Below are 57,671 nucleotides of genomic sequence, written 5' to 3'. Positions count from 1 at the left end.
TTAATTTTGAACGTACGAAAGAAGAATACTTCTCAGACAGTAAAATGATGAAGAATGTGCATCAGTTGAATACGATCACAGATTCATTACATAGGCATAGCAATAGAGAGGTGGAGCTTTTTCCGCTCAGTCTGGACCCTTTTTACATGTACTTTAAAGCTGACACGAGCAAAGTGAAAAATGGCTTAAAGGTAGCTGGTAAAGAAATAGAGCGAGAACTTCCTGCATATACTCCTGAAACTATGGGTTTAGCTCTCAATAAAGCGCGTAACATTAAAAGTTATACAAATGGTTATGCAGAGAGGATAAAGGCAATTATTCGTGATGCTAACAACTACGAGATAGAAATTTGGAGAAAGTACACGCAGTCTGCCGCTATACTCGTTATGTTTCTGATAGGCGCGCCTTTGGGTGCCATCATCAAAAAAGGAGGTCTTGGGGTTCCAGTTATTATTTCCATTGTCTTCTTTATAGTAATGTATGTATTGGCTATACTAGGAGAGAAGTGGGCGCGCGAAGGTTTGGTGGAAGTAGGAGCTGGTATGTGGGGCGCAAACCTGATATTGTTACCCATAGGTTTGTTTTTCCTGTACCAGGCACGCAACGACTCAAGCTTATTAGAGGTCGACTTTTGGCAGAAGTTGATATCTCGCTTCCGAAAAAGCGGGATGTAAGGACTTTGATTTAAATTTGAGGGCGAAATTATTTTAACCTAAAGATAATTATTCTTATCTTTGCGGCTTATATAGCTGTATCTACCTATAAAACACGATTGATATTTTATTATACGCAATGAAATTAACTACTGAAGCGAAACAAGAAATTTTTGAAAAGTACAGCCTAAGCAAGTCTAAGACTGACACTGGATCATCAGAAGCTCAGATCGCGCTGTTCACAACACGCATCGCAGATCTTACAGAGCACCTGAAGGTTCATAAGAAAGATTATGGCACCCGCCTTGGTCTTTTGAAACTGGTAGGTAAGAGAAGAAGATTACTTAACTACCTGCTGAAAAACGATATTGAAAGATACAGAGCAATCATTGGAGAGCTAGGTATCAGAAAGTAAGCTTATTATAATTAGGGAATTCATACAGGAATTCCCTAATCTTTTTCTACTTACCTCATTCTTCCTCCTTGCCAGTACCGACAGCAGTTACAAAGGGTAGCGCTGTCTTTTTGATGCTATAAACGATACAAGAAGATGTCACAGAACGCGATTATTAAAACCATTACACTCCCTGATGGCAGGGAAATCATTATTGAAACTGGTAAACTAGCAAAGCAGGCCGATGGCTCTGTAGTTGTTAGAATGGGAAACACGATGCTTTTAGCAGCAGTGGTTTCGAACAAAGATGCTCGAGAAGGAGTAGATTTCTTGCCTCTTTCTGTAGACTATCAGGAAAAATTTGCCTCTTCTGGTAAAATACCTGGAGGTTTCCTGAAAAGAGAAGCCAGACTTTCTGACTACGAAGTGCTGGTATCACGCTTGGTAGACCGTATTTTACGCCCAATGTTCCCTGGCGACTACCATGCGGAAACTCAAATGACAATAAACTTAATCTCTGCAGACACAGAGGTTATGCCTGATGCACTTGCTGCTTTGGCTGCTTCAGCCGCACTTGCTGTATCTGATATTCCATTTAACGGTCCTATTTCTGAAGTAAGAGTAGCCCGTATAGACGGACAACTAGTAATTAACCCGAACGCTTCTGACCTTTCAAGAGCCGACATCGATATGATGGTTGGTGCTTCTGCAGATAGTGTTGCCATGGTGGAAGGCGAAATGAGCGAAGTTTCTGAAGCAGAAATGCTAGAAGCTATTCAGTTTGCGCATGCTGCTATCAAAGTACAATGCCAGGCGCAGGTAGAACTTGCTGAATTGGTTGGCAAAACTCAGAAACGTGTATATTCTCACGAGACACACGATGAAGAGCTTCGCCAAAAAGTGTACGCAGCCACTTACGACAAAGCGTATGCAGTTGCTAAACGCGGCAGTGCTAACAAAACTGAGCGTAAAGAAGGTTTTGCAGCTGTTGTAAACGAGTTTATAGAGTCTCTAGGCGAAGACCATGGTTATGACCTTGGCCTGATCAAGACTTATTACCATGATGTAGAGAAGGAAGCTGTACGTAACATGATCATGGACGAGCGTGTTCGTCTGGATGGCCGTCAGCTTGATGAGATCCGTCCAATCTGGTCTGAAATCAACTACCTGCCTGCTACACACGGTTCAGCTATCTTTACAAGAGGCGAAACACAGTCTTTAACAACTATAACACTCGGTACCAAACTGGATGAGCAGTTAATTGACAGTGCGATGGTATCTGGTACAAATAAATTCTTGTTGCACTACAACTTCCCTGCATATTCTACAGGTGAGGTGAAGCCAAACAGAGGGCCTGGCCGTCGTGAGATCGGGCATGGTAACCTTGCCTTGAGAGCCTTAAAGAAAGTGCTTCCGCCAGAGTCTGAAAACCCATATACAATCCGTATCGTTTCTGACATCCTAGAATCTAACGGTTCATCTTCTATGGCTACGGTTTGTGCTGGTAGCTTAGCCCTGATGGATGCTGGTATTCCTATTAAGAGTGCCGTTTCTGGTATAGCTATGGGCCTTATCACAGATGTTGCATCTGGTAAGTTTGCCGTGCTTTCTGATATATTAGGTGACGAAGACCACTTAGGTGATATGGACTTTAAGGTAACTGGTACCAAAGATGGTATCACTGCTTGCCAGATGGACATAAAAGTACAAGGATTATCGTATGAGGTGTTGAGCCAGGCTCTTGAGCAGGCAAAAGCAGGTCGTGCGCATATCCTGAACGAAATGTCTAAGACTATCTCGGCTCCTAATGCAGATTACAAACCTCATACGCCACGTTCATACAATATTGTTATCGATAAAGAATTTATTGGTGCAGTGATAGGGCCAGGCGGTAAAGTAATCCAGCAGATCCAGAAAGACACTGGTGCTACTGTCATTATCGAAGAGAAAAATGAGAAAGGCCATGTGAACATCTTTGCTAGCAACCAAGAGTCTATGGACAGCGCAATTTCTAAAATTAAAGGAATTGTAGCCCAGCCAGAGGTTGGCGAAACATACATCGGTAAAGTTAAGTCTATTCAGCCTTACGGTGCCTTCGTAGAGTTTATGCCAGGTAAAGATGGCTTACTGCACATTTCAGAAATCAAGCACGAACGCTTAGAAACAATGGATGGTGTGCTGGAGATTGGAGAAGAAGTAAAAGTGAAACTGATTGATGTAGATAAGAAAACAGGTAAGTTTAAGCTTTCTCGCAAAGCTGCTTTGCCTAAAACTGATGCTACACAGCAAAACCAATAGGGTATAACTTTTTGCTGCAGTATAAGTTATAATTAAACTTGTGCTGCAGCAGAAGTAATAAAAACCAACGGCTCCCAAATTCTTGACTTTATTTAAGAGAACTAAGAACTTTGCGCGTTCTTGTGATGTTAACACACCGAGCCTAAAAATAACATTATAAAATTTAAGTCTTAATATTATACTCTGATGAGACAACTCAAGATAAGCAAACAGATTACGAACCGTGAAAGCCAATCGCTGGATAAGTATTTACAGGAGATTGGTAAAGTTGATTTGCTTACACCAGACGAGGAAGTTTCGTTAGCACAGAGGATAAAAGAAGGAGATCAGTTTGCACTTGAGAAATTAACCAAAGCGAACCTTCGCTTTGTGGTGTCGGTGGCAAAGCAGTACCAAAACCAAGGCCTATCTTTAGGCGACCTTATTAATGAAGGTAACTTAGGTTTGATTAAAGCTGCCAAGCGTTTCGACGAAACAAGAGGTTTTAAATTCATTTCTTACGCAGTGTGGTGGATTCGTCAGTCCATTCTGCAGGCTTTGGCTGAGCAGTCGCGTATTGTACGTTTGCCGCTAAACCGAGTAGGTTCTTTGAACAAAATCTCAAAGTCTTTCTCAGAGCTGGAACAAAAGTTTGAGCGTGAGCCATCTCCAGAAGAGATTGCTGAAGTGCTGGAACTTACTACTGCAGAAGTAGTAGATACTCTTAAAATATCTGGTCGCCACGTATCCGTGGATGCACCTTTTGTGCAGGGCGAAGAAAACCGTTTACTAGATGTGCTTGAGAACGAAGACGAAGAGTCTCCTGACACAGGTTTGATGACAGATTCGCTTCGTAAAGAAGTACAACGTGCCCTTTCTACACTTACTAAGCGTGAGGCTGATGTTATTTCTTTATACTTTGGCCTTAACGGCGAACATTCTCTTACTTTGGAAGAAATAGGAGAGAAATTTAACCTGACACGTGAGCGTGTACGCCAAATTAAAGAAAAAGCAATTAGAAGGTTACGTCATACATCTAGAAGTAAAGCTTTAAAACCATATTTAGGTTAAGTAATAGCTTTGTAAATATAGCCTGGCTGCAAAGTCAGGCTTTTTTTTTGTAAAGTAAGTGTACAAAGTGACATGGTAAGGTTTTTGAAACTGTTGTTCTAAAACAAAGTTTTCAAAATCAAAATGCTTATAAAATTGTCCAATTTTTAGCCGTGTATGTCCAAGCAACATACTTAACAGTGAATATTACAGCGCTAGTGCGGCTTAAAGGGCAGAAATTTTGTATACTTGCATCCAAATTTGAAAGTGCTAATTTAAGATGGAAATAGAAAGAGTAAAATGCCTGATTATAGGCTCTGGCCCTGCCGGTTATACTGCTGCCATTTATGCATCCAGAGCTGGCCTTAGCCCAGTGCTTTATCAGGGGCTGCAGCCAGGTGGGCAGCTGACAATCACAAATGATGTAGAGAATTATCCTGGTTATCCTGAGGGAGTTAACGGTCCTCAGATGATGGAAGACTTCAAGAAGCAGGCTGAGCGTTTTGGTACAGATGTGCGCTACGGTATTGCAACGGCTGTCGATTTTTCTTCTCAGCCACATAAAGTAACGATAGACGATCAAAAGGTAATAGAAGCCCATACTGTCATCATATCTACTGGCGCTTCGGCTAAGTGGTTAGGCCTTGAGTCTGAAGCTAGATTGAACGGTAGTGGTGTTTCTGCCTGTGCCGTGTGCGACGGTTTCTTTTACAGAGGTCAGGATGTGGCTATTGTTGGAGCTGGTGATACTGCTGCAGAAGAGGCTACTTACTTATCTAATCTGTGCAATAAAGTTTACATGATTGTGCGCCGTGAAGAAATGCGGGCCTCCTTGATTATGCAGGAGCGTGTAAAGAAAACCAAGAATATAGAGATCTTGTGGAATTCGGTTACAGACGAAGTATTGGGTAAGTTTGCCGTAGAGGGTGTTCGTGTTAAAAACACGGTTTCAAACGAAACCAGAGAAATTCCTGTGAGCGGTTTCTTTGTCGCTATCGGTCATCAGCCGAACTCTGATATCTTCAAGGATTATCTTAATTTGGATGAGAACGGTTACATCCGAACAATACCTGGAACATCAAAAACAAATATCGATGGTGTATTTGCTTGCGGTGATGTTCAGGATTTCACTTACCGCCAAGCAGTAACAGCAGCGGGTTCTGGTTGTATGGCTGCCCTTGATGCTGAGCGCTATTTAGCAGCAATGGAATTGCATTAATTTATACTGGTGGTTTAATTTTCTGTACTGCTCTTTGTAGTATTATTTTTAAAGGCCTTGCAATAAAAAGCCTGTAATGTGAGTTTAGAAAGGCGAATACTGAGCGAAAGAGCACATTACTGCTTAAACAAATCCTAATGTTAAAGAAAAAAGCATCCTTATACTTTGTACTTTTTTTACTCTGCTTAACTGGCTTAATACACAGTGCCAATGCGCAGCAGGGTAAACTAAAGGATTTGATCAAAGTTAAGGCTCCTAAAATCAACTACGTAAAGCCTGATACAACTGTACTTATTAAGTACGAGGAGTTTCCAGAAGAAAATTCAGAGGCGGGTAAATCTATCCTGTTCAATCCAAAAAAAGAGCTTTCAATAGTAAGTGAGGACACCACAGAGCTTAACCTGGGAGAACAGCATATTGTGGAAGTTTCGGAGGAAATTCTGATTGATTCTTCCTGGGTGAAAATAGCAGGTTATTATGCCATTTGGGATACCTACAACATCAACCCGTACCGCATGGATGCGAGTAAGATGAAGGATACTGTTGACATAACCTTATATGACCCAACCGTTAACAGGGACTACAAAATGCCTCTTGTTAAAACTCCCGTTACGAGCCACTTTGGCGGTAGGTGGGGGCGCTTGCACGCTGGTACTGATATAGACTTGAATACGGGAGACTCTGTTTATGCCGCTTTTGATGGTGTTGTACGCATTAATAAGTGGGATGGCAGTGGCTATGGCAATTATATCGTGGTGAGGCACTACAATGGCTTAGAAACGCTCTATGGCCACATGAGTAAAGCTGCAGCAAAGCCAGGACAGTTTGTAACGGCTGGAGAACTTATCGGTTATGGGGGGAGTACTGGCCGTAGTACAGGTCCGCACTTGCATTATGAGGTGCGTTACCAGGGGAATCCGATCAACCCAGAGCTAATGTACGACTTTCCTGATTACCTGCTAAAGGGGCAGAATTTTGTAATTACATCAGCTCTCTTTAACTATTACAATAACACAAAAAGCGGAGCCACCAGTAGTCGTAGAGCTACTTATCACTCCGTTAGGAGCGGAGATACACTTTCTGGTATTGCGAAGAGATACGGTGTTAGTGTAAGCCAAATTACAAAGCTTAATGGCATTTCTGCCCGCACTACCCTTAAAATTGGCCGCAAGCTTCGCATTAGATAATACTTGACATAAGATTAAATGAAATTAGACATACTTGCTTTTGCTTCTCACCCTGACGATGTAGAACTTGGTTGCTCAGGCACCATTATAGCGCATATTGCAGACGGTAAGAAGGTGGGCATTATTGACCTTACCCAAGGAGAATTAGGGACAAGGGGAACACCAGAAATTAGAGCTGCCGAAGCCGAGGCGTCCTCTAAAATAATGGGTATAGCTGTGCGCGAGAATTTAGGCTTTGCCGATGGTTTTTTCTTGAATGACCGTGCACATCAGCTTAAGATTGTAGAGAAGGTAAGGCAATATAAGCCAGAACTAGTGCTGATGAACGCTATCTATGATCGACATCCAGATCATGGACGTGGCTCTGAAGTCGTAAGAGACGCTTGTTTTGTCGCTGGCCTGAAAATGGTGGAAACTTTTGATAGCGAAGGCAACAAACAGGAGGCATGGCGGCCAAAGAACATGTACCATTACATTCAGGATCGTTTTATTGTACCTGATGTCATTGTAGATGTGACAGCGCATTGGGAGCAGAAGATGGAAACAATCCGCGCCTTTAAATCCCAGTTCTTCAATCCAGACGACACTTCACCAAACACTTATATTTCTTCCCCTGAGTTTTTAGGTTTCGTGGAATCCAGAGCAAAAGAGTTAGGGCATGCCATTGGCGTTACTTACGGAGAAGGTTTCACAAAAGAGCGTTCACTAGGTGTTAAAAGCCTTTTTGATCTGATATAGATAGCTACGCACGTATAGTACGTTATGAGCCATACAACCTACTAATGTAACAGAAGAGGCGCTTTCACAAAGCGCCTCTTCTGTTTTGGAAGTGTAGTATAAACTTACTTTAACCTGTTTTTGCGCCAGTTGGAATCAGTTGCGCTTGTTGTCATGGCTGCAGCCGTAACTTGCTTTGGATTGTGGTTTTGTAATAGTATAGCAGCTAGCACAGCGGCTACTTCTTCTGTATCTTCTTCTGGTTGCTTAGCTAGTGCTTCAGGAGTAAAGTAGCGATCGATAAATTTAGTATCGAAATTTCCACTCACAAATGCTTCATGCTGTAGTACATAAGTTCCGAAAGGTAAAGTAGTTTCTATACCTGTTATCTGGTACTCATCTATCGCGCGAAGCATTTTTTCGATGGCTTCCTGTCTGTCTTTGCCAAACGATACCAGCTTTGCGATCATCGGGTCGTAATAAATAGAAATGTCCATGCCTTGTTCAAAGCCATCATCCACGCGCACGCCTAAGCCTTGCGGTCTTTTATAGGTTTCTAATCGGCCGATGTCTGGAAGGAAATTATTCGCCGGATCTTCTGCGTAGACACGCAATTCCAACGCGTGCCCGTTTATTTGCAGCTCTTCTTGCTTGAACCTTAGTAGGTTACCCTCCGCTACTAGAATCTGTTCTTTAACCAGATCCAAGCCTGTAATTTGCTCCGTTACAGGGTGCTCTACCTGCAGACGCGTATTCATTTCCAGGAAATAAAAGTTCAGGTTTTCATCCAGCAGAAATTCGACTGTGCCAGCTCCCACATAATCGCATGCCTTGGCTACGTTTACGGCGCATTGGCCCATCTCGTCGCGAAGGGCAGGAGTAAGAACTGCAGACGGTGCTTCTTCTATTACTTTCTGGTGGCGACGCTGAATCGAACATTCTCGCTCGAACAGGTGCACAATGTTACCATGTGTATCACCTAGCACCTGAATCTCGATATGGCGCGGCGAACCTATATACTTCTCTATAAAAACTGAGCCATCGCCAAACGCCGAGGTAGCCTCGCTTACCGCCAACTGCATTTGCTCTTCAAACACTTCAACACTTTCCACCACGCGCATACCCTTACCGCCGCCGCCAGCGCTGGCCTTGATCAGTATCGGGAAGCCTACTTCCTGTGCGATTAATTTAGCTGCTTCTACATCCGTAATCGCTTCTTCGGTGCCTGGCACCATCGGGATGTTATACTTAGCCACAGCAGCTTTAGCTGCCAGTTTGCTTCCCATCAATTCTATGGCTTCTGGCGACGGACCAATAAATATGATACCCGCTTGTTGTACCTGTTGAGCAAATCCAGCATTTTCCGACAAGAAACCATAGCCAGGGTGTATGGCATCAACGCCTAAATCTTGACATACCTTTATAATCACGTCACCACGTAAGTAAGACTCACTTGATTTTGGTCCACCCACACAGACAGCTTCGTCAGCAAAGCGCACATGCAGCGCATTACGGTCGGCCTCGCTATAAATGGCTACTGTCTTGATACCCATTTCTTTGGCAGATCGCATCACGCGGAGCGCAATCTCACCACGATTAGCCACTAATATTTTATTTATTTTATTCATGAAGAAGCAGTGGTTTTATTCTTTCAAAGTAAGGATTTTGGGCCGAAACATAAAAACTTGTATACGAAAAAGGTGGAGAAGACTTAGAGGTGAATTGTTTATGACTTTATAAAAACTTAATTTTGTGCCGCATTTTACCTAAATTTGCTTAATTGTATATTTTGCTTTATTTATTGTAAATCGAAAGTTGATTCTGAAATTATCCCGATAACCTAATTATTACACAAGTGGATTTATTTGAAAAGTTGTTGACCAACAGAGGTCCTTTAGGCAGTCACTCTCATTATGCACATGGCTATTTTACGTTCCCAAAACTTGAAGGTGAGATTGCTCCACGTATGAAATTTAGAGGTAAAGATGTATTGACCTGGAGCCTTAACAACTACCTTGGGTTAGCTAACCATCCGGAGGTACGTAAAGCTGATGCTGATTCAGCTGCAGAATGGGGTATGGCTACGCCAATGGGAGCTCGTATTATGTCTGGTAACACCAGTATTCATGAGCAATTGGAGGCTGAGTTAGCGGAGTTTGTTCAGAAGCCTGATGCTATGCTGTTAAACTTCGGCTACCAAGGAGTTGTTTCTATTATAGATGCATTGGTCGACCGCCACGATGTAATAGTGTATGATGCTGAATCGCATGCCTGTATTATAGATGGTGTGCGTTTGCACCAGGGCAAGCGCTTTGTGTATGCGCACAACGATATGCAAAGCCTTGAAAAGCAGCTAGAGCGTGCCACACGTTGGACTGAAAATACTGGAGGTGCTATACTTGTTATTACAGAAGGAGTTTTCGGTATGTCTGGTAACCTGGGCAAACTGGATGAAGTAGTAGCACTGAAAGAGAAATTTAACTTCAGACTTTTTGTAGACGATGCCCACGGTTTCGGTACAATGGGTAAAACTGGAGCTGGTACAGGTGAGCATTTAAATTGCCAGGATGGTATTGATGTATACTTCTCTACGTTTGCCAAATCTATGGCTAGCATCGGTGCCTTTGTGGCATCAAACGAGCAGGTGATAGAATATTTGCGTTATAACATGCGCTCTCAGATCTTTGCTAAGTCTTTGCCAATGCCTCTAACAGTTGGTGCGCTGAAGCGTTTAGAGTTACTTAGAACAAAGCCTGAGCTAAAAGACAAACTTTGGGAAGTGGTGGATGCTCTACAAAGCGGACTGCGCGAGAAGGGCTTTAACTTAGGTACTACACAATCTCCTGTAACACCTGTATTCCTGAACGGACAGATTCCTGATGCTACACAGCTGACACTGGACCTTCGTGAGAACTACAGCATTTTCTGCTCGATTGTAGTGTATCCGGTAGTGCCGAAAGATGTTATCATGCTTCGCCTGATACCTACTGCTGCACATACTTTGGATGACGTAAAAGAGACAATCGCAGCATTCGAGAAAATATCACAAAAATTGGACAAAGGCTTGTACTCAAAGTCAGCAGTTACCGCCTAGCTGGCTGTAAAGCCATATATTAAAAATCCTTAATTTTTGCTTGTTTTCATTAAATGTGTATATTAGAGCGATTAAACCATATGTTTCACTATAACCAATAGCTCTAATGGCAAACAACTTTAGCAAACTCAAGGATCTAGTAATGTCGCTTGAATCTGATTTCGAAAAATTCTACGACAAAGGAAACGCTGCTGCAGGTACTCGTGTACGTAAAGGCATGCAAGACCTAAAGAACATGGCTCAGGACATCCGTAAGGAAGTTCAGGACATGAAAAACAGCGAAGCTGCACAGTAACTGAATACTCTTCTACAAGAGATAAACAAAAAGGGTGACTCGAAAGAGCCACCCTTTTTGTTTATAAGGTTTTGGTATTTAATTATTTAACACTAACTAGGTAGTAGTTCTTTTTACCTTTCTGCACTACGAGGTACTTCTCTTGCAATAGTTCGAAATTTACAGCGTCTTCGGCGCTCTGTACCTTTTCAAGGTTAACTCTTACGCCGCCATTTTTTATCATACGCTTGGCTTCGCCTTTAGAATCGAAGATTAAACCTTGTGTGGTTTCGGATAATAAATCGCTTACCGTGTTTGCCTCAGCGTATTGCTCTTTGGTGATTTCTACCTGTGGCACACCTTCAAAGACAGACAGCAATATTTGCTCGCTAAGTCCTTTTAAAGTGGCTAAATCGCCTTTACCAAATAAAATTTCTGAGGCTTCTACAGCTGCATTATAATCTTCTTCAGAATGCACACGAATTGTAACATCTTTAGCTAAGGCTTTCTGTAGAACGCGTAAATGCGGCGCCTGATTGTGCTCTTCTGTAATCCTTGCAATTTCATCTTGAGGAAGTAATGTGTATACCTTTATGAGCTTCTCGGCTTCTTCATCAGAAAGGTTGAGCCAGAACTGGTAAAACTTGTAAGGAGAGGTTAGTTCAGCGTTAAGCCACACGTTGCCGCCTTCAGACTTACCAAACTTTGTACCGTCTGATTTTGTAACCAGCTTGCCAACCAACGCAAAGGCTTTGCCTCCATCCATACGGCGAATAAGCTCTGTGCCTGTGGTAATGTTGCCCCACTGGTCTGAAGCTCCCATCTGCAGACGTACATTTTTGTTTTTATACAAATGGTAAAAGTCGTAGCCCTGTATAAGTTGGTACGCGAACTCTGTATATGAAAGTCCCTCGGCGCGTTCACCTTCCTCGTCAGCATTAATGCGCTTTTTTACAGAGTCTTTGCTCATCATGTAGTTAACAGTGATGTGCTTGCCCACGTCGCGCAGAAAATTTAGGAAGCTAAACTCCTTAAACCAATCGTAGTTGTTAACGATTTCAGCTGAGTTGGCTCCGCAGTTAAAGTCCAGGAACTTCTCCAGTTGTGCACGGATACCTGCTTGATTTGTTTGAAGGGTTTCTTCAGAAAGGAGGTTGCGTTCAGCCGACTTGCCTGAAGGGTCTCCGATCATACCTGTAGCGCCACCCACTAAGGCTACTGGTTTATGTCCTGCACGCTGTAGCTGCACCAGTAGCATGATAGTGGCAAGGTTACCAATATGCAGAGAGCTGGCGGTAGGGTCGAAGCCGATATAGCCTGTCGTCATTTCAGCAGCTAATTGCTCTTCTGTACCTGGCATGAAATCATGGAGCATGCCCCTCCATCTCAATTCTTCGATAAGATTCATCTAAACCTAATTCATCTGTTTAAGGCAAAGATATAAAAGAGTTAGGAGTAAGCAGCAGAGAATCGTGCATCAAGTGTTCTTTAAGAGTGTTTAGAGGAGTCAACATAAATCAAAAACTTAAATAGACTAGTACCACATCGAGTCATTATACAAAAGCAGATAAAAGCTGGTAGCTGGTTAATAGCTTGCACCAGCTTTAAGCTACTTCTTTATCAGATTTTCTTACTAAATATAGCTCACAATATCTTATTTATATATTCTGAAAATAATGTACATTTAAGGAGACAACCCGTAGCTCCATGTTCAAGAAAGCCTTTCTATCCTTCTCGCTGGCTCAGCAGAATATTCGGTCTAGACTTTTTCACACGCTTCTCTCCATTCTGGGTATTGTAATTGGGGTAGCGGCGCTTGTGTCTGTGCTGTCGCTGATAGATGGGCTGGAGAAGTTTGCTCAGGATCAGATTACAAGTACCACATCCTTGAAAGCGGTGATGATACAAACAAATACCCGCAAAAAAGTAAATAATGTGTGGCTGAAGAAGGAGGAATACAACTATCTAAACTACACGAACTTCACAAAGCTTACATCTTCCTTATCTAAACCAGCGCAAGGTTACTTAAGCATCTCAAGCTCAGAAGAAGTTACAGTAGAAGGTATGGCAGCACCGATGGGTGCCTCGGTTGTGGGTTCTGCGGCGCCCCGTGCAGCTGATACACCTATAGCTGTTGGACGTGCTTTTTCTGCAGCGGATGTTGCAGCTGGAAGTGGTGTGGCCTATGTAAATTATTGGTTGGCCAAAGAAGCAATGGGTGCGGAATCTGTTGAAGATTACATAGGAAGAAGTGTTGCGGTAAGAGGCAGAGAGGCGAAAGTGATAGGTGTTTTGAAGCAGAATAAAGACGAAAATCATGCGCAGGTTTATGTGCCTATTACTTTATTTACGGAAGAGGAGCTGAAAGCCACACCTCCGAAAGGAATATTAGAGGTAGGAAGAGTGGAGGATGTTCCTATTGTTAAAGCAGAGATAGAGAACTGGTTAAAACTGAACTTTCCAAGTGACAGCACCAATTTTGTCTTGATAACAAATGAAGCGCGCGTGGAGCAGGCAAGCAAAGCATTCCTGCTTTTCAGAATAGTAATGGGCTTGATTGTAGGTATTTCTGTGCTAGTGGGAGGTATCGGCATCATGAATGTTCTGCTAATATCTGTAAATGAGCGCACTGTAGAGATAGGTGTTCGGAAAGCCATGGGCGCCAAAAAGTTCGATATTTTGCTGCAGTTTTTGGCAGAGTCAGTTACGGTGTCGCTTTTCGGTAGCTTTCTGGGCTTGGTATTAGGTGTTCTGGCTACCATGGCCATTGTACCTATCATAAAAGTGTTTGTAGACGTGCCTTTTCAAGCAGCCTATACCTGGAACACCTTTTTTACTATTGCCGTTATTGCAGTAGTCATTGGTATTATCTTCGGCACCTATCCTGCTACACGCGCTGCTAAGCTAAATCCTGTGGATGCAATTAGGAGGGAGTAAAACACCAGCTGTTTTTAAGTATCCTTCCAAAAAGCCATGCCATGCGCATCATAAGTCTTAGTCTAACAATAGGCTTGGCTATTCCATTCGTTAGACTTCCATTTTTGTGTTCATTTTCTCGAAAAATAATCAGATGCACCCTCGGTTTCTCGTCTGTTTATACTTTGACTTTGCCAGCGATAGCTTAAATTTGTAGGAGGGAGGCACACGTATTTATCAGCCACACTTCTGCCAGAGAGTGTAAAAGCCTATCCAAATTTATCCGTTACAATACCCAACCGCAATGGCACACACACCCGAGGGGATTTTAGAGCAGCTGGAAAAAAGGCATTTTGCTCCTGTATACTTTCTACAAGGCGAAGAGTCTTATTACATTGATCTGATAGCAGATTACATCGAGAAACATGCGCTGCAGGAGCATGAGAAGGGATTTAACCAAGTAGTAATCTATGGTAAAGACGTAGATGTGTCCACTATTTTGCTGCAGGCTAAGCGATTCCCCATGATGTCTGATCGGCAGGTGGTGATTGTGAAGGAAGCACAGAGCATACAGGACATAGATAAAGAAGATGGCATGAAGCAGCTGGAAGCGTATCTTCAAAATCCATTGCCTTCTACTATTCTTGTTTTTTGCCACAAGCATAAGTCCCTGGACGGGAGAAAATCGTTGGCAAAGGTTGTGCAGAAACACGCAGTGTTACTCACCACAAAAAAGCTGTACGACAATCAGGTGCCCGCTTGGGTTACCAGTTTCCTGAAGACAAAGAAGGTACAGGCCTCACAGCAGGCGGTGCTCATGCTTAGCGAGTTTATCGGCGCCGATCTTTCCAGGTTAGCCAATGAGATAGAAAAACTGCTGATCAACCTGAAGCCAGGTCAGGCAATAGATGAGAGGGTGGTGCAGGAGAATGTGGGCATCAGCAAGGAGTATAATATTTTTGAATTGCAGTCGGCTCTTATTGCCAGAGACGCTCTGAAGGCAAACCGCATCATCCATTACTTTGAGGCAAATCCTAAAAACAACCCACTAATTCCTAATCTGTCTCTGCTTTTCTCTTTTTTTACGAAGCTGCTTTGCCTGCACCAATCTGCAGATAAGTCGGAGGCAGGCCTGCGAAAGAGTTTGGGCAACAGAGCTTTTCTAGCAAAGGAATATATGCAGGCCCTGCGGGTGTTTCCGATTCAGCGCTGTGTCGATATTATACATTTTATTAAGGTCGCCGACCTACAGGTAAAAGGTGTAACAGGAGGCGACATGACAGAAGCTGATATTTTAAGAGAACTTGTCTTCAAAATATTGCACCCAGTACCGAAGGCGATGGCATCCTGAGTTGCAAAATAGTTCAGGTACCACAAAATAAATTTAGCTTTTTCTTCATTGTATAGATATTGTAGCATATTCTTTGCTTGGTGAGTTTATTGTAGCAGAAGCCTCGGCAGCTACTTAAATTTTATTAACTTTGAAAATGGTGAGGGAGGCTTTGCAGCAAAAATCAGCCAATTCGTTAACTTGTACCTCCCAACTGTAAAACAGTCAATTTTAGCCTGCTAAGGCATTAATGTTTAATATGAAAATAGCCTACAAAGTAGCACTTGCGTCAGTTTTGGCTGGCGGTTCGCATGTAGTGGCGGCACAGCACACGCAGGTTTTCACTTCTAATGAAAAATATTTTCATGAAGGAATAGAACTCTTCGACCGTGCCAAGTATGGTCCGGCACAAGAAGCCTTCAGAAAGTATATTGCCCTTATCGGAGAAGCCTCTAAAACAGCTGATGCACAGTACTACTATGCGCTTAGTGGTTTGAACCTGCTTCACCCTGATGCGGAGCAACTTATCCTGAACTTTGTAAAGGATTACCCTGCGCATCCTAAAACAGCTCAGGCAAAATATGAACTGGGGCTTTACTACTTCAATCAAAAGGATTACAAGAAGGCTATTGAGTATTTAGATCAGGCGCCGATACATTTGCTGAGCATAAAGCAAAACAAGGAACTGGAGTTTAAACTCGGCTACTCTTACTTTGCCACCAAAGATTTTGACAAAGCGAAAACCTATTTCGATAAAAACAAAACCACTGGTTTCAGAGAAGATGATCATCGTTATGCTTATGCCTCTAACTATTACGCGGGCTACATAGCGTATCGTAACGGAGATTATGCTGCTGCTAAAACAGACTTGAAAATAGCGGAGAAAAACGAAGCTTATGCGAGCATTGTTCCTTATATGATCACAGAGATTCTTTATAAGGAGAACGATATTTATGAGGTAATTCGCTACGGAGAGGCTTCGCTAGCCAAAACGCCAAAAGTGCAGCAGGCTGATGAGATTGCCTTACTGGTTGGTGATGCCTACTACCAAAAAGCTGACTATAAAACAGCTGAAAAGTATTTTACACAATATGCTCAGGGCAAACGCACGTTTGATCCTGTGGTGCAGTATAAAATTGCTTTTACCGACTACAAGAACGACAACTACAAAAACGCTATTGCCAACTTTAAGCAGGTAGCGCTTAAAAAAGATACACTGGGGCAGAATGCGGCTTATTATCTTGGCCTAAGCTACCTGCGCGACGATAACAAGCAATTTGCTTTGACTGCTTTTGATCAGGCGCGTAAGAGCAACTTGGATAAGGATATAACAGAGGCTGCCACCCTAAAGTATGCACAAATCAATTTTGAACTGGGTAACTTTAGAGAAGTTATAAATTCGCTGGCAAGCTTCAACCAGGACTTCCCTGAATCTGAACAAGGAGAAGAGGCTGACCGCATTTTAAGTGAATCTTACTTTAACTCAAACAACTACGCCGAAGCCATCAAGCATATCGAAGGCTTGAAAAACAAGAGCTGGCGCATCTTACAAACTTATCAGCGAGTAACTTATTACCATGGGGTTAATCAATTTAATGATGCCAAATTCCCTCTGGCCGTACAGACAATAGAAAAGTCGCTGCAGTACCCTTACGACAAAGAAGTAACTGTTGCGAGCCATTACGTAAAGGGAGAGGCTTTCTCAATCGGTCAGCGCTTCGACGATGCTATTAATAGCTATGCAGCCGTTTTCCGTACAAGCCCTAGCACATCCAACGATTACTACGTTAAGTCGCGCTATGGTATTGGTTATGCCTACTATAACACCAAGCAATACGATAAAGCGCTAACGCATTTTAAGGCTTACCTGGATGCAATTCAGCCAAGCAACCCGAACTATAACGATGCAACGCTTCGTTTGGCAGACACCTATTATGTAACGAAGAACTATAACGAGGCGCTGGGGTTGTATGAGCGGGTAATATCTTCCAGTTCAGCAGAAAAAGATTATGCTCTATTTCAAAAAGGAGTTGTGTCCAGCCTAATGGGTAGAAATGATAGAGCAACTGCGGCCTTGCAGGAGATTATAGCAAAGTACCCAAATTCCCGCTACCTGGATGATGCCATGTACCAGCGAGCCTTAATAGATTTTGAGGCAGGTAACTATGCGCCTGCTATTACAGGTTTCACCTCACTGATTAACAGCCAACTTGAAACTAAACTCATAGCAAACGCTTTGCATAAGCGCGGAGTTGCCTATGCTAACATGAGAAGGTACAATGAGGCCATACAGGATTATAAGCGTGTGCTGGATGAATTCCCCGCTGCTAAGGTAGCAAGCGGCGCGTTGTATAGCTTACAGGAGGCGCTGGCTACACAAGACCGCAGCGAGGAGTTTGATGTTTACCTGGCGAAGTATAAATCTTCTAACCCAGAAAGTGATGCCTTAGAAAGTATTGAGTTTGAGGCAGCTAAGACACTTTACTTCAGCGAAAAGTATGCCCAAGCTGTCACTAAATTCGAGTCTTACCTGACAGCTTACCCTAAGAGCACCTTTGCAAGCAATGCCCGCTATTTCCTGGCCGATTCTTATCTGCGCCAAAATAACCTGCAGGCTGGCTTACAGCGCATGAGAGAGGTTGTTGCCGAGAATAAATCTGAATACGTTAACAGAGCGATTCAGAAAGTGGCTGACATGGAGTTTGAGGCGAAGAATTACAATGAGGCTATCAAGTACTACAACCGTCTGCGTGACTTGGCAACGAACAGAAAAGAGCAACAAACTGCTTTAACTGGACTAATGCAAAGCTACTATCAGACAAAAGATTATGCAGCAACAAAGCGTGTAGCAAATGAGCTGATTAGCCAAGGAAACGCTGCGCTGAATGCTTATAACACGGCATTACTGTTCAGAGCAAAATCTACATACGCACAAGGCAATCTGGATCAGGCTTTAACAGAGCTGCGCGAGACGGTTAAATCTGCAACTGATATAAATGGTGCGGAGGCCCAATACCTGATTGCTGAGATACTTTATAAGCAAAAGAAATACAAAGAGTCTACGGATGTAGCCTTCGAGTATACCAACAAGTATGCGAACTACGATTACTGGTTAGGGAAGACCTTCCTTATTATTGCTGATAACTATGCTGCCCAGAATGAACAGTTCCAGGCAGAGGCAACACTCAATTCTATTATTGAAGGATCTCCAGTGCCAGAAATTGTAGAAGAAGCGAAGCAGAAGTTAGCGAAGATGAATGGTAACAAAAATGCAGTTGCAGCTCCTCGCGATTCATCTAAAAACAAAACTGGGCAAGGCATCAAGTAGTTTGGCTTAAAAGGGACAAGACATTAGCATGAAAAAGAATATAAAGTTAGCTTCATTAGCCATTGTACTGAGTGTAGGCTATAGTATGTTGAACAATGCGCAGGCGCAGGGTAATACAGGTTGGGGCGAGGGAGCAAAGCTAGAAGACGCAGAGGTTGTGGTGGAGAAGAATCGTACGATTGAATTACCACAGGCTGCTCGTAACTTCGAGATGATCCGCATCAACGCCCCGGAACCAGCTGACAGAACTGTTCGCTACCGTTATAGCGATTATCGTTTGCCATCGCAGGATATAGAACTGCAGATGAAGGTGCTGACCATTAAGCAGGAGGAGTTAGAGAAACTGTACGGCAACTACCTAAAGGGAGGCATTGGCAACTATGGTACCGTTTATCTTAAAGGATACTTCCATAACAAACGCAGCGACAAAGCTTCGTATGGTGCGGAGGTTGGGCATATTTCTTCTGCCAGAGGCCCTGTAGACAAAGGTAATTCTGCTGTGGCAAATAGTGCCATAAGCCTGCACGGCGAGCAGTATCTCAAAGGACTTACCATTGGAGGAAGACTTGGCTATAACCGAGATAAAGTTCACTACTATGGTTACCAAGGCTTCACAGATATAGAAGTACCTGTTGACAAAGAATCCATTGAGCAAATCTATAATAAGGTAAACGCCGAAGGCTTCTTGCATAACCAAGACTCAAAGTCACCATTCCTTTATAATGCTGGCCTGAAGGTAAACTACTTAAACGATAAGTATAACTTAAGCGAAACGAATGTAGCACTCGGAGTAAGAGGAGATTATAACATAGATGATGTTTCTGACTTCAAGGTAGGCGTAGATTTCTCTTATGTGTCGCAGAAAGACTCTGCATCCGTTAGTCGTCCGTTTTTTAAACTGAACCCGACGTATGAACGCCAACTGAATGCTGTTCGTTTGGCTATTGGAGCTAATGTGGCATATACGGGTGACACCATCAACAATGCTCGCAAGCTCAATATCTATCCAATGGTTAGATTAGACCTGGAGCCTATTAAGAATAACCTGTTGATTTATGCCGGTTTAGGTGGCGATTTGCAAAGAGTAACTTTATATGGGCTAACAGAGGAGAACCCATTCCTAGCTCCTAATGTGCAAGTTGCTGATGCCAACAAAGGATTGGAAGTTTATGCAGGATTTACTGCCAACATCGCTAATTATGTAAATCTTACTGGTAGAGTGGCATATCAGAACTACCGTAATCTTTACTTTTACAACCCATCTGAGCAGGACCCGACAAAATTTGAATTGGTTTATGACGATGGTGTAACAAATGTGATGAACGTATATGCCGAAGCCGTTTTCAATCATTCAGATGAACTACGCCTGGGTTTTAAAGCAGATTATAACAAGTACAATACTGCATCTTTGGAGCAGCCTTACCACCGTCCAGAACTGATGGCAACTGCTTTTGCTACCTATAACTTCTACGATAAGATTCTCTTTAACTCAGAACTTTATTATATTGGCAGTTCATACGCTCGTGTAAATTCTGCTCAGGAAGCATCTACGTTAAGAGAAACTGACACTATTGTAGATTTAAACCTGAAGGCAGATTATAGATTTACGAATAAATTCACATTCTTTGTGATGGCAAATAACTTGTTTGGGCAGAGGTATGAACGTTTTATAAACTACCCAAACAAAGGAATTAACCTTATTGGTGGTGTAACTTATTCATTTTAAGAGCCTATGGTTGAGAAGCACATAAAGACTTTACTCTATGACCATGACTGTGTCATCATTCCCAACTTTGGTGGGTTGATCGCACGGTATGTGTCAGCAAGGGTACATCCGGTAAAACAGATAATTTTACCTCCTTCTAAAAAGATTGCTTTCAACGAAAAGCTTGTTCTGAATGATGGCTTGTTGATTAGTACAATCGCGCATCATAAAGGAATAAGTAAGGATGAAGCACAGCAGGAGGTAGCTGCTTTTGTACAACAGGTAAAAGCTAAATTAGAGGCCGAACACAGATTTGAACTGACGGATATCGGCGTTTTCAGGTATAACCAGGAGCGCAGGCTGGAGTTTGAATATGTAGAGGGCGATAACCTGCTAGAGGCAAGCTTTGGCCTGCCAGAAATTGCGCTTAGGCCTGTGAGGCTGGAAGAGCCTGCAGTGTTGCGTACTTTGCTGAAGGAGCGCCAGGTACCTGTTGCCGAAAAGCAGCCGTTACGTAAGCGCTTGAAGCGCATGTATACAGTAGCTGCCGGGCTTATGATAGGTGGTTTAACGGTGTCAGGCCTTTATTTTTTAAACTTACAATCTGACCACAACCTTAGCAGCCTTAATCCTTTCAGTTTGATGCATGGTAATTTGCAACAGCGATCTAGCAATGCATCGAACTATGTTACTTCTGAAGCAGATCGTTTTATGGCGATGAAAGCTTTGACAGTAGGCTTGCAGCTTTCTAAGGAAAAGCAAGAGCCAGAGTGGCTGGGTCCGTTGAATGATACATTTACCTATGCTGATGCAGAAACTGATACAATAGCTGAAAGCGTTGATGAAGGTAATGTAGCTGAAGTTGCTGTAGAAGAGGATGTTATTGAAAATAAAGTGGTGCCAGCAACTGTTGAAAAAACAAAAGCTGAGCCGCTCATAATCAAAAACAAAACTAACCGTTACTATATTATTGCAGGTAGCTACTCTACACAAAAAATGGCAGAGATAAGCCGCGATGCAGTGCTTAAGAAAGGACATAAAGCGTTAGTTTTAACGCCGTATCCTGGTAAAAAACTTTACCGTGTGGCCGTAGCAGATTTTGCTACATCAGCAGAAGCCGTTGGTAAATTGGAATCTTACATGAAAACTTTCGGAGAAACAATTTGGGTACTTAATTATTAACATGACATCACTCTTTTTACAAATTATTACAGCTCCTGCCGACTCTACGGCAGCTCTTGCTGAGAATGCAGAAGCAGCTGACACTTCTGTTCATCTGATTGATTTAGCTCTTGCTGGTGGTTGGGCTATGATTCCCCTTGCGCTTCTTTCTCTAGCTGCTGTGTACATCTTTTTTGAGCGTTACCTTACGCTTAAGAAAGCAGCAAAAAACCCAGACGGCTTCAACGATCGCATAAAGAGTCTTGTTTTGGCTGGCGATATAAACGGTGCTAAAATGCTTTGTGCCCAAACAAACACGCCAGTTTCACGCATGTTGGAAAAAGGTATTTCACGCATCGGTAACCCGCTTAAAAACATAGAGACTTCTATAGAGAACACTGGTAAAATAGAGATCAGCCGTTTAGAGAAGAATCTTTCTGCTCTGGCTACTATTGCTGGTGCCGCTCCAATGCTAGGTTTCTTGGGTACAGTAACTGGTATGATCGGAGCCTTTATCGCTATTGCGCAGGCAGAGGGTTCTGTCAGCCCTAAGTTGCTTTCTAGCGGTATATATGAAGCCATGGTAACAACAGCTACAGGTTTGATCATCGGTTTGCCTGTTTATGTTGGGTACAATTATCTGGTTTCTAAAATCGATAACATCGTACATAACATGGAGTATTCTTCTATTGAATTCATCGACTTACTACAAGAGCCTCAGGTTTAATGAATCTTCGATCTAAAAACAGAATCAATGCCGAGTTCAGCATGTCGTCTATGACGGACATTATATTTCTGTTGCTCATATTCTTTATGCTTACTTCTAACTTCGTTACACCTTCGGGACTACCTGTAAGCTTGCCTTCCAGCCAAACCTCGAACATTGTAATGCAGAAGATAAGCATTACGATTACCCCTGACTTAAAGTATTACTTGAATGATAAGGAGATTGCTGTAGGGGATATTCAACCACAATTGGCAGCACTTTTGCAAGGAACAGAAGAAGGCGTGGTGGTGTTACATGTTGACAAAAGCGTTCCAGTGGAGCACTTCGCTAAGGTAGCTGGCATTGCCGCTGACCTTAAAGCTAAAGTTTCACTGGCCACTGTGCCAACAGAATAATAAAAACAAACTATGGCAACTTACACATTAGAGGAGGAACAGAAAAATAAACGAATTGCTGCTGGCTTAAGTGTGGCCCTGCATGTGCTTATTTTGCTGTTTCTGCTGTATATGCTGGCCTGGCGCGCTCCAGATCCACCAGCTCCTGAGATTGGTATAGAATTAAACTATGGTACCTCAGCTGTTGGTAGCGGAGACGTGCAGTCGGAGGCAACCCCAAACGAATCTAAGAACGTAATGGATAGTAAGCCTGCGCCTACACAACCCGATCCGCTTCCAGAGCCAGAACCTGTAGTGCAGCCAACGCCCCCAACTCCTGTGGAAACACCTAAAGTGGCTACTACAACGGCAAATGCGCCTGTTGCTGTAAAAGAGGAAGTAAAACCTACTCCAAAGCCACAACCAAAGGAGGAAGTTGTTAAAAAAGAGCCTGAGAAGCCAAAGTCTTTGTACCCAGGGAAACCTACCACAAGTACAGGTACAGGTAAAAGCGGCACCTCTAACGAAGCAACTGGTAATAACAATGGAGACGATGCCAATGCCGTAGGCGACAAAGGCTCTCCAGAAGGAAAGCTTGATGCGAAAGCGCTTTATGGCAAACCAGGTGGCGGTGGTGGCGGCTCATTGGATATGGCTGGCTGGCGTTATGACATCGAACCACGCAAAGACCCATATGAAAATGAAACTGGCATTGTAAGGTTCAGGATCAAGATTGATGGAGATGGTAACCTTGTAAACGTAACTACAATAGAAAGCACTGTTTCTCCAAACGTAGAAAAGTGGTACAAAGACCAGCTTCAAAAAACTACTTTTAGCCGTACAGGTGGCAGTTCTGCCAATTCTGCAGGGGCTTCAGGTACTGTTACATTCAGAATTACATCCCGCTAATTTTTTCAATGACCTACCAAGAGTGTCTTGATTACTTATACCAGCAATTGCCGATGTTTCACCGCATCGGCAATGCTGCTTTTAAGAAGAGCCTAGACAATACTATAACCTTATGCGATGCCCTTGGGCAGCCACAGCATACTTTTAAAACTGTGCATGTGGCAGGCACCAATGGCAAGGGCAGCAGCTCACACATGCTGGCGGCTGTTTTGCAGCAGGCAGGCTATAAAACAGGCCTTTATACTTCTCCGCATCTTAAATCATTTACAGAGCGTGTCCGCATAAACGGGCAAGAGGTGCCAGAGGCGTATGTTGTGAACTTTGTGGAACACCATAAAGCTTTATTTGAGAGTGTGAAGCCTTCCTTTTTCGAAATGACGGTGGCCTTGGCTTTTAAATACTTTGCTGACGAAAAGGTGGATGTGGCTGTTATAGAAGTAGGGTTGGGCGGCAGGCTAGATTCTACTAATATCATCCAGCCAGAGGTCTCACTTATTACGAACATCGGTTATGATCACCAGGCTTTACTGGGTGATACCTTACAAGCTATAGCAGGAGAGAAGGCAGGTATTATCAAAGCAGGTGTACCTGCCGTAGTAAGTGCGAAACAACCTGAAATAGCAGAAGTGTTTGCAGACAAGGCTGCCTCAGTAGGAGCCCCTCTGCATTTTGCTTCCGAACTTATTCAAGTTAAGGTATCTGAAGTTTCACTGCAAAGTCAAGCGTTTAACGTCTATAAAGACAATAGTTTATGCTTCGAAGGTTTAGCTATTGATTTACCTGGACGGTATCAGCAGTATAACTTGCCTGGGGTGCTTCAGTCGCTGTTTCTTTTACAGGAGAGAGGCTTTCAAATTTCGGATGAGGCAATAAGAGATGGACTGGCTAACGCTGGAAAACTGACTGGACTAAAAGGAAGGTGGCAGGTGCTAAACCATAAACCTTTAACCATATGCGATACAGGTCATAATGTAGATGGAATAAAGCAGATTTTACTTCAGCTACAGAGTTTGGAGCCCAAGAAGGTGCATTTTGTTTTTGGTGCTGTTAATGATAAGGATGTAACTACCATTTTGCAACTCCTCCCAAAAAATTATAGCTACTACTTTTGCCAGGCAAACATACCAAGAGCCCTGCCTGTGCAGGATTTACTTCAAAACGCAGTAGCTAACGGCATAAAGGGTAGTGCTTATTCTACAGTTGCAGAAGCTATAGCGGCAGCGAAGGAGTTTGCTGCTGTAGATGAGGTAATTTTTATTGGAGGTAGTACCTTTGTGGTAGCAGAAATAGAAGAACTTTAACATGTCGAGATCAAAACTCAAGAAATTTGAGGCAATAGCAGAAAGAGAAAATGTATTACAGGAGGGTGACGAAAACTTTGGCCAACTGGTAGGACAGTGGCGAGAAGTTCATTTCGAAAACCAAAAACCTTTAGTATTGGAAATAGGTTGTGGCCGTGGCGAATATACCGTAGGTATGGCCAAGCTGTTCCCTGATAAAAATTTTATCGGGGTAGATATAAAAGGAGCTCGTCTCTGGAAAGGAAGTACACTGGCGTTGGAGGAGGAGTTATACAATGTGGCGTTCCTGAGAGTATACGTAGAGCAGATCAAAGATCATTTTGCCGATGGAGAAGTAGATGAAATTTGGGTTACCTTTCCAGACCCTCGTCCACGCGATCGTGATATTAAGAGACGCCTGACTTCGCCACGGTTCCTGGACCTGTACAAGCAAATTTTAAAACCAGGTGGTATTGTGCATTTGAAAACTGATAACCTGGAGCTTTATGAATACACCTTGGAGGTGCTGCAGGAGCGAGGTATAAAGAATCTGTTGCAAACTTCAGACCTATACAATTCAAATCTGCAGGAACACACAATGGGTATATATACCACCTACGAGAAGCGCTATATGGCTGAAGGTGTTCCTATCAAGTATCTACAGTTTCAGCCTTAAAGAACTGAACTTTATTTTTGTAGTTTAAATAAAGAGGGCCTGGTAAAAGATTACCAGGCCCTCTTTATGCTATATGTAAAGCTTTAACGTTTGTTTAATAATTTGTTTGTATCAAACCAGTTAAGGCAGCGGTCAAACCACAGGTCCTTGGTGGTAGGGTTTTTCAAACCGAAGCCGTGACCACCAGCCTGGTATAGGTGCAATTCTGCAGGAACATTATTTTTTAGCAAGGACTGGTAAAACAGCACACTGTTATTTGCATGTACCACATCGTCGTCGGAAGCATGCACCAGAAATGTAGGCGGAGTCTGAGAAGTTACCTGCAGTTCGTTTGAGTATTCTTCTATTTTAGCAGTAGAAGCCTTATCTCCTAAAAGATTATTAAATGAACCTTGATGTGTAATCTCCTCTTTTCTGCTGATGACAGGATAAATGAGCAGCATGAAATCTGGCCTTACGCTGGTACTTTTTGGGTTGTCGATATAGCTTTTCTGAAAGTGAGTGCCTGCCGTAGAGGCTAGATGCCCCCCAGCGGAAAAGCCCATAATTCCAACACGAGAAGGATCTATGTTCCATTTTTTAGCGTTCTCCCTTACCAAAAGCAGTGCCTGTTGCGCATCTTGCAGAGGCGCTATTTCTGGGTTAGATGAGGTTTTAGCACTTGGTAAACGGTACTTCAGTACAAAGGCAGCTACACCTTGTTCATTAAACTTCTTTGCAATATCAGAACCTTCATGTGAGGCAGCTAAAATGGCATAGCCACCTCCAGGGCAAATGACAACAGCCGTGCCATTAGCTTTTTCCTTTGGCGGTAGGTACACAGTAAGAGTTGGCTTTCTTACTTTCTCAATCTTCAACCAACCCTCAGGCACTACTTGAGAATTTTCCTCATCCAAACCTGGCACTTCGTTTGGAATAGTTTTATATAGGGGTATTACCTGTTGGTTTTGTTGGGAATGCACTTTTGTAAGCGTAGAGATAAACATGAAACTTAGTACAAAGAGGTATTTGGCTTGGCAGTACATCATTATAGTTAAACTTTAAATAATCTGTTATAACATCTTGTGATTACAGGTTTGTAACATTTTGTAGAACCTCTACTAATAGCAGCCTTAAGCTTCTTCTATCTCTTCGAAAATTTCCTGTAGCTCATCAAAGTCTTTCAAGCCTGGTTTGATTTCGTTTCCTCCTTGCAAACCGATTCCGACAGGTTTGATTTTTTCTATTACTTCCAACGCATTTTCTTTGCTTAAGCCAAAGCCAATGTATACATCAAATTGCTTGGCTATGCCTTTCAGAAATTTGATGTTAGTGTCGTCTATTGTTGTGAAGTCGTTGGAGTCGATAATGAAATATTCTACATAAGGGCTGTAGAGCTCCATTACTTCCAGCAACTCACTTTCCACAGTGTCTTTGTCTACATATACTTTCAAGATCACTGGTCTATTTATTTCTTCTACCTCGTCAATCAGGTAAGGTACGTTTAACTGAATGTAGTCCAAGTTAAACTCATCAGCCAGGTCGTTTATAACCTCAGGCTTTGCCTTTATAAATTCTCCAGCAAGTTTAACACCTGCTACCCAGCCACTGATTTCTTTCAATGTCTCAGCAGAAACACGCTCAGGATCATCCAACATCAGGTTGAAACCTAAAATATCAGCGCCCATACCTGCACAATAGCGTGCATCGCTCAAATTGTTCACTCTATTTACTATAACTGAAGTTCGTAGACTCATATTGGTTTATAATTTTATAGAAGCTTGTGTGTTATTATATAATCCAAAGTAAACTCCATTTCTTTTCTATGCCAAATTTTGCACACTTTTTTACAACGTTAAAACGTCAACAGAGCCGTATCTAATGTCTTTGTACGTGCTATTTTGCTACTCTGAATCTTTATTACTGCTCTGTTGTTACTATATTTGTGAAAATTTTAAGTCAGAATCTGAATTTTATACATAAATGAGTACAAAAGGAAGAGTATTAGTAGCTATGAGTGGCGGTATCGACAGCTCTGTGGCTGCCGTAATGCTGCATGAGCAAGGATACGAAGTAGTAGGCATGACTATGAAAACATGGGACTATGCCTCCAGCGGTGCGAGTAAGAAAGAAACAGGATGCTGCAGTCTAGACTCCATCAACGATGCCCGTAATATTGCCGTTAGTCTTGGATTCCCGCACTATATTATCGATATCAGGGAAGAGTTTGGTGACTTTGTTATAAATCATTTCACAGATGAATATTTAGCAGGCCGCACTCCAAACCCTTGCGTGTTGTGTAACACGCACATTAAGTGGGATGCTTTATTGCGCCGTGCCGATCAATTAGGTTGTGATTTTATTGCTACAGGCCATTATGCTAATGTACGCGAAGAGAATGGACGGTATATCATATCTAAAGGTCTGGACGAAAACAAGGATCAGTCTTATGCTTTGTGGGGAATATCGCAAAAGAGCCTGAGCCGCACTATTTTCCCGCTGGGTAACCTGCATAAGTCTGAGATTCGCCAAATGGCATTGGAGCGTGGGTTTACAGATCTGGTAAATAAGCCTGAGTCTTATGAAATCTGCTTTATTCCTGACAATGACTACAGAGGCTTTCTTAAGCGCAGAGTGAATGGCCTGGAAGAGCAAGTGGCAGGAGGAGAGTTTGTATTAGAGGATGGTACTGTGGTTGGTAAGCACGAAGGATATCCTTTCTATACTATTGGCCAGCGTAAAGGCTTGGGCGTAGCACTTGGTTTTCCTGCCTATGTAACTCGCATCGAGAAAGATGAAAACAGAGTTGTATTAGGCAATTTCGAAGATCTAGCTAAAAATGCCATGACAGTTGGAAAGTTAAGTATGGGGAAATACGATAATTTAGACGGTAGACCTATACCAACAGTTACGAAAGTACGCTATAACGATCCTGGCACAGAGGCTATCATAGAACAGGATGGTGACAAAATGAAAGTGCATTTCATAAAAGGCGTACATGCTATAGCGCCAGGGCAGGCAGCAGTGTTTTACGAAGGAAACGACGTAGTAGGCGGTGGCTGGATTGAAACGAACTATAATATGGCTTATCAGCTCGATGTTTTAGCATAATGAGAAAAATTCTGTTGTTAGTGGTGGTAGTGGCTAGCTTGGTAGCTGGTTGTACCGAAAGTTTTGTGGAGCCAGATCCTAAGGCAAGGGGATTAGAATATTATCCCTTGCATGTTGGCGACTACCACATCTACAACGTGAGAGATATTAAGTACCAGCACAACGTTGCTGTTGTAGACAGCATTTTCCAGATGCGGGAGGTGGTAACAGATACGTTCCGCAACCAAGCCAACGAACTCACTTATAAAGTTGTTCGCTCCATTCGCAAAAATGAAAGTGGTGCTTGGCTTGAAGATTCAGTTCTGACAGTTGTGAAATCAGAACATATGGTAGTCCTCTCCAAAAACAATACGAAATATATAAAGCTGGTTTTCCCGGTAGAAGAGGGCAAAAAATGGCTAGGTGATGCATTCAACAATAATATTGTAAATGACTTGGCAACCGATCCTTACTTAAGAAAGGAATCGTATAGTTACCAGAATGTGGGTAAGCCACTGCAAATAGGAGAAAATACGTACCCTGAGTCCCTAACTGTTGTACAGGGTAACCCTGCCGATAACGTAGTGTTTAAGGATGAGCGAAAGGAAGTATATGCAAAGGGTGTAGGAAAAGTGTATAGACTTTTCAATCGTGTGGTTTATGCTTCTTGTACCCCAGAAGACTGTGTGTATGGGGAAGGTTACAAACTTAACGGGCATGAAAGAACGGAAGAATTAGCTTCTTACGGCAAATTGTAGATTCATGAGGAATTGGCTCTTCTATATCTTTTTAGTTTTTAGTGTTACGGCTGCTTATGCTCAAAGCACAGGATTAGAAGAGCGCAAACACCTGATATATTTTACAGATAAAGCAAACTCACCTTATCAAATAACTCAGCCCCAGGTTTATCTTTCTACAAAAGCCATAGCCAGGCGTGAGAGGCAGCACATTCCTATCACGTTAAAAGATTTACCTGTTAATCCTGCTTATGTGGCAGGTCTTAAAGAGCAGGAGGGTGTAAAGCTGTGGTATACTTCCCGTTGGTTTAATGCTGCTGTCGTGGAATGTACTCCCGATAAACTGGAGGAGTTACTAGCCCTGCCTTACGTTCGCTCTTCCCAAACTTTAAACAGAACAGCTTTCTCAGAGCAAATACGGCAACAGGTAAAAGCGTTAGAAAATGTTCCTGCTGTTTCTTCTTCCATATTGCTCGATACGGCTGATTATGGATTAGCCTTTCATCAGGCAGATATGCTTGGAGTCATTCAACTGCATGAAGCAGGTTTCAGAGGCGAAGGCTTGTCTATTGCTGTACTTGATGCTGGCTTTCCTTCTGTAAATACTATTTCTGCCTTTTCCCATCTGTTTCAGAATCAAAATCTACTGGGGACGTTTGATTTTGTGGCGAAACAGGAGAATGTCTTCCATGCTAGTTCACACGGAACAGCAGTGTTATCTACTATGGCTGCCTACGAGCCAGGCAGAATGATTGGTACAGCTTATGAAGCTAATTACTATTTGCTCAGAACTGAAAATGCCGCCTCTGAGCACCACATAGAAGAAGTAAACTGGCTTTTAGCCGCAGAATATGCCGACAGTGCAGGTGCTGATGTAATAAATTCTTCTTTAGGTTATAACTTATTCGATGAGCCATCAATAGATTATACATACAGCCAAATGGATGGGAACACCACTATTGTGTCTAAGGCAGCTGATTTTGCTGCGGCGACAGGTATGTTAGTGGTGGTAAGCGCGGGTAATGATGGGGCTAGCAGTTGGCGGTATATTGCCGCTCCTGCCGATGCTGACTCTGTGCTTGCAGTTGGTGCTGTCGATTCTCTTGGCAGACGTGCACCATTCAGTTCTTTCGGACCAACGGCTGACGGTCAGATAAAACCTGACGTGGTGGCTTTAGGGTGGAATGCTTATGTGCTCAATAGTAATGGTGCTTTGGTGAAAAGTATCGGAACGTCATTTTCTTCGCCTATTATGGCAGGTATGGCAACTATTTTGTGGCAGGCAAATGCTGGCAAAACAAACATGGAGCTAATTAGGCTGATCAGAAGCATAGGTAGCAATGCTACAGCTCCTGATAATACCATAGGTTATGGCATTCCGAAAGCTAACAAAACACTTACCTCTGTGTTGCCTCCCAGACCCCAGCAAGATTTTCATGTTACCAATCCTGTAACGAGTGAGAATATAAAACTTTTCTTGCCAGTACATCTACAGCAAAAGGAGGCAGTTGTGCATATTTATGACGTAAAAGGTAAATTAATTTATAAACAGGAGTTGCCGCCTCACCAACCACAACATGTGCTGCTATTGAATCCTGCTGTTTTGCAAAAAGGAATGTACTTGTGTCGTTTGCATACTAACGGAAATATGAGCACCGTGCGATTTGTTAAACTTTAAGACTATAATTTATACTCTAATCAGTTGATGTACTTCTGTTTATGAAAAGAAAATTACATTCATAAATTAGTCTGTTTGCTGAGTTGCTGATAGAGAAAAAACTGTTTATAAGTTGAGAAAATTCATGTTTACAGCCAACATTGTTAATATGCAAATGCAGTAAACACAAGTTCTATTTCCTAATTAGCATTTTAAGTTCTAAGCACTTCCTTATCTTTGTAATATGAAACCAATAATAGCCCCTTCTATGCTTGCTTCTGACTTTGCTAACCTGCAGTCGGAAGTAGCGATGTTGAATGCTAGCCAGGCAGATTGGCTGCACATTGATATCATGGATGGCCGTTTTGTGTCAAATATTTCCTTTGGTTTTCCTGTGATGCAGGCAATACAGCGTTTTGCTGAGAAACCGATGGATGTGCATTTAATGATTGAGGAGCCAGAGCTATATATTGAGCAATTCAGAAAAGCAGGTGCCGATACTATCACGGTTCATTACGAAGCCTGTACCCATCTCCATAGAACCATTCAGCAAATAAAAGATACAGGAGCTAAGGCTGGAGTGGCTCTCAATCCTCATACTTCTGTTAAGTTACTAGAAGATGTAATCTCAGATTTGGATATGGTATTGATCATGTCTGTTAACCCAGGGTTTGGAGGACAGAAGTTTATCGAGAACACCTACCGTAGAATAGAGAAGTTGAAGGAGCTAATACTGTCCAGAAATTCAAAGGCGCTGATTGAAGTGGATGGTGGTGTGAATCAGCAGAACGCTCCTTTGCTACTCGAATCGGGAGTCGATGTATTGGTAGCGGGTAGCTTTGTGTTCAGTTCCGCTGATCCTGCCCAAACCATAGCTGATCTTAAAAACAGTGCCAAGTAAGGTCACTTTTCATGATTAAGTATCTATGGTTATGGCTTCTGTTGATGGCCCCGCTAGGGCTTGCTGCGCAACAGGCAACCGTGACGGGTAGTATACTAAATCAATTAAATGAACCCTTAGAACTAGCGACAATAGGTATTAAGGGCAGCAGCAAAGGCGTACTGACCAATGCAGATGGCCAATATAGTTTTACCGTGCCAGCTGCAAAGGAGCTTGTGCTAGAGGTGCGTTATGTCGGCTATTTACCACAAGAAAAAAAAGTCAAGCTTGCGGCGAATCAAACACTGACTTTAAACTTTGTACTTCAGCTAGACCCAAGACAGCTGAATACAGTTGATGTAAGAGGCAAAAATGAGCAGGACACACGGGAGCAGGTAAGTTTAACGAAACTGGACCCGAAAAATGCCAAAGAACTACCTTCTGCCTTTGGCGACTTCAACAAGATTCTCAGCACCTTGCCAGGAGTTACCAGTAACAATGAGCTATCGTCAACTTATTCTGTAAGAGGCGGAAACTACGATGAAAACCTTGTATACGTTAATGGTATAGAGATTTACAGACCTTTCTTAATAACAAATGGGCAGCAGGAAGGGCTGAGTTTTGTCAATCCTGATCTTGTCGATAACATCACGTTCTCCTCTGGTGGCTGGCAGCCCAAGTATGGCGATAAGCTTTCCTCTGTACTGGATATCACCTATAAAAAACCCACAGCATTTGCTGGTTCTGTTACAGGAGGCTTAACGGGCGGAGCTATACACCTGGAAGGGGCCTCAGCTAATAACAAAGCTTCTTTTGTGTTAGGTTTGCGCCACAAAAACGGTCAATACCTGCTCAACAGCCTTCAGGTAGAAGGTGAGTATAGGCCTTTATTCACCGATGCACAGGCTTATTTCCATTATGATCTTTCAGGCAAAGGGCAAACGCCAGAACGAACAACTATAGGTGTGCTTGCCAGTGTTGCCCAAAACGATTATGAAGTCGTGCCTGTTACGCGTATAACCTCTTTTGGCACCACTCAGCAGGTAGTTCGGGTAACGGTGGGGTATGATGGGCGTGAACAAATGGACTATAGCACATATCAGCTTGGCCTGAACTTGCAGCATCAGTTTAGACCTTCTTTTACTTCGAATCTTATTCTATCTGGTGTGCAATCGCTGGAGCGGGAATATCGTGATCTGGAAGCTGGCTACCGCCTTTGCGACATCGATAATAATCCTGGAAGCAGCACTTATGGCGAATGCTTGCAATCAGTAGGATTGGGTACTCAGTTCGACCATGCTCGTAATAAGTTGCTGGCACGCATGCTTACAGCAGAGAGCCGCAACAACTGGCGGCTGAACAGCAGGAGTCATGTAGCCTTTGGCGCTAAAGTGGGCTTAGAGGATATAGAGGATCAATTGCAGGAGTATGGTTTTACAGATTCTGCAGATTATGTTTCACAGAACTATCTGCTACACTCGCAGTTATCGCTAAACAGCTTAAGGTACAATGCATTTGCACAGCACACCTACGAAATTGATTCACTAAAAACAATAACGTATGGTGTAAGGGCAAGCTACTGGAGCTATAATAAGGAAATGACTTTAACGCCGCGTTTGCAGTATTCATTCATCACGCGGAAAAACCCTGATTTATCCTTTAAAGCAGCCATAGGTTTATACTACCAGCCACCATTTTACAGGGAACTGCGAAATATGCAGGGCGAGCTAAATCCTGAGTTGAAGGCACAGCGCTCTTTACACGCTATTGTCGGGAGCGACTATATCTTCCAATCCTGGGGGCGGGACTTTAAACTGTCTGCCGAGGCATACTACAAGCACATGACTAATGTAGTACCTTATGATATAGATAATGTGAGGCTGCGGTATTATGCCCAAAACAATGCGAAAGCGTATGCAACAGGATTCGATGTAAGGGTGAACGGAGAGTTTATAGAAGGAGCGGAGTCTTGGTTTAGTGTAGGTTTTTTAAGAACGCGCGAGAACGTGTCGGGCGATTCTGCAGTTGTGTATAATAACACTGGTGAGGCCGTAGGACAACAGGCAATAGGTTTTATCCGCAGGCCCACAGATCAGCTGCTAAACATTGGGGTGTTCTTTCAGGATCATTTGCCAAATAACCCAACGATGCGCATGTATCTGAATTTGGCTTATGCCTCAGGTCTCCCTTTTGGGCCTCCTAACCAGCCAGCCTACCGCAATGCGTTTTCAGGTAAATCTTATAAACGTGTGGATACTGGGTTTTCAAAGCAAATAGTCTTTGACGAAGAACAAGATAATCGGAAGGCTTTAGCATTGGAGAGCCTTTGGCTAGGATTAGAAGTGTTGAACCTGATAGATGCGAACAATCGTGTTTCCTACAACTATATAACAGATGTGAATGGCATTGTATATGCCCTTCCTAACTACTTAACGGGCAGGAGACTAAATCTTCGTGTTATTGCTAGATTTTAAATAACATCAGGCTTCGCAATAAGCTTACCTTCGGCTCTTTTTTCTCATGTAAGAACAACAATCAACGCCCTTCCAGTAAAGGAAGCTACAGTTTTCGCTTTTTCCAGTCGTTATGCGCTGCTTCAATATCTTTGGCGTAAGTTTTATACGATTCTGGGTCTTCGTTGCCAAGTTGCATAGCTTTGGCTGTTAAAGTGGCAGCCATCTGGAATTCTAAATTCAGTGCATAAAGTCTGGCCTTGATCCAATCGTTAAAGAAATTTTCTTTAATTGCGATAGACTTATTTATCCATTCCAAAGCCATCTTATGGTGTTCTTTACGCGGCAACATATACTCAGCGGCTTGGGCCCAAATGTACCAGTCATCAGGTTTAGCCTCTGCCAACGCTTTTTGAATATTTGCTAAAGCCTTTTTTTCTACTTCAGTCTCTATGTGCAATGTTATTTGGCTGTTTTCCCAGCGCAAATGTAAGTAACCTGTGTTCGTGCTAAGGTCAGAAAAAGAAAACTGCATTGTTTCTTGAAAGGGAGCCTTTTTAGGTTTTACGCGTAAATAGGCAACATCATTTAGCTCACTATAACCTTCCAATCCCCAAAGAGTTGTATCACTGTTCAATACCACATTCCAAACCGAATCGCTTTCTGGCAGTATAAAAACAGAGTAGGAGCCAGCTGGTACACGTTCTCTGTTCAGGAACAGATCATCGCTAAACTTGATTACTGTCGCTTCGTTTGCTCCAGCTCGCCATAGGGTGCCGTACGGAACAAGATTTCCAAAAATCTTACGACCCCTTACGCTTGGGGCATGGTATTGAATTCTGATATCAGTTAAGCCGATTGTTTGCTTAATCACGGCTTCAGGGCTTGCCTGTGGCAATTTAAGTTGCGCTGATACTGTGAAAGAGATCAGGAACAGAATTAGAAAAGCAATAGTATAGATAAACTTATTCATCTTAAAACTCAGAGTGCACAGTAAAATTATAACGATAGAATGTTTAGAAAAAACTATGCCATAAAATTGTGGAGAGCAATCAAATATTGATATATAGATAACAAAATTATTTTACATTTAGATTTGTGTTTTTGTTATGTGAAATTGATTTATTTCTTGTAAAAGTTGAGAGTATAAAATTTTACCTATTTACATTTTTATCTAAACAAAAAACGTCTTTTATTTGTAATATCAATTATGAGCAAAAGAAAGCACTATATTTCATCATTTCCAGTGGCAGCGCCTGTTGCCCTGACTGCGCATGCTCATCATTTCCAACATTCCTCGTAAGAGGAATCATAAAACCATATTGCCCCCATAGGGCTAAGTACCCGATTAACTTTGCTTCGCAGCAAAGCACCTGCTATTTTTACATCTGTAAACTACAAAAAGAAACATGCTACGTATTGCCGTACAAAAATCAGGCAGGCTCAGCGACGATTCCCTTGCATTAATTAGAGAATGCGGAATCTCGTTTATCAGCAGCAGCCTGAAATTAAAGACCGAATCAACCAATTTTCCATTAGAGATACTTTTCCTGCGCGACGATGACATCCCTGGCTATGTAGCCGACGGTGTGGCTGACATTGGCATTGTAGGTCAGAATGTTTTGGTAGAGGAAGGCAAGCAGGACCTGTCTGTAGAGGAACTGGGCTTCTCCAAATGCCGTTTATCGCTGGCTGTACCTAAATCTGCCGAGTATAACTCAGTTAAAGATCTGGAAGGGAAAAATATTGCCACTTCGTACCCTAATCTGCTGCAGACTTACCTGCAAGAACAAGGTGTAACGGCACATATTCATACCATCAGCGGTTCTGTGGAGATTGCACCCAGCATAGGTCTGGCCGATGCTATCTGCGATATTGTGAGCTCTGGCAGCACCTTGATTAGCAATGGTTTGAAAGAGGTGGAGCGAGTATTTAAATCACAAGCGGTGCTAATTGCCAACCAAAACCTGAGCGAAGAGAAAAAGGCTATTTTGGAGAAGCTGTTATTCCGCATTCATGCGGTGCAACGTGCGCAGCGGGCAAAGTATATTCTGCTAAATGCTCCAAACGAGAAGGTTGACGAGATTATCAGTTTGTTACCAGGAGCAAAATCTCCTTCTGTGCTGCCACTGGCACAAGAAGGCTGGAGCTCCATTCACTCTGTAGTCAACGAAGATGATTTCTGGGAGATGATCGAAAGGCTGCGTGACGCAGGAGCACAGGGCATATTGGTGGTACCGATAGAGAAGATGATTCTATGATCCGCAAGTTAAAATATCCTGACCCAGCCACTTGGCAGGAGCTGGTAAAGCGCCCTGTAAAAGACCTGGAAGAGCTGGAGCCAGGAATAAGAGAAACTTTTAAGCTGGTGCAGGAGCAGGGCGATGAGGCGCTGCTACAATTGGCAGAGAAGTTTGATGGTGTTCGTCCTGAAAGTTTACTCGCAACGGCTGAGGAAATTGCTGGTGCTGGTGCTGAACTATCGGATGAACTGAAGGAGGCTATTCAGCAGGCTTATAGCAATATAGAACTTTTCCACCTGCAACAGAAAGAGGAGTTTAATCCTGTTGAAACCATGCCTGGCGTGAAGTGCTGGCGCAAAAGTGTAGCCATCGAAAAAGTAGGTTTATACATACCTGGGGGTACGGCGCCCCTGTTTTCTACGCTGCTCATGCTGGGTGTTCCTGCCCGTATAGCTGGATGCAGAGAACTGGTGCTTTGCACGCCTCCAAACAAAGCAGGCAAAGTACATCCTGCCATACTTTATACCGCTTCTATCTTAGGTATAGAACGTGTGGTAAAAGCAGGCGGCGCACAGGCTGTGGCAGCCATGGCTTTCGGAACCGAAAGTGTGCCTGCTGTAAACAAGATTTTCGGACCAGGCAACCAGTACGTAACTGTAGCAAAGCAATTAGTAAACAAAGCAGGAGTTGCTATCGATTTACCAGCTGGTCCTTCGGAAGTTTTGGTGATGGCTGATGAAGCAGCCAATCCAGCTTTCGTAGCCGCTGATCTGCTTTCCCAAGCAGAACACGGGGCCGACTCGCAGGTGATATTGCTGACAACTTCAGAAGATTTGTTGCAGCAGGTAGGTGTGGAGCTGGAAGAACAACTGGCTCAACTACCACGTGAAGCTTTTGCTGCTAAAGCCTTAGAAAACAGTGTGGCTATTGTGCTTAACGATGCGCAAGAGATGCTTCGTTTTTCAAACCTTTACGCACCTGAACACCTGATTTTGGCGGTGCAGGACTTTGAAAGCATAGCAGAAGGTGTCATAAATGCTGGTTCCGTTTTCCTGGGCAACTATACTCCTGAATCTGCTGGCGACTATGCTTCTGGTACCAACCATACCTTGCCTACCAATGGCTACGCCCGTGCTTATAGCGGCGTTTCTTTAGACAGCTTTATCAAGAAGATCACGTTCCAGCATATCTCACCGCAGGGACTGCAAAGTATAGGTCGTACGGTAGAGGTAATGGCTGAGGCAGAAGGCTTGCAGGCACACAAAAATGCAGTTTCAATCAGGCTGAAGGAGGTATAGCATGTTTAATTTAGAAAGTCTAGTAAGAGAAAACGTGCTGAAGATGAAGCCTTATTCTTCGGCCCGTGATGAGTTTAAAGGCACCGCCAGCATTTTCATTGATGCCAACGAAAACAGCCTTGGCAGCCTGGCAGGCAACAACTACAACCGCTACCCCGATCCGCACCAGCGCAAGCTGAAGGAACAGATTGCTGCCATAAAAGGAATGGAGCCTGGGCAGATTTTCCTAGGCAACGGCAGCGACGAAGCCATTGACTTGCTTTTGCGTTTGTTGTGCCGCCCTGGTAAAGATGCTTTACTGAACCTGCCGCCCACTTACGGTATGTACGAGGTGTCAGCAAACCTGAACGAGGTGCGGATCGATGAAGTACAGCTCACGCCTGATTTCCAGATACCCGTGGAACAGGTGCTGCAGGCTGTTAAGCCAGAGACAAAGCTTATCTTTATCTGCTCCCCAAACAATCCGACTGGCAACAGCATCCAACCTGAAAGTATAGAAAAGATACTCCGCAACTATAATGGAATGGTGGTAATAGACGAGGCTTACATCGATTTTGCCTCTACTCCTAGTTGGACAACACGATTAAAAGAGTTTCCGAACCTGGTGGTGCTGCAGACTTTCTCTAAAGCTTGGGGTATGGCTGGTTTGCGTTTAGGTTTGGCCTTTGCCTCAGAAGAAATCATCGCCTATTTGGATAAAATAAAGCCGCCATACAACATTAACGAAGCCACGCAGGAACTGGCGCTAAAGGCGTTGGAGCAGCAGGAACAGCTAAAATTTATGGTGGAAGAGATTGTGCAGGAGCGTACGCTGCTGGAGCAAACACTGCCTACGCTAAAGCAAGTGTTGCACGTTTATCCTTCCGATGCCAACTTTCTGCTAGTTAAAGTAACAGATGCAAATGGCTTATATAAGTTTCTTTTAGACAAAGGTATAGTTGTGCGCAACCGCACCACGGTGCCTGGTTGTGAAGGCTGCCTTCGCATCTCAATCGGAACACTGGAAGAAAATCAGGAATTATTGAACGCGATAACTGAATTTGAGACACAAGATTAAAGACACAAGACACAAGATATTAGTATACGAATTTGTCCTGTGTCTTTAATCTTGTGTCTTTCATCCAAAAAAGAAAATGAAAAAAGCATTATTCATAGACCGTGACGGCACCATTTTGGTGGAGCCCAAGACCGATTACCAGGTAGATTCTTTTGAGAAGTTTGCCTTTGTGCCGAAAGCGATTCGCAACCTCTTTAAGATTTATTCTGAGCTGGACTACGAGTTTGTGATGGTGACGAACCAGGACGGACTCGGAACCGACTCTTATCCTGAAGAAACTTTCTGGCCTTACCAGAACAAGATGCTGGAAATCCTGGAAAGTGAAGGCATCAAGTTCGATGAAATATTGATTGACCGTAGCTTTGAGCACGAGGGATTGGAGACGCGCAAGCCAGGTATCGGTATGATGAAAAAGTACTTGGCAGGCGACTACGATCTTGCTAACTCTTATGTTATCGGTGACCGTCTGACAGATGTTCAACTGGCGAAGAATCTGGGCGCAAAGTCTATACTCATAAAAGAAGAATATGATGAGGGAGCGGCAGATTTCTGCACCAATGATTGGGACGAGATTTATACTTATCTAAAACTGCCGCAGCGAATAGCTACAGTTAGCCGCAAAACTTCCGAAACAGAGATCGATATCAGACTGAACTTAGATGGAACAGGCAAGATGAATATCCATACGGGCGTCGGCTTTTTTGACCACATGCTGGAGCAGCTAGGCAAACATGGCAAGCTAGATCTTGACGTGCAGGTAAAAGGTGATTTGCACATAGACGAGCACCACACCATAGAAGATACTGGTCTGGCCTTGGGAGAAGCGTTTCTGCAGGCCCTGAGCGACAAGAAAGGCATCAGCCGCTATGGTTTCCTGTTGCCGATGGACGACGTGCTGGCACAAGTAGGAATTGATTTTGGCGGAAGGCCTTGGATTGTGTGGGACGCGGAGTTTAAGCGTGAGAAAGTTGGCGATATGCCAACAGAAATGTTCTTTCACTTCTTTAAGTCTTTTAGCGATACTTCTAAATCTAACCTGAACATAAAGGCAGAGGGGCAGAACGAGCACCATAAGATTGAAGCAATTTTTAAGGCTTTCGCTCGTGCCATCAACATGGCTGTAAAGCGTAATCCCGAAGACACTTCAATACCAAGTACCAAAGGAACTTTATAAAGGGAACTGCTATAAACAAGAAGAGGAGCTGATATACAGCTCCTCTTCTTGTTTATAGCAGTTAAGGTAATTTAAACCACCGATCTTAGCCAGTCTTCAGCAAGATCTGTACTCTCGAAAGTCTGTATAATTTCTTTTTGCTCAGTGTGCTTAATGGACTTTTCTGTAGACAACCTGCTAAGCGTACTTGGGGAATAGACCCAGGCAAAGTAGCGCAGTCCTGCCTCCTGCATCCGCGGCATCCAATCCTGGCCCACCCATTTAGATGCTCCAGACCATATACCTTCTACATTCGTGTTATCATTCAGTACCTTGTGGCACTGGTACTCCTTCAGGTATTCCAGTATTTTTTCACAACCAGCCGTTACGGTATCATAATTAACATACCCCCTCCAATTAACATAAATCCAGTCATCGGAGTGGTTGTATTCTATCGCAATGAAGGCGTCTCTAAAAAGTATTTCGTTTCTTAACAATTTCACTTATTTACTTAAGCTCTATAGTACAAAGCACTGCAAATTTAGCCATGATTACCCTTTACGCACAAGAATAGAATTATATTCCATGGTAAAGTACAAGGTTACGTTAAAATGGAAAAAAAGTACATTTTTCATAGTTGATACATATAAAGCAAATATTGGTCCTAAACTATATAGAATGATTGTATTGCCTTTAAAATCAGTTTTATTTATGATATTTTTTTTCAATCTTTGTTACAGGCAGTGCAAATTTTCCATGAATGGGAAAGCTTTTGTAGCCAAATTTTCTTTTCTGTAATAAATTTATGAAGTACCTGTTCTCCATTCTGTTTTTAATTTCCTTTAAAAGTTATAGTTTTTATGCCTTTCCTGGTTTAGCTGTTCCTGACACGACGTCTGCTAACCTTACAGTTGGAGAAAAATTAGCGGGTGCTGTACAGTTTAAAACTGTTTCTAGCGTTGAAAATGATAAAGTAGCTTTTAGCGAGTTCACTTCTTTGCACAAGTACTTGGAATATACCTTCCCAAGGTTACATGAGCAGTTACGGAAGGAAGTGATTAATGATTATAGCTTACTCTACACTTGGCGTGGTTCAAATCAAGAATTGTCGCCTGTGCTACTTAGTGCACACCTGGATGTGGTGCCTGTAGAGGAGGCTTCTGAGGAAGACTGGCAGGTAAGCCCTTTCGAAGGTGTGATTAAAGACGGTGCCGTATGGGGCCGAGGTACTATGGATGACAAGTACCGTGTGATCACCATTATGGAGGCGGTAGAGCAGTTGCTGCATAACGGGTATGAACCCGAGCGCACTGTTTACCTGGCTTTCGGACATGACGAGGAAGTTGGAGGAGAAGAAGGAGCTGGCATGATTGCCGCCTATCTAGAGTCGCAGGGTGTGCTTTTGGAGGCTGTTTATGATGAGGGTATGGCTGTGGTAGAAAATGCACTGCCTGGTTTAAAAGAGCCCATAGCCTTAGTTGGAGTGGCCGCTAAAGGTGGCCTTAGCCTCGAGCTTATAGCTCAGGGCGAAGGAGGTCACTCTTCTATGCCACCAAATGAAACACCAATTGATATTTTAAGTAATGCGCTTACAAGGCTTCATAAGAAGCCCTTTAAGGCTCGAATGATGCCTACAACACGCCAAACAATGAACATGCTTGCTGGTAAATTGGGTGGTAAGTATAAATTCGCTTTGCGCCACTATGGTTTCTTTAAAAGAAAGATACTGAAGAAACTTGCTTCGGACCAAGCAACAGATGCCTTGATTCGCACACAAATGGCGCCTACCATCATAAATGCAGGCAATGCAAGTAACGTTATACCAAGAGTAGCATCAGCAGTAGTAAATTTTAGAATACTTACAGGTGAAACAGACGAATCGATCATAAGGCATGTGCGCAGAGCTATTAAAGACGATCGCATCGAAATAAAAATACATGGTGGCTATACACCTCCTTCGCCCGTAGCCAGTACTGAATCCTGGATCTATGCTGCACTAGAGAAAACGATTCACCAAACCTATAAAGGCATTACGATTGTGCCTGCTTTGTTTCCTGGAGGCACGGATGCGAAGCACTACACAGCGCTAACAGACAATATTTATCGTTTTGCGCCACAGGTAGTGAATCCTGGTAATGCGAAGCTGATCCATAATGTGGATGAACATATTACACTGGAGGTGCTGGATAACAGCGTTTCGTTTTATAAGATGCTGTTGCTGAATACCTGTGGAAACGAGGAGGATGAAATGCTGGTGCAGAAAAATTAATCAGCTATACTTTCGGAAGAAAAAAATATAGTAAAATTTTGGTGTTTTAATTTTAGCCTCTACATTTGTGATATAGAGATAAGAAAATAGAGAATGATTCAGAACTTACATACAGCTTGGTGGTGGCACGTTACAGAATGTATCGTGAACAGCGCCGCTATAACTGAACTGAATTAAGTATAGCAACATATAAAGGTATAAAAGCCCGCTGTTCACCCAGAGCAGCGGGCTTTTTGTTTAACCTCAGAAACGAGACATGAAAAAATATCAACTCAAAACTACCTATAAGCGCTTACTGGCCGACATCCTGACGCCTGTAAGTGTCTATTTAAAACTTCGCGACCGTTATCCGAACAGCATCCTGCTGGAGAGTTCCGATTACCACGGCGCCGAAAACAGCTTCTCCTATATCTGCTGCAGCCCCATTGCCAGCATAAAAGTGCAGAACGAGGTACTGACAGAATCTTTTCCAGACGGCAGCACCCGTACCACCGAAATCACGAAAGATACCAATGTGCCAGGCATGCTTTCTGATTTTGCTTCGGCCTTTGATATAGAAGAGCAAAAGAAGTTTGGCTTCATCCACAACGGCCTCTTCGGGTACATGAGCTACGATGCAGTGCGTTATTTTGAGGATATTGAAGTTCAGCAGCGTCCCGACCGTCAGCAGATTCCAGATCTATATTATGCCGTGTACCGCTTCATAATCGCCATTAACCACTTCACCAATGAGGCTTTTATCTTTTCGCATAACTATGAAACTGAAGGCGACGATGGCATTGCGCAACTGGAGGCACTGCTAAACAGCCGCAACATACCAAGTTATACTTTCAAGACCACAGGCGAAGAAGAGCAGAATATCTCAGCAGAAGGATTCCTGCAGAACATTGAGAAGGCGAAGCAGCATTGTTTTAGAGGCGATGTGTTCCAGTTGGTACTCTCCAGAAGGTTTGCCCAAGCATTTAAAGGCGATGAATTCAATGTTTATCGTGCGCTCCGTTCCATCAATCCATCGCCTTACCTTTTCTATTTCGATTACGGCAGCTTTAAGATCTTCGGTTCTTCGCCAGAGGCGCAGCTGGTAATTAAAGACAAAAAAGCGAGCATTTTCCCGATTGCTGGTACTTTCAGAAGAACAGGAGACGATGCTGCGGATGCAGCACTGGCTGAAAAATTATTGGCCGATCCGAAAGAAAACGCTGAGCACGTAATGCTGGTAGATTTGGCCCGTAATGACTTGAGTCGCAACGGCCATAGCGTGCAAGTGGAAACCTTCCGCGAGATTCAGTACTACTCCCACGTAATACACCTGGTTTCAAAGGTATCAGGGCAGTTGCACAGGCAGGAAGATTCGCTACCGATGGTGGCCAGCACGTTTCCAGCAGGTACGCTATCGGGTGCTCCAAAGCACATGGCCATGCAGCTCATCGATCGCTACGAAACCACCAACCGTTCCTTTTACGGTGGCTGCATCGGATTCCTGGATTTCAACGGCAACTTCAACAGCGCCATCATGATTCGTTCTTTCCTGAGCAAAGACTATAAGCTGTATTACCAAGCTGGGGCAGGTGTAGTAGCAGCTTCTGATCCGCAAAGTGAACTACAGGAGGTAGATAATAAGTTAATGGCATTAAGACGCGCTCTGCAAACGGCGCAGGAAATAAACTAATATGGAAGTTCTTGTAATAGACAACTACGATTCTTTTACCTATAACCTGGTACATTTGCTACAGGAGCTAGGTGCAGAAGTAACCGTTCGCCGCAACGATAAAATTACGTTAGAGGAAGTAGGGAAATTTCAGAAGATCATGCTTTCGCCAGGCCCAGGTATACCAGACGAAGCTGGCATTTTAAAGGATGTGATTCGTACCTATGGCCCCAGCAAAAGTCTTTTCGGTGTTTGCCTCGGTCATCAAGCTATAGGCGAAGTATATGGTGCTAAATTGCTTAACAGTAACGAGGTATGGCACGGCGTAGCTATACCAACTGAAGTTGTAGCTACAGACGAACCCCTTTTCAAGAACCTGCCGCAGCAGTTCGGAACAGGCCGCTACCACTCCTGGTTAGTAGAAAAAGAATTGCCAGAATGTCTTGTACCCACCGCTGTAGATGCCACAGGTAATATTATGGCCCTGCGCCACCGCGAGCACGATGTTAGAGGCGTTCAGTTTCACCCAGAGTCGGTGCTAACGGAGCACGGCCGCGAAATCATTAAGAACTGGCTGGAAAGTTAAAATAGACACAAGACATCAGACACAAGTATCAAGACTTTTTACCTACACAAAATCCTGTGTCTTGCGTCTTGTGTCTTAAATCTTTTTCAAAATGAAAGAAATACTTAACCATTTATTCGAGCATAAAGCGCTGACAAAGGAGCAGGCGCGGGAGGTGCTGGTGAATATTGCCGCTGGCAAGTATAACCAAAGCCAAATTTCCAGCTTCCTGACGGTGTATATGATGCGCAGCATTACGGTAGATGAACTGGAAGGCTTCCGGGATGCGCTGCAAGACCTGTGCCACCGTGTGGAGTTGGATGCTTATAACCCTATTGACTTATGTGGTACAGGTGGTGACGGAAAGGATACCTTTAATATTTCCACGCTTTCTTCTTTTGTAGTAGCGGCCAACGGTGTGGCTGTCGCGAAGCATGGCAACTACGGAGTTTCTTCTTCCTGCGGATCTTCGAACGTGCTGGAGGCGCTGGGAATACAATTTACAACAGATGCCGATAAACTGGAGCGCAGCATAGCCGAGTATAATATTTGCTTTCTGCACGCGCCGCTGTTTCACCCCGCCATGAAATCTGTAGGAGGCATACGCAGAGATTTAGGTGTGAAAACCTTTTTCAATATGCTGGGGCCAATGGTGAATCCAGCTTTCCCGAAACGCCAGATGGTTGGCGTATATAGTCTGGAACTGGCCCGCATGTATGCTTACCTGTACCAGCAAACAAATAACCACTACAGCATCATCCATACCCTAGATGGCTACGATGAGATTTCTTTAACTAGTCCTTTTAAAGTAATTTCAGACCGTGCAGAAGCATTGTTAGATGCGGAAACACTTGGCTTACCACGTTTGCAGCAGGAGCAGATTAAAGGTGGAGATGATGTAGCAGCCTCAGCCAAGATTTTCCTGGATGTATTGAAAGGAGAGGGTGCTGAAGCGCAAACAGCCGTAGTTGCAGCCAATGCAGGTATGGCTTTGCAATGCGCTAAGCCTGAATTGGCAGTAAAAGAAGCCGTAGCCATAGCAAAAGAAACGCTTGAATCAGGTAAGGCTTTCACCTTATTTAACAAGCTGATAAATGATCAGAAGCTGGTGGTGGCGTAATTAAACCACTCCTTTATCTTACAAAGAGGGTTAAGGGTGGTTGTAACACGTAATTGAAAATTAGTACATTACCGCATTAGCACATTAAATAAATGAACATACTAGACGAAATCATTGCTCATAAGTATAAAGAGGTAGCGGAGCGCAAGGAGTTGTATCCTGTGAAGCTGCTTGAGAAAAGTTTATACTTTGAAACGCCCACAGTATCGCTGGAACGCTACTTGCTGCGCCCTGACAAAAGCGGTATCATTGCTGAGATTAAAAGAAAGTCACCTTCTCGTGGCGATATCAATCCTTACGTTTCAGTAGAGAGAACATCTATCGGATATATGCAGGCGGGTGCTTCTGCGTTATCGGTGCTGACAGACCAAAATTATTTTGGTGGCAAGAATGAAGATCTGATGGTTGCCCGCAAGTATAACTATTGCCCAATCCTGCGCAAAGATTTTACGGTGGATGAGTACCAAATTGTGGAGGCTAAGTCGATCGGGGCCGATGCGATACTTTTGATTGCTGCGGCCTTAGAGCCTGCTCGATTGAAAGAATTGGCTGCTTTTGCCCGTTCTTTAGATCTGGAAGTGTTGTTGGAGGTGCATGATAAAGAAGAACTGGATGCCTCATTCAATGAGCATGTATCGGTGCTGGGCGTAAACAACCGCAGCCTGAAAACTTTTAAAACCGATGTTAGACTTTCGCTTGAACTGGCAAGCTTTATTCCGCAAGGTGTTACCAAGATATCAGAAAGCGGTATTACAGAACCGAAGGTGATGGTGGAGCTGAAGCAGGCTGGCTATAACGGCTTTTTAGTAGGTGAACGCTTTATGCAGACTGGTCGACCTGAGCGTGCGGCAGCTGAGTTTATAAAAGAGCTAAGGGCGCTGCAGGAAAAGAAGCAGCCAGTAGCATGAAGCTGAAAGTATGTGGTATGCGCCAGCCCGAGAATATACAGCAGGTGGCAGCGCTGCAACCCGATTACCTAGGCTTTATCTTCTTCAATGGTTCTAAACGGGATGTTTCAGCAAGTATAAATTCGGCTATCTTGGCCGAACTTCCTGCTAACATTAAAAAAGTTGGGGTTTTTGTAAATGAAGATCCAGCAATCATAAAAGCACTAGCTGCTGAACATGGCTTACAGGTTGTGCAGTTGCATGGCGGCGAAAGTCCTAGCCAGTGCCTGGAGTTAAAAGAAGTTGGGCTGGAAGTAGTAAAGGTTTTCTCTGTCGGTGAGGACTTTGATTTCAGCAGTACCGAAGCTTACGAAGCGGTTTGCGACTACTTCCTCTTTGACACGAAGGGCAAAGAGCATGGTGGCAACGGTGTTGTGTTTGATTGGCAGGTGCTGGAGAATTATACTTCAGATAAACCCTACTTCCTGAGCGGCGGCCTTAATTTGGAAAACATCAAAGGCATCAACCAACTAAAGAAAAAGCCTTTTGCCATAGATGTGAACAGCGGATTTGAACTGGAACCAGGGCTGAAGGACGTGACAAAAGTGCAGCAACTGGTTGCTAAGTTAAAAAGTAAGATTTTAGAAGGTTAAAAAGTTAAAAAGCACAGCAGCTACTTTGTTGTCATTCTGACCAACGGTAGAAATTTGAATTGCTACATATAGCAGATTTCTTACTGCGTTCGAAATGACAATGTTTTAGTCTTACGTCCTGTGTCTTATATCTTAAGTCTTAAAAGAAAAATGAGCTATAACGTTAACGAAAAGGGGTTTTACGGCAAGTTCGGTGGAGCTTACATCCCTGAAATGCTTTTCCCGAATGTGGAGGAGCTGCGCCAGAATTACCTGCAGATTATGCAGGAGCCTGAATTCCAGGAGGAGTTGCAGGGGCTGCTACGCGACTATGTGGGACGCCCAACGCCGCTATACTTTGCCAAGCGTCTTTCAGAGAAGTATAACACCAAAATTTACCTGAAGCGTGAAGACCTAAACCATACAGGTGCTCATAAAATCAACAACACGGTAGGGCAGGTGCTGCTGGCAAAACGCTTGGGCAAAACCCGCATTATTGCAGAAACAGGCGCTGGTCAGCATGGCGTTGCCACCGCTACGGTATGTGCGCTGATGGGGCTGGAGTGTATTGTATACATGGGAGCCATTGATATTGAGCGGCAGGCACCAAATGTGGCCCGCATGAAAATGCTGGGTGCTAAAGTAGTAGCTGCTACTAGTGGAAGTAAGACTCTAAAAGATGCCACTAACGAAGCTATCCGTGATTGGATTAGTAATCCGCTGGACACTTATTATATCATTGGTTCTGTGGTTGGGCCGCACCCATACCCCGATATGGTGGCCCGTTTTCAGGCGATCATTTCAGAAGAGATAAAGTGGCAGCTGCAGGAGAAAGAAGGTCGTCAGAACCCAGATTACGTGGTGGCCTGTGTAGGAGGAGGCAGTAACGCTGCGGGAGCTTTTTATCACTACCTGGATGTGCCTGAGGTGAAACTAGTAGCTGTGGAGGCTGCAGGTTTAGGTATAGACTCTGGGGAATCGGCGGCGACATCGGTGCTGGGGAAAATAGGTGTTATTCACGGAAGCCGCACCTTATTGATGCAAACCGAAGACGGACAGGTAACGGAGCCATACTCTATATCCGCAGGCTTGGATTACCCAGGCGTAGGTCCGCTACACGCGCACCTATACGATAGCAAACGCGCCATTTTTGAGAGTGTAACCGATGATGAGGCACTACAGGCGGTACTGGAACTGACAAGACTAGAGGGTATTATTCCTGCCTTGGAATCGGCACACGCGCTTGCTGCTATTCATCGTATTGGCGCGAAACCAGATGATATCGTGGTGCTGAACCTCTCTGGCCGCGGCGACAAAGACCTGACCACCTACTTAAACAGATTCGACTTAAATGGAAAATAGACTTCAAAGGCTTTTTGTGGAAAAGCAGCAGGGTTTGCTGTCGGTGTACTTTACAGCTGGCTTCCCGAACCTGAACGATACAGTGCCGATAATTCTGGAATTGGAGAGAAACGGCGTGGAGATGATTGAAGTGGGCATGCCTTTCTCCGATCCGTTGGCTGATGGCCCTACAATTCAGCACAGCAGTGAACTTGCCCTGCGCAACGGCATGACGATACCAAAGCTGTTTGAGCAATTAAAAGGTATTCGGGAGCAGACGCAGATTCCGCTGGTGCTTATGGGCTACCTGAATCCAGTGATGCAGTACGGTGTGGAGCGCTTCTGCCAGAAATGCCAAGAAATAGGTATTGACGGCATCATTCTGCCTGACCTGCCATTGGCTGAGTATGTGGAAGAATATAAGGAGATTTTCGAGGCTAATTGCCTGAGCAAGGTGTTCCTGGTTACGCCGCAAACACCTGAGCAGCGCATCCGCGAAATCGACAGCCATTCCAATGCATTTGTGTATATGGTTTCTTCTGCATCTACTACAGGCGGTACCAATAATAAAGGCGTTGAAAATACGGAGTACTTCCAGCGTGTGAAGGCGATGGGGCTTAAGAATCCTGCCATAATTGGATTTGGTATTCACAACAACGAGACCTTTGCTCAAGCCTGCAACCACGCCAGTGGGGCTATCATCGGCAGCGCGTTCATCAAAGCGTTAGAAAAGGAAGGCAGCCTCACCGAAAACATTCAATCATTCATCCAAAGCATTAGAAACCAACCATGATCATACAGTTACAGCAGGGCATTTCTGCCGATGTAAAGGAAAACATTCTTCAAAAAGTAGAGGCTATAGGCTATAAAGCTAACGAGGTTATTACGCAGGATGCGCATTACTTAGTAGCCATCGGCAAGAAAGAATTTGATATTCGTTCTATTGGCAAATTGGCAGGGGTAGCCGATATACATCGTGTATCAGATGAGTATAAGCTAATCTCCCGCAAATGGAGAGTTGAACCTACACGCATTGACTTAGGTGACGGCGTGACGATAGGCGAAGGGCAGTTCAGCATTATGGCTGGTCCGTGCTCCATCGAAAGCGAAAAGCAGATAGAGCTGGTGGTACAGCACCTGAAGGAAAACAACGTGAAGATTATGCGTGGTGGTGTGTTCAAGCCTCGCAGTTCACCTTATGCTTTCCGTGGAATGGGGCTGGAAGGCCTGCAAATGTTCTACCGCATCTGTCAGGAAAACGGCATCAAAATCATTACGGAGGTAATGCAAGTGTCGCAGATAGAGGAGATGATTGATTTCGTGGACGTATTCCAAGTGGGAGCACGTAACAGCCAGAACTTTAACCTACTCGACTCGCTAGGCGAGGCGCAAAAGCCTGTGCTGCTGAAACGCGGTATTTCGGGTACCATAGAAGAGCTACTACAGGCGGCAGAATACATCTTCTCCAACGGAAACGAAAAAATCATGCTGTGCGAACGTGGCATCCGTGGCTATGAGAAAGCTTACCGTAACATCTTGGATCTAAATGCTGTGCCCGTTCTGAAAGAGAAAACGCATTTGCCTGTCATTGTTGATCCATCTCACGGCATCGGATTACGCGATTACGTAGCTGATATGGCCCTGGCGGCTGTGATGGCAGGTGCGGATGGTGTGATTTATGAAACGCATCAGAAACCAGAAGAAGCTTTTTCGGACGGACAGCAAACACTGAACTTTATAGAATCAGAACGCCTGATCCGCCGCATGCGCCAGGCTTATGAGCTGCGCGAGAGTTTTTAAGCTGCAATAAAAACCTTTTAGTCCTTATTAAATTTCTTCAAAAGCCTGACAACCTCCAGATTTAGTCAGGCTTTTGGGTTTTTCCGTAATAGAATCTGAAACATAAAAAGCCGAGGCTGACTGATGTATAAGTGATATGATGAACTCCTTGAATAACGATATTGATCTAAAGGATTTAAAGAACAAACACCCCAACGATATTGCTGAAATAATAGCAGAACTGAATCCGAAGGAGCGGATACTGGGTTTTCTATTACTGCCAGGCGATCTGAAGGCGGAGGTGTTTACTTACTTTAATCATACAGTGCAGGAGGAGATTCTGAAGGAACTGGGCTCAAGGGAAACGGCCAGCATGTTGGAGAATATGGCCCCTGACGACCGTACCGAAATTTTTGAGAACTTCCCTGATCTGCTCATCAAGGAATCAATTAACCTGCTTTCGGATGAGGAGAAAAGCATAGCCCTGAACTTATTGGGCTATCCAGAGAAAAGTATTGCTCGCCTCATGACGCCCTACTACATACAGTCGAAAAAGGGGTGGACGGTACGGCAGGCGCTCAACAACATCAGGCGTTATGGTAAAAAAGCCGAAACGCTGAACCACGTCTACATCGTGGACAAGGAAAACAAGCTCATTGACGACATACGCATCGGAAAGCTGCTGATGGCGGATGAGGAGCAAAGTATGGAGTCGCTGATGGACTACCACTTTGTGAGCCTGACCACCACGATGAGCAGGGAGGAAGCCATTGAGGAATTTAACAAATACGATCGGGCTGTTATGCCTGTTGTATCGGAAAGTGGGGTGCTGGTGGGCATCGTTACCTTTGATGACATTTTCGATGAGATAGAACGACGCGATACAGAAGACATCCAAAAATTCGGTGGTCTGGAAGCGTTGGAACTGTCTTATACCGATACGCCACTCTTTACCCTCGTGCGCAAACGGGCCAGCGTATTGCTCATTCTTTTCCTGGGCGAAATGCTTACTGCCTCGGCTATGGGCTTTTTTGAAGAAGAAATTGCGCAGGCGGTAGTGTTGGCATTATTTATTCCGCTGATTATTTCCAGCGGTGGTAACTCTGGCTCTCAAGCAGCAACGCTTATTGTTCGTGCCATGGCCATAAAAGAATTGGGGCTAAAGGATTGGTGGTATGTGATGAGAAAAGAGGTGCTGTCGGGTTTGATGTTGGGGCTTATACTTGGTGCTGTAGGCTTCCTGCGTATTATTGTTTGGCAACAGGCGGGGTTCTACGATTACGGCGAATATGCTTATCTACTAGGTCTTACAGTCGGATTCTCGTTAATAGGAATCGTTTTATGGGGAACAATCTCAGGTTCTATGATCCCATTCCTGCTGAAAATGCTAAGACTTGACCCTGCCACTTCTTCAGCACCTTTTGTAGCAACTTTAGTAGACGTAACAGGTTTGATTATATATTTTACCATTGCAGCAAGTATCTTGAGCGGGACGTTGTTGTAGATGAGGTTGTTGTTTCTTCCCTAGGTAAAGTGCCCTGCCCTTGCTGTGTGTTTTCACCAGCAAGTGAAGGCCTTTCTGAGGAAGCATGAAAGTGGATACTGCAAGTTTACTGTTCATTGGTTGTTGGTGAGAACACACAACAACGGCGACTGTTTGTTCATCTGAACACAAATAAGCGAGCAACAGAAATATATAAACTGAAGCATAGTATTAGTCCGACTTGCTGTTGAAAGGTGTAATTACTCAAAATTTTTTAGAGCAAAAAGTATATATTATTATCCTGATGGCTTATCTTTACAACAATGAAAGGCACAATGGCTCATTTGCATCACCATCATCACGCACGAAACAAGCGTTTCGGAGCTGTCTGCCTATGGATTTGCTAAAAGTATAAACTCATATCCAAAAGCCTGACTCCGAAATGGGTCGGGCTTTTTTGTTATTTCAAGTTTAACTTCTAGATGAAAAAAAATAAGATAGATAACTTTAGTTTAAGAGTAGGAGACAGGGGCATAGCAAAGATGTCTGTTTCTTTTGCTGCGGTTATCGTGTCTCTGTTTCTTGCTTCCTGTGCCTCTATTCAGGAGTCTCCCAAGTATCAGTTTTCAGAAGGGGTATACACGGCTAAACTGAACGGGGAAAGAAGAGGAAGTGTATACGTGAACATCGAAGAAGATAGCCTGATTGTAGTTCCTGTGGTTTCTCAAAAGGATAATGTACTGCTGGATACTACCAAAAGCAGCATCTTAAGCATTGCCGAGGAGGTTCGCAGCTCTCCACGCAGGCCTTACACTTTTTCAAAACCGTCGTTCGACCTGGACGTGCTGACGATTCCATTCAAGTACAGGCCATCTACCAAAGGCTTTCCACGGCAGTTAAATACGGCTTTTCAGGGCGCGCTGTACTTGGGTTTAAGGAAAGATAAGTTCAGAATCAGCTACAAGAAAACACCACTCGGAAACTATAAAAGAAGCTTTAACCACTTTGGCTACAGTGCAGGCTTTTTTACTGGCCTTGGCGCATCTACTGTTAACGAGTTTGTGACGCGAAACCAGGTTGCTTATGAGTATGAAGGCGTAGTTTTCCTGAATGGATTTGCGGCTATAGTTAGCATAAATAACTATACTGTGGGTTTAACTGTGGGGATTGATAAACTCTTAGATAGAAATCACCACAATTGGATTTATCATAACAAACCATGGATAGGGCTAGCTTTCGGGCTTAACCTAAACTAATTAGAGACTAATACATAATCCTATACAATGAACTTAGTTATAGTCGATTACAAAGCAGGTAATGTGCAATCAGTTATGTTTGCCCTTGAACGGCTGGGCATAAACGGCACCCTAAGCAGCGACTTTGAAACGATAAAAGCGGCTGATAAGGTGATTTTTCCTGGCGTGGGAGAGGCTTCTTCTGCCATGGCACAATTAAAGGCGCGTAACCTGGACAAGCTATTGCCGACGCTGGAACAGCCGTTTTTCGGTGTTTGCCTCGGAATGCAGCTGCTGTGCCAACACTCGGAGGAAGGCGATACGGATTTGCTAGGTATTATTCCGCTGCAGGTAATGCGTTTCCAAACAGAGCTGAAGGTACCACACATGGGCTGGAACCAGTTGCACCACCTACAAACACCCCTATTTGAAGGCCTTAAAGAAGAAGAATTTGTCTATTATGTGCATAGCTATTATGTGCCTTTGAGTGAACATACTATTGCACAGACTTCCTATCCTGAGCCTTTTTCAGCAGCTTTGCAGTACAAGAACTTTTATGCGGCGCAGTTCCACCCCGAAAAAAGCGGACCTGCAGGATCACAGATACTTAAGAACTTTTTAGCTTTATAATGGAGATTATACCAGCCATAGATATTATCGGCGGCCAGTGCGTACGCCTTACCGAAGGAGACTTCTCACAACAAACCACCTACGACAGCAACCCACTGGAAGTAGCCAAATGCTTCGAAGGCCACGGCATTAAGCGCCTGCACTTGGTAGATTTAGATGGAGCGCGAGCCAAGAAGCTTGTAAACTTGGCGGTGCTGGAAAGCATTGCTGCCAATACTGGCTTAACCATAGATTTTGGTGGTGGCCTACAGTCTGCAGAGGCTGTAAAGCAGGCTTTTGATGCAGGAGCTGCACAAATAACGGCGGGCAGTATAGCAGTGCGTGAGCCTGAAACTGTAAAAGGATGGCTAGCTGAGTATGGAGCCGATAAAATCATAGTGGGCGCAGACTTTAAAGGCAATAATATCGCCATCAGCGCCTGGACAGAAGAAAGCAGCTATACCTTAGAGGCTTTCATTGCGGATTATGTACAGACAGGGGCTAAGCTTTTTATTTGCACCGATGTGAGCAAAGATGGTAAATTACAAGGGCCAGCTACCAGCACTTACAGAGAACTAAAGGTTGCTTTGCCTGATGCACAAGTCATAGCCAGCGGTGGTGTTACAACTATTGCCGACCTGGAGGAACTGCAGGAAATAGGCGTTAAAGGTGCCATCATCGGTAAAGCCATTTACGAAGGCACTATCCAGTTAAAAGATTTAGAACGATTCGTATGCTAACAAAACGTATAGTTCCCTGCCTCGACATCAAGAACGGGCGTTGTGTGAAAGGTGTGCAGTTTGAAAACATCCGTGATGCAGGGGACCCAGTGCAGCTGGCAAAATGGTATGCCGAACAGGGAGCCGATGAACTGGTGTTCCTGGATATTACAGCTACAAACGAGGAACGCAAAACCTTTGCCGAACTCGTGCGTGATATTGCCCGTCATATCGATATACCTTTTACGGTAGGCGGCGGTATAGGTGCTGTGGCCGATGTAGAGGTGCTGCTAATGGCTGGTGCTGATAAGGTTTCCATTAATTCCGCTGCCATCCGAAATCCGCAACTAGTAGAAGACTTGGCCAAGCGCTTCGGCAGCCAATGCGTAACGGTGGCAGTAGACACAAAGTTTACCGAAGCCATAGGCTGGAAAGTATACGCCCGTGCAGGAACCGTAGAAACAGAGCATGCCACTGTAGACTGGAGCCAAAGAGTAACAGACTTAGGAGCAGGCGAAATCTTGCTCACCAGCATGAACAACGACGGTACCAAAGCAGGTTTCGCGCTGGACATTACAGGAGCTGTTTCCAATGCTGTTTCAGTGCCTGTAGTAGCTTCTGGCGGTGCTGGTACTATGCAACACTTTGCAGATGTCTTCCATCAGGCCAACGCTGATGCAGCTTTAGCCGCTAGTCTCTTCCACTTCCGCGAATTAGAAATTCCTGTGCTGAAGCAGTTTTTGAAAGGGCAGGATGTGGATGTGAGAATCTGATCAGGATTTTCAGGGTGTAAGGATTGACAGAATTAAATTTTAAATAGATTTTAATTAGAGAAGATGAGCATTGAGGTACATAAAAAAAGCACTCTCTAACTCTCTAACTCTTCAACTTTTTAACTCAAAAAGGGTGGAACTCGATTTTGAAAAAGCAGGCGGCCTGGTGCCCGCCGTGATACAGGACGACTTAACAGGACAGGTGCTCATGCTGGGCTACATGAATCAGGAAGCACTTGATAAAACTCGCCAGGAGGGATTAGTAACTTTCTTCTCCCGTAGCAAAAACCGCCTCTGGACTAAAGGCGAAACTTCTAACAATACGCTGGAGGTAATCAGCATTGCCCGCGACTGCGACAATGATTCTTTGCTGATAAAAGTAAAACCGAATGGCCCTACCTGCCACACAGGCAGCACCAGCTGCTTTGGCGAGGAGGATGCCTCTAACCGTGCAGCCGCTATTCGCTTTATTGCCGACCTGGAAGAGGTGATTCAGGAGCGTAAGAAGAATCCTGTAGAAGGTTCTTATACCAATTTCCTTTACAGCAAAGGCGTTAATAAAATTGCGCAAAAGGTAGGAGAAGAAGCCGTAGAAACAGTAATTGATGCAGTAGCTGGTAAACTCGATACGATGAAAGGCGAAGCTGCCGACCTGATGTATCACCTGCTGGTGCTGTTATCGGCTACAGGTTTAGAACTAAAAGATATTGTAGCGGTACTGCAGGAGCGCCATAAGAAGTAAAGATAACTAACCTTGTAGCTTAAGTGCCGCAGTACTGTAGCTATAAAGTAAGGCAGCTCGTCAAGTGTAGCTTTTATTCTTGACGAGCTGTTTTTATAGATTCTCCAATACAAATTCTTTGATCGCAGCTGTTACCTCACTTCCCTTTTCCTCCTGCAGAAAATGTCCTGCTTTAACGCGAACAACTTTAGCTTCAGGAAAATGTTGTTCCCACTGCTCCAGCAGGCTCAGCGGCAACAGTTTATCTTTCTCCCCCCAGATCAACAGCATGTTCAGGTGGCGCAGTTTTTCCCTTTGTGCCCACAGTTGATCGAACCACGTTCCAGATTCTTTTAAAGCAACAGCAAAATGCCAGGTGCCAAGTCTTGCAGAGGAGGAGGAAAGCGGCTTTAGGTAATGCTGCTTAATATCTTTTGTGAAATGCTTACTCTCGTGGTAGCCCTGTGGCAACAGTACTCTAGGTGAGAATGCCAGCCTTTGGTAAAGAAACTTACCAATGCCGCTATTCATAAAACCACTGATCTTGGTAATCTTCTTTTCTCCCTCTAGACTCCACATCCAGGTATTCAGCACCACCACATTCTTAATTTTATCAGGACATTTAAGTGCATAGCTCAACCCAATGGGGCCGCCAAAGTCGTGTACTACCAGGGTAATCTTAGAAAGATTTAAACTCTCCAGCAGTTGCTCTAAGTTTTGTGCGTGCGCCTCAGGTGTATAAGCAAACTCAGTGGGTTTTTCAGACAAGCCAAAGCCTACATGATCTGGGGCGATACATCGGTAGTTCCTGCTAAGGGATTTTATCTGTTGCCGCCACACAAAGGACCAGGTGGGTGTACCATGCACAAAAACAATAGGATCGCCTTTCCCTTCGTCCACATAATGCATCAGGCCATTCTCAGTAGCAAATGTATGGGGCGTAAACGGATAAAAGATTTTATCAATCCACGGAGGAGTTTTTATGCTTGGCTTTTCCATTTCGTCTGGCTCTAAACAAAAGTATGTAGTGGCTCAAAACTGTTTTAACTCTATAAAGTTAGGCGTTGGCATAGCTAAAACAAGTTTCGGAAGCTATATTTAGACTAAAGCGATAAGAGCGACAAGGGAGATAAGGCGTATATAAACAACGTTCAACTTATTTGTTATAAAGAGGATTTAATATTATAAATTAGAATGATTATATTAGTCTCTTGAGCAATTTGAGATGGAAAATATAAAGCCTGAGGTTGAACAAATAGCTGAGCTTATAAAGAAGAGCAAAATTAAGATATTCTGTGGAGCTGGTATTTCTTTCAATTCAGGAGTGCCGCTAGTTGACCCGCTTGTAACAAATATTTTAGAAGCTTTTGGTGCTACTAAAGAAGAAATAGCTATATACAAAGCTCATAAATATCCTTTTGAAGCTTTGATGGGTGACATTGGGTTCAAGTATGATGGCCATGTAGAAAAGCTTACTAGAGGTCATATGAATAGCCTTTTTCAAATAGGTTCTCCTAACAATAATCATTATTTTATCTCTAACCTTTATAAGAAAGGTTTTATAGATAAAGTGGTGACAACCAATTTTGATTGTCTTATTGAAAAGGCGCTTGAAAAAGATGGTTCTTACAAATCATTTAAAACTGAAGCTGAATTCGATAAAGTCCAATGGCACAATTCCGACCGCACATTAATTAAAATACATGGTTGTATTTCAGATCCGTCCTCTATTAGAACTTCTTTAGAGGCAGTCTCTAATAGATTTCTTCATCCTCAAAGGGAAAAGGTAATAAGAAACACTTTTCAAGTTGGAGATCATGAGGCGGTACTTGTACTCGGATACAGTTTTTCTGACCACTTCGATATCACACCTTTTCTTAAAGAAATTGGAAGGAAAGGAAAGAAGCTATATATCATACACCACAGCTGTTTTGATAAGCCCACAATTCAGAATATTTCCGATGTATTTCCTCAAATCGGAGCCTTCGATGGTAAAGTTATATGTGGTTCTACAAATGAGATAATTAAAAATTTAGTTGTGGTTCACAATGTATGATGTTTGCATTTTTGTT

Annotated in this window: 51 protein-coding genes (1 of these 51 running past the window's edge); 44 read left to right on the top strand and 7 right to left on the bottom strand. The window is 43.6% G+C overall.

The annotated features are described in order from the left end of the window. The 7 genes from LN893_RS11220 to bshB1 all read left to right on the top strand — a co-directional run. A protein-coding gene (locus tag LN893_RS11220; protein ID WP_229969955.1) for an LptF/LptG family permease crosses the window boundary here: on the top strand, nucleotides 1–674 show its 3' portion. It extends 739 nt beyond the left edge of the window; only the last 674 of its 1,413 coding nucleotides appear in the window; its start codon lies off the left edge, out of view; the stop codon is at nucleotides 672–674. 118 nt (nucleotides 675–792) lie between these two features. After that, the gene (gene rpsO, locus LN893_RS11215; RefSeq protein WP_229969953.1) at nucleotides 793–1,068 is read left to right on the top strand and encodes a 30S ribosomal protein S15; all 276 of its coding nucleotides are present in this window, start codon (nucleotides 793–795) and stop codon (nucleotides 1,066–1,068) included. Between the two features lie 135 nt (nucleotides 1,069–1,203). Continuing rightward, entirely contained in the window at nucleotides 1,204–3,345 is a 2,142-nt protein-coding gene (pnp, locus tag LN893_RS11210; protein WP_229969952.1) for a polyribonucleotide nucleotidyltransferase, read from the top strand. 186 nt (nucleotides 3,346–3,531) lie between these two features. Beyond that, nucleotides 3,532–4,395: a sigma-70 family RNA polymerase sigma factor gene (locus LN893_RS11205; protein WP_229969951.1), complete on the top strand. Its 864-nt coding sequence runs from the start codon at nucleotides 3,532–3,534 to the stop codon at nucleotides 4,393–4,395. Between the two features lie 259 nt (nucleotides 4,396–4,654). Beyond that, the gene (gene trxB / locus LN893_RS11200) at nucleotides 4,655–5,593 is read left to right on the top strand and encodes a thioredoxin-disulfide reductase (RefSeq protein WP_229969950.1); all 939 of its coding nucleotides are present in this window, start codon (nucleotides 4,655–4,657) and stop codon (nucleotides 5,591–5,593) included. A 137-nt stretch (nucleotides 5,594–5,730) separates the two neighbouring features. Then, the gene (locus LN893_RS11195) at nucleotides 5,731–6,780 is read left to right on the top strand and encodes a M23 family metallopeptidase (RefSeq protein ID WP_229969949.1); all 1,050 of its coding nucleotides are present in this window, start codon (nucleotides 5,731–5,733) and stop codon (nucleotides 6,778–6,780) included. An 18-nt stretch (nucleotides 6,781–6,798) separates the two neighbouring features. Further along, nucleotides 6,799–7,518, top strand: coding sequence for a bacillithiol biosynthesis deacetylase BshB1 (gene bshB1 / locus LN893_RS11190; RefSeq protein ID WP_229969948.1), 720 nt, complete (start codon nucleotides 6,799–6,801; stop codon nucleotides 7,516–7,518). A 104-nt stretch (nucleotides 7,519–7,622) separates the two neighbouring features. On the opposite strand, the gene accC is transcribed toward bshB1, so the two are convergent. Beyond that, nucleotides 7,623–9,125, bottom strand: a complete 1,503-nt coding sequence (accC, locus tag LN893_RS11185; RefSeq protein WP_229969947.1) for an acetyl-CoA carboxylase biotin carboxylase subunit — start codon at nucleotides 9,123–9,125, stop codon at nucleotides 7,623–7,625. Nucleotides 9,126–9,352: 227 nt separating this feature from the next. Between accC and LN893_RS11180 the strand changes: the two genes are divergently transcribed. Beyond that, nucleotides 9,353–10,591 carry an aminotransferase class I/II-fold pyridoxal phosphate-dependent enzyme gene (locus tag LN893_RS11180; RefSeq protein ID WP_229969946.1) on the top strand — a complete coding sequence of 413 codons (1,239 nt, stop codon included), beginning with the start codon at nucleotides 9,353–9,355 and terminating at the stop codon, nucleotides 10,589–10,591. A 106-nt stretch (nucleotides 10,592–10,697) separates the two neighbouring features. After that, a complete protein-coding gene (locus LN893_RS11175) occupies nucleotides 10,698–10,886 on the top strand; it encodes a BF3379 family histone-like protein (RefSeq protein ID WP_229969945.1) in 189 nt (62 codons plus the stop codon). 82 nt (nucleotides 10,887–10,968) lie between these two features. On the opposite strand, the gene tyrS is transcribed toward LN893_RS11175, so the two are convergent. After that, complete coding sequence (tyrS, locus tag LN893_RS11170; protein ID WP_229969943.1) at nucleotides 10,969–12,273, bottom strand: tyrosine--tRNA ligase; 1,305 nt, start codon at nucleotides 12,271–12,273, stop codon at nucleotides 10,969–10,971. A gap of 299 nt (nucleotides 12,274–12,572) precedes the next feature. On the opposite strand from tyrS, the gene LN893_RS11165 reads away from it, so the two are divergent. From LN893_RS11165 to trmB, 10 genes are all read left to right on the top strand, one after another. Further along, nucleotides 12,573–13,802, top strand: coding sequence for an ABC transporter permease (locus LN893_RS11165; RefSeq protein ID WP_229969942.1), 1,230 nt, complete (start codon nucleotides 12,573–12,575; stop codon nucleotides 13,800–13,802). 283 nt (nucleotides 13,803–14,085) lie between these two features. After that, on the top strand, nucleotides 14,086–15,132 hold the full coding sequence (gene holA / locus LN893_RS11160; RefSeq protein ID WP_229969940.1) for a DNA polymerase III subunit delta: 1,047 nt from the start codon (nucleotides 14,086–14,088) through the stop codon (nucleotides 15,130–15,132). 238 nt (nucleotides 15,133–15,370) lie between these two features. Continuing rightward, a complete protein-coding gene (locus LN893_RS11155; RefSeq protein WP_229969938.1) occupies nucleotides 15,371–18,439 on the top strand; it encodes a tetratricopeptide repeat protein in 3,069 nt (1,022 codons plus the stop codon). A 28-nt stretch (nucleotides 18,440–18,467) separates the two neighbouring features. Beyond that, the gene (locus LN893_RS11150) at nucleotides 18,468–20,165 is read left to right on the top strand and encodes a TonB-dependent receptor (protein WP_229969936.1); all 1,698 of its coding nucleotides are present in this window, start codon (nucleotides 18,468–18,470) and stop codon (nucleotides 20,163–20,165) included. Nucleotides 20,166–20,171: 6 nt separating this feature from the next. Next, nucleotides 20,172–21,326 (top strand): HU domain-containing protein, encoded by a 1,155-nt coding sequence (locus LN893_RS11145; protein ID WP_229969935.1) that lies wholly within the window; start codon nucleotides 20,172–20,174, stop codon nucleotides 21,324–21,326. A gap of 1 nt (nucleotide 21,327) precedes the next feature. Then, nucleotides 21,328–22,032 (top strand): MotA/TolQ/ExbB proton channel family protein, encoded by a 705-nt coding sequence (locus LN893_RS11140; protein ID WP_229969934.1) that lies wholly within the window; start codon nucleotides 21,328–21,330, stop codon nucleotides 22,030–22,032. After that, complete coding sequence (locus LN893_RS11135) at nucleotides 22,032–22,427, top strand: ExbD/TolR family protein (protein WP_229969933.1); 396 nt, start codon at nucleotides 22,032–22,034, stop codon at nucleotides 22,425–22,427. Before LN893_RS11140 ends, LN893_RS11135 begins: the two co-directional genes overlap by 1 nt. A 12-nt stretch (nucleotides 22,428–22,439) precedes the next feature. Continuing rightward, entirely contained in the window at nucleotides 22,440–23,315 is an 876-nt protein-coding gene (locus tag LN893_RS11130; RefSeq protein WP_229969932.1) for a hypothetical protein, read from the top strand. Nucleotides 23,316–23,323: 8 nt separating this feature from the next. Then, nucleotides 23,324–24,616 (top strand): bifunctional folylpolyglutamate synthase/dihydrofolate synthase, encoded by a 1,293-nt coding sequence (locus LN893_RS11125; RefSeq protein ID WP_229969931.1) that lies wholly within the window; start codon nucleotides 23,324–23,326, stop codon nucleotides 24,614–24,616. A gap of 1 nt (nucleotide 24,617) precedes the next feature. Continuing rightward, entirely contained in the window at nucleotides 24,618–25,271 is a 654-nt protein-coding gene (trmB, locus tag LN893_RS11120; RefSeq protein ID WP_229969929.1) for a tRNA (guanosine(46)-N7)-methyltransferase TrmB, read from the top strand. Between the two features lie 83 nt (nucleotides 25,272–25,354). Here the strand turns inward: trmB and LN893_RS11115 are convergent, their stop codons facing one another. Next, complete coding sequence (locus LN893_RS11115; RefSeq protein WP_229969927.1) at nucleotides 25,355–26,299, bottom strand: alpha/beta hydrolase; 945 nt, start codon at nucleotides 26,297–26,299, stop codon at nucleotides 25,355–25,357. 84 nt (nucleotides 26,300–26,383) lie between these two features. Next, nucleotides 26,384–27,007, bottom strand: a complete 624-nt coding sequence (gene trpF / locus LN893_RS11110; protein WP_229969924.1) for a phosphoribosylanthranilate isomerase — start codon at nucleotides 27,005–27,007, stop codon at nucleotides 26,384–26,386. Nucleotides 27,008–27,233: 226 nt separating this feature from the next. Here trpF and mnmA point away from each other — a divergent pair, with 226 nt between their 5' ends. The 5 genes from mnmA (at nucleotide 27,234) to LN893_RS11085 (ending at nucleotide 34,088) form a co-directional block, all read left to right on the top strand. After that, entirely contained in the window at nucleotides 27,234–28,361 is a 1,128-nt protein-coding gene (mnmA, locus tag LN893_RS11105) for a tRNA 2-thiouridine(34) synthase MnmA (RefSeq protein ID WP_229969922.1), read from the top strand. Beyond that, nucleotides 28,361–29,098, top strand: a complete 738-nt coding sequence (locus tag LN893_RS11100; RefSeq protein ID WP_229969921.1) for a hypothetical protein — start codon at nucleotides 28,361–28,363, stop codon at nucleotides 29,096–29,098. Before mnmA ends, LN893_RS11100 begins: the two co-directional genes overlap by 1 nt. Nucleotides 29,099–29,102: 4 nt before the next feature. Continuing rightward, entirely contained in the window at nucleotides 29,103–30,755 is a 1,653-nt protein-coding gene (locus LN893_RS11095) for a S8 family serine peptidase (RefSeq protein WP_229969919.1), read from the top strand. A 223-nt stretch (nucleotides 30,756–30,978) separates the two neighbouring features. Beyond that, nucleotides 30,979–31,635 (top strand): ribulose-phosphate 3-epimerase, encoded by a 657-nt coding sequence (gene rpe / locus LN893_RS11090; RefSeq protein WP_229969918.1) that lies wholly within the window; start codon nucleotides 30,979–30,981, stop codon nucleotides 31,633–31,635. A gap of 11 nt (nucleotides 31,636–31,646) precedes the next feature. Next, a complete protein-coding gene (locus tag LN893_RS11085) occupies nucleotides 31,647–34,088 on the top strand; it encodes a TonB-dependent receptor (protein WP_229969917.1) in 2,442 nt (813 codons plus the stop codon). Nucleotides 34,089–34,173: 85 nt separating this feature from the next. On the opposite strand, the gene LN893_RS11080 is transcribed toward LN893_RS11085, so the two are convergent. Continuing rightward, a complete protein-coding gene (locus LN893_RS11080) occupies nucleotides 34,174–35,040 on the bottom strand; it encodes a DUF2911 domain-containing protein (protein WP_229969916.1) in 867 nt (288 codons plus the stop codon). Between the two features lie 436 nt (nucleotides 35,041–35,476). Between LN893_RS11080 and hisG the strand changes: the two genes are divergently transcribed. The 4 genes from hisG (at nucleotide 35,477) to hisB (ending at nucleotide 39,839) form a co-directional block, all read left to right on the top strand. Next, nucleotides 35,477–36,328, top strand: a complete 852-nt coding sequence (gene hisG / locus LN893_RS11075; protein WP_229969915.1) for an ATP phosphoribosyltransferase — start codon at nucleotides 35,477–35,479, stop codon at nucleotides 36,326–36,328. Then, nucleotides 36,325–37,608: a histidinol dehydrogenase gene (hisD, locus tag LN893_RS11070; protein ID WP_229969914.1), complete on the top strand. Its 1,284-nt coding sequence runs from the start codon at nucleotides 36,325–36,327 to the stop codon at nucleotides 37,606–37,608. Before hisG ends, hisD begins: the two co-directional genes overlap by 4 nt. A 1-nt stretch (nucleotide 37,609) precedes the next feature. Then, nucleotides 37,610–38,665 carry a histidinol-phosphate transaminase gene (gene hisC, locus LN893_RS11065; RefSeq protein WP_229969912.1) on the top strand — a complete coding sequence of 352 codons (1,056 nt, stop codon included), beginning with the start codon at nucleotides 37,610–37,612 and terminating at the stop codon, nucleotides 38,663–38,665. Between the two features lie 76 nt (nucleotides 38,666–38,741). After that, on the top strand, nucleotides 38,742–39,839 hold the full coding sequence (gene hisB, locus LN893_RS11060; protein WP_229969910.1) for a bifunctional histidinol-phosphatase/imidazoleglycerol-phosphate dehydratase HisB: 1,098 nt from the start codon (nucleotides 38,742–38,744) through the stop codon (nucleotides 39,837–39,839). Between the two features lie 71 nt (nucleotides 39,840–39,910). Here the strand turns inward: hisB and LN893_RS11055 are convergent, their stop codons facing one another. Continuing rightward, entirely contained in the window at nucleotides 39,911–40,321 is a 411-nt protein-coding gene (locus LN893_RS11055; RefSeq protein WP_229969909.1) for a hypothetical protein, read from the bottom strand. 302 nt (nucleotides 40,322–40,623) lie between these two features. On the opposite strand from LN893_RS11055, the gene LN893_RS11050 reads away from it, so the two are divergent. From LN893_RS11050 to hisIE, 15 genes are all read left to right on the top strand, one after another. Further along, nucleotides 40,624–42,087: a M20/M25/M40 family metallo-hydrolase gene (locus LN893_RS11050; protein WP_229969907.1), complete on the top strand. Its 1,464-nt coding sequence runs from the start codon at nucleotides 40,624–40,626 to the stop codon at nucleotides 42,085–42,087. A gap of 256 nt (nucleotides 42,088–42,343) precedes the next feature. After that, on the top strand, nucleotides 42,344–43,756 hold the full coding sequence (locus tag LN893_RS11045) for an anthranilate synthase component I family protein (RefSeq protein WP_229969905.1): 1,413 nt from the start codon (nucleotides 42,344–42,346) through the stop codon (nucleotides 43,754–43,756). Nucleotide 43,757: 1 nt separating this feature from the next. Next, nucleotides 43,758–44,321: an anthranilate synthase component II gene (locus tag LN893_RS11040; RefSeq protein ID WP_229969904.1), complete on the top strand. Its 564-nt coding sequence runs from the start codon at nucleotides 43,758–43,760 to the stop codon at nucleotides 44,319–44,321. 91 nt (nucleotides 44,322–44,412) lie between these two features. After that, entirely contained in the window at nucleotides 44,413–45,420 is a 1,008-nt protein-coding gene (gene trpD, locus LN893_RS11035) for an anthranilate phosphoribosyltransferase (RefSeq protein ID WP_229969903.1), read from the top strand. A gap of 92 nt (nucleotides 45,421–45,512) precedes the next feature. Further along, nucleotides 45,513–46,328, top strand: coding sequence for an indole-3-glycerol phosphate synthase TrpC (trpC, locus tag LN893_RS11030; protein WP_229969902.1), 816 nt, complete (start codon nucleotides 45,513–45,515; stop codon nucleotides 46,326–46,328). Continuing rightward, nucleotides 46,325–46,960 (top strand): phosphoribosylanthranilate isomerase, encoded by a 636-nt coding sequence (locus LN893_RS11025; protein WP_229969901.1) that lies wholly within the window; start codon nucleotides 46,325–46,327, stop codon nucleotides 46,958–46,960. Before trpC ends, LN893_RS11025 begins: the two co-directional genes overlap by 4 nt. A gap of 150 nt (nucleotides 46,961–47,110) precedes the next feature. Beyond that, entirely contained in the window at nucleotides 47,111–48,301 is a 1,191-nt protein-coding gene (gene trpB / locus LN893_RS11020) for a tryptophan synthase subunit beta (protein ID WP_229969900.1), read from the top strand. Then, a complete protein-coding gene (gene trpA / locus LN893_RS11015; protein WP_229969899.1) occupies nucleotides 48,291–49,073 on the top strand; it encodes a tryptophan synthase subunit alpha in 783 nt (260 codons plus the stop codon). Before trpB ends, trpA begins: the two co-directional genes overlap by 11 nt. Beyond that, the gene (locus LN893_RS11010) at nucleotides 49,070–50,080 is read left to right on the top strand and encodes a bifunctional 3-deoxy-7-phosphoheptulonate synthase/chorismate mutase (protein ID WP_229969898.1); all 1,011 of its coding nucleotides are present in this window, start codon (nucleotides 49,070–49,072) and stop codon (nucleotides 50,078–50,080) included. Before trpA ends, LN893_RS11010 begins: the two co-directional genes overlap by 4 nt. A 136-nt stretch (nucleotides 50,081–50,216) precedes the next feature. Next, the gene (mgtE, locus tag LN893_RS11005; RefSeq protein WP_229969897.1) at nucleotides 50,217–51,563 is read left to right on the top strand and encodes a magnesium transporter; all 1,347 of its coding nucleotides are present in this window, start codon (nucleotides 50,217–50,219) and stop codon (nucleotides 51,561–51,563) included. A 461-nt stretch (nucleotides 51,564–52,024) separates the two neighbouring features. Then, nucleotides 52,025–52,798 (top strand): hypothetical protein, encoded by a 774-nt coding sequence (locus tag LN893_RS11000; protein WP_229969895.1) that lies wholly within the window; start codon nucleotides 52,025–52,027, stop codon nucleotides 52,796–52,798. Between the two features lie 27 nt (nucleotides 52,799–52,825). Continuing rightward, nucleotides 52,826–53,407 carry an imidazole glycerol phosphate synthase subunit HisH gene (hisH, locus tag LN893_RS10995; RefSeq protein ID WP_229969893.1) on the top strand — a complete coding sequence of 194 codons (582 nt, stop codon included), beginning with the start codon at nucleotides 52,826–52,828 and terminating at the stop codon, nucleotides 53,405–53,407. Further along, nucleotides 53,407–54,126 (top strand): 1-(5-phosphoribosyl)-5-[(5-phosphoribosylamino)methylideneamino]imidazole-4-carboxamide isomerase, encoded by a 720-nt coding sequence (gene hisA, locus LN893_RS10990; RefSeq protein WP_229969892.1) that lies wholly within the window; start codon nucleotides 53,407–53,409, stop codon nucleotides 54,124–54,126. Before hisH ends, hisA begins: the two co-directional genes overlap by 1 nt. Further along, complete coding sequence (gene hisF, locus LN893_RS10985) at nucleotides 54,120–54,878, top strand: imidazole glycerol phosphate synthase subunit HisF (RefSeq protein ID WP_229969890.1); 759 nt, start codon at nucleotides 54,120–54,122, stop codon at nucleotides 54,876–54,878. Before hisA ends, hisF begins: the two co-directional genes overlap by 7 nt. Nucleotides 54,879–55,011: 133 nt before the next feature. Further along, nucleotides 55,012–55,620 carry a bifunctional phosphoribosyl-AMP cyclohydrolase/phosphoribosyl-ATP diphosphatase HisIE gene (hisIE, locus tag LN893_RS10980; protein WP_229969889.1) on the top strand — a complete coding sequence of 203 codons (609 nt, stop codon included), beginning with the start codon at nucleotides 55,012–55,014 and terminating at the stop codon, nucleotides 55,618–55,620. A gap of 93 nt (nucleotides 55,621–55,713) precedes the next feature. On the opposite strand, the gene LN893_RS10975 is transcribed toward hisIE, so the two are convergent. Then, nucleotides 55,714–56,598: an alpha/beta fold hydrolase gene (locus LN893_RS10975; protein WP_229969887.1), complete on the bottom strand. Its 885-nt coding sequence runs from the start codon at nucleotides 56,596–56,598 to the stop codon at nucleotides 55,714–55,716. Between the two features lie 226 nt (nucleotides 56,599–56,824). On the opposite strand from LN893_RS10975, the gene LN893_RS10970 reads away from it, so the two are divergent. After that, nucleotides 56,825–57,655, top strand: coding sequence for an SIR2 family protein (locus LN893_RS10970; RefSeq protein ID WP_229969885.1), 831 nt, complete (start codon nucleotides 56,825–56,827; stop codon nucleotides 57,653–57,655). The last annotated feature ends 16 nt before the right edge of the window (nucleotides 57,656–57,671 follow it).

It is taken from the genome of Pontibacter harenae (assembly GCF_020907245.1).
Taxonomy (GTDB): Bacteria; Bacteroidota; Bacteroidia; order Cytophagales; family Hymenobacteraceae; genus Pontibacter; species Pontibacter harenae.
This window is presented reverse-complemented; position numbering and strand designations above follow the sequence as displayed.

Bases quoted from the DNA above. Each gene is read 5' to 3' on its own strand.
- rpsO (WP_229969953.1), top strand. From the start codon at position 793: ATGAAATTAACTACTGAAGCGAAACAAGAAATTTTTGAAAAGTACAGC.
- pnp (WP_229969952.1), top strand. From the start codon at position 1,204: ATGTCACAGAACGCGATTATTAAAACCATTACACTCCCTGATGGCAGG.
- LN893_RS11205 (WP_229969951.1), top strand. From the start codon at position 3,532: ATGAGACAACTCAAGATAAGCAAACAGATTACGAACCGTGAAAGCCAA.
- trxB (WP_229969950.1), top strand. From the start codon at position 4,655: ATGGAAATAGAAAGAGTAAAATGCCTGATTATAGGCTCTGGCCCTGCC.
- LN893_RS11195 (WP_229969949.1), top strand. From the start codon at position 5,731: ATGTTAAAGAAAAAAGCATCCTTATACTTTGTACTTTTTTTACTCTGC.
- bshB1 (WP_229969948.1), top strand. From the start codon at position 6,799: ATGAAATTAGACATACTTGCTTTTGCTTCTCACCCTGACGATGTAGAA.
- accC (WP_229969947.1), bottom strand. From the start codon at position 9,125: ATGAATAAAATAAATAAAATATTAGTGGCTAATCGTGGTGAGATTGCG.
- LN893_RS11175 (WP_229969945.1), top strand. From the start codon at position 10,698: ATGGCAAACAACTTTAGCAAACTCAAGGATCTAGTAATGTCGCTTGAA.
- tyrS (WP_229969943.1), bottom strand. From the start codon at position 12,273: ATGAATCTTATCGAAGAATTGAGATGGAGGGGCATGCTCCATGATTTC.
- LN893_RS11165 (WP_229969942.1), top strand. From the start codon at position 12,573: ATGTTCAAGAAAGCCTTTCTATCCTTCTCGCTGGCTCAGCAGAATATT.
- holA (WP_229969940.1), top strand. From the start codon at position 14,086: ATGGCACACACACCCGAGGGGATTTTAGAGCAGCTGGAAAAAAGGCAT.
- LN893_RS11155 (WP_229969938.1), top strand. From the start codon at position 15,371: ATGAAAATAGCCTACAAAGTAGCACTTGCGTCAGTTTTGGCTGGCGGT.
- LN893_RS11150 (WP_229969936.1), top strand. From the start codon at position 18,468: ATGAAAAAGAATATAAAGTTAGCTTCATTAGCCATTGTACTGAGTGTA.
- LN893_RS11145 (WP_229969935.1), top strand. From the start codon at position 20,172: ATGGTTGAGAAGCACATAAAGACTTTACTCTATGACCATGACTGTGTC.
- LN893_RS11140 (WP_229969934.1), top strand. From the start codon at position 21,328: ATGACATCACTCTTTTTACAAATTATTACAGCTCCTGCCGACTCTACG.
- LN893_RS11135 (WP_229969933.1), top strand. From the start codon at position 22,032: ATGAATCTTCGATCTAAAAACAGAATCAATGCCGAGTTCAGCATGTCG.
- LN893_RS11130 (WP_229969932.1), top strand. From the start codon at position 22,440: ATGGCAACTTACACATTAGAGGAGGAACAGAAAAATAAACGAATTGCT.
- LN893_RS11125 (WP_229969931.1), top strand. From the start codon at position 23,324: ATGACCTACCAAGAGTGTCTTGATTACTTATACCAGCAATTGCCGATG.
- trmB (WP_229969929.1), top strand. From the start codon at position 24,618: ATGTCGAGATCAAAACTCAAGAAATTTGAGGCAATAGCAGAAAGAGAA.
- LN893_RS11115 (WP_229969927.1), bottom strand. From the start codon at position 26,299: ATGATGTACTGCCAAGCCAAATACCTCTTTGTACTAAGTTTCATGTTT.
- trpF (WP_229969924.1), bottom strand. From the start codon at position 27,007: ATGAGTCTACGAACTTCAGTTATAGTAAATAGAGTGAACAATTTGAGC.
- mnmA (WP_229969922.1), top strand. From the start codon at position 27,234: ATGAGTACAAAAGGAAGAGTATTAGTAGCTATGAGTGGCGGTATCGAC.
- LN893_RS11100 (WP_229969921.1), top strand. From the start codon at position 28,361: ATGAGAAAAATTCTGTTGTTAGTGGTGGTAGTGGCTAGCTTGGTAGCT.
- LN893_RS11095 (WP_229969919.1), top strand. From the start codon at position 29,103: ATGAGGAATTGGCTCTTCTATATCTTTTTAGTTTTTAGTGTTACGGCT.
- rpe (WP_229969918.1), top strand. From the start codon at position 30,979: ATGAAACCAATAATAGCCCCTTCTATGCTTGCTTCTGACTTTGCTAAC.
- LN893_RS11085 (WP_229969917.1), top strand. From the start codon at position 31,647: ATGATTAAGTATCTATGGTTATGGCTTCTGTTGATGGCCCCGCTAGGG.
- LN893_RS11080 (WP_229969916.1), bottom strand. From the start codon at position 35,040: ATGAATAAGTTTATCTATACTATTGCTTTTCTAATTCTGTTCCTGATC.
- hisG (WP_229969915.1), top strand. From the start codon at position 35,477: ATGCTACGTATTGCCGTACAAAAATCAGGCAGGCTCAGCGACGATTCC.
- hisD (WP_229969914.1), top strand. From the start codon at position 36,325: ATGATCCGCAAGTTAAAATATCCTGACCCAGCCACTTGGCAGGAGCTG.
- hisC (WP_229969912.1), top strand. From the start codon at position 37,610: ATGTTTAATTTAGAAAGTCTAGTAAGAGAAAACGTGCTGAAGATGAAG.
- hisB (WP_229969910.1), top strand. From the start codon at position 38,742: ATGAAAAAAGCATTATTCATAGACCGTGACGGCACCATTTTGGTGGAG.
- LN893_RS11050 (WP_229969907.1), top strand. From the start codon at position 40,624: ATGAAGTACCTGTTCTCCATTCTGTTTTTAATTTCCTTTAAAAGTTAT.
- LN893_RS11045 (WP_229969905.1), top strand. From the start codon at position 42,344: ATGAAAAAATATCAACTCAAAACTACCTATAAGCGCTTACTGGCCGAC.
- LN893_RS11040 (WP_229969904.1), top strand. From the start codon at position 43,758: ATGGAAGTTCTTGTAATAGACAACTACGATTCTTTTACCTATAACCTG.
- trpD (WP_229969903.1), top strand. From the start codon at position 44,413: ATGAAAGAAATACTTAACCATTTATTCGAGCATAAAGCGCTGACAAAG.
- trpC (WP_229969902.1), top strand. From the start codon at position 45,513: ATGAACATACTAGACGAAATCATTGCTCATAAGTATAAAGAGGTAGCG.
- LN893_RS11025 (WP_229969901.1), top strand. From the start codon at position 46,325: ATGAAGCTGAAAGTATGTGGTATGCGCCAGCCCGAGAATATACAGCAG.
- trpB (WP_229969900.1), top strand. From the start codon at position 47,111: ATGAGCTATAACGTTAACGAAAAGGGGTTTTACGGCAAGTTCGGTGGA.
- trpA (WP_229969899.1), top strand. From the start codon at position 48,291: ATGGAAAATAGACTTCAAAGGCTTTTTGTGGAAAAGCAGCAGGGTTTG.
- LN893_RS11010 (WP_229969898.1), top strand. From the start codon at position 49,070: ATGATCATACAGTTACAGCAGGGCATTTCTGCCGATGTAAAGGAAAAC.
- mgtE (WP_229969897.1), top strand. From the start codon at position 50,217: ATGATGAACTCCTTGAATAACGATATTGATCTAAAGGATTTAAAGAAC.
- LN893_RS11000 (WP_229969895.1), top strand. From the start codon at position 52,025: ATGAAAAAAAATAAGATAGATAACTTTAGTTTAAGAGTAGGAGACAGG.
- hisH (WP_229969893.1), top strand. From the start codon at position 52,826: ATGAACTTAGTTATAGTCGATTACAAAGCAGGTAATGTGCAATCAGTT.
- hisA (WP_229969892.1), top strand. From the start codon at position 53,407: ATGGAGATTATACCAGCCATAGATATTATCGGCGGCCAGTGCGTACGC.
- hisF (WP_229969890.1), top strand. From the start codon at position 54,120: ATGCTAACAAAACGTATAGTTCCCTGCCTCGACATCAAGAACGGGCGT.
- LN893_RS10975 (WP_229969887.1), bottom strand. From the start codon at position 56,598: ATGGAAAAGCCAAGCATAAAAACTCCTCCGTGGATTGATAAAATCTTT.
- LN893_RS10970 (WP_229969885.1), top strand. From the start codon at position 56,825: ATGGAAAATATAAAGCCTGAGGTTGAACAAATAGCTGAGCTTATAAAG.